The following is a 55,787-nucleotide window of genomic DNA, read 5'->3' as shown; positions in this document are numbered from 1 at the left end:
GATCTGTCCCAGCTCTGGATCGTGGCGGAAGTGCCCGAACAGCAGGCCGAGTGGGCACGGCTCGGACAGCAGGTGGAGGCGGAGATCCCGGCGCTGTCGGACCGGCGGGTCAAAGGCCATCTGGTCTACATCGCTCCGACCGTCGATCCCGAGACACGCACCGTCACGGTGCGCATGGAAGTCGCCAACCCGGACGGCTCGCTCAAACCGGAGATGCTGGCGACCATGCTGATTTCGGGCAAGGTGAGCCGCTTGCCCATGGTGCCGGCGGAAGCCGTGGTCCGGGATGGTGACCGGGATGCTGTATTCGTGCCGGCGGGAGCGGACCGGTTCCGCCTGGTGCCGGTGAAGCTGGGCAAGGAGGTCGGCGGCCAGCGGCCGGTGCTGTCGGGTCTCTCGGCGGGCGATGAGGTGGTGACCGAAGGTTCGTTCCATCTCAACAACGAACGCCTCCGCAGGGAGCTGGAGCAGTAATCGGTGATCGAGGCTCTGTTGCGGGCCGCGCTCAAGCAGCGGCTGATCGTGCTGGTCGTGGCGCTGGCTCTTTTGGGCTTCGGTTTGGACGCGGCGCGCAAACTGTCGGTCGACGCCTTTCCGGACGTCACCAATGTCCAGGTGCAGATCGCCGCCGAAGCCCCCGGCCGCTCGCCGGAAGAGGTCGAGCGCTTCATCACGGTGCCGATCGAGGTCGCCATGACCGGCCTGCCCAGCCTCACCGAGTTGCGCTCGCTGAACAAAAACGGCCTGTCCATCGTGACCCTGGTGTTCACCGATGCCACCGACGTCTACTTCGCCCGCCAGCTGGTGATGGAACGGCTGATCGAAGTGGCTTCGCGCATGCCGGAGGGTGTCACGCCGGTGCTGGGGCCGGTGTCGACGGCGCTGGGCGAGGTCTACCAGTACACACTGGAGCGTCCGGACGACGGCCGGCGAGCGCTGACCTACGAGGAGCTGCTGGAGCGCCGCACCGTGCAGGACTGGGTAGTGCGGCCCTTACTCCGGACCATTCCCGGCGTCGCCGAGATCAACTCCCAGGGCGGCTTCGTCAAGCAATACCAGGTGTTGGCCAACCCGGATCGGCTGCGCCACTACCAGATCGGTTTGCGTGAGGTCTACGAGTCCCTGGCCCGGAACAACGCCAACAGCGGCGGCGGCATTCTTCCCCATTTCGCGCAGCAGTACCTGATCCGCGGCGTGGCTTTGATTTCGAGTCTGGAAGACATCCGCAGCATCGTGCTCAAGGAGATCAGCGGGGTGCCGGTGCATGTGGGCGACGTGGCGGAAGTCCGGTTCGGGCACGATGTGCGAACCGGCGCCATCGTCAAGAACGGCTACACCGAGTCGGTGGCCGGAGTGGTGATGATGGTGCGGGGCGGCAATGCCAAGGAAACCGTGGCGCGGGTCAAGGCGCGGGTCAAGGAGATCAACGACAAGGGGATGCTGCCGGGCGGGCTCGAGATCGTGCCGTTCTACGACCGGACCGATCTGGTCGACGCGGCTTTGAACACCGTTACCAAGGCACTGACCGAAGGCGTCTTGCTGGTGATCGGAGTCCTGTTCCTGTTCATGGGCGAAATCCGTTCCAGCCTGATCGTGGTTTCCACCCTGGTCTTGACGCCCCTCCTGACTTTCCTGGTCATGAACCATTACGGCATCTCCGCCAATCTGATGACGCTCGGCGGCCTCGCCATCGCCATCGGTATGATGGTCGACGGCTCGGTTGTGGTGGTGGAGAACGCGGTGAGTCAGTTGAGCGAACGCCGCGACACCGGCGAAAGCCGAGTCCGCATCGTATTCGAGGCGACTCTGGAAGTCGGCATCCCGGTAATCTTCGGCGTCGGCATCATCGTGCTGGTGTTCCTGCCACTGCTCATGCTGGAAGGTATGGAGGGCAAGCTTTTCGCTCCCCTGGCTCTGACCATCGCCATTGCCCTGGCGATTTCGCTTGTGTCAGGGATGGTGCTGGTGCCGGTGCTCTCGTCCTATCTGCTCGAGCCCCAGGCGCATGCCGAGACCCGGATCATCGCCTGGATCAAGCGACCCTACGCCAGGCTTTTGCACTGGCTGATGCCGCGCGGGGGGCTGGTCTGCGTCGTGATGGGGATATTGCTGGCCACGGCGCTGGCATTGTTTCCCTTTCTCGGCACTTCGTTCATCCCGACGCTCGACGAGGGGACGATCTCGCCCGGCATCACCCGGGTGCCCAGCATCGCCTTCGACGAATCGTTGCGAATGGAAATGGAGGCCATGCAGCGGGTCATGGAAGTTCCGGGTGTCAAGATGGCGGTGTCCAAGCTGGGCCGGGGCGAGAGCCCGGCCGACCCGGGCGGACCGAACGAGGCCGATCCGGTGGTGACGCTGGTGCCGGACAGCGACATGCCGGAGGGTTGGGACAAAGCTCGCATCGAGGACGAGATCCGCCGCAAGCTCGATGCGCTGCCGGGCATCCAGCTGGTGATGAGCCAGCCCATCGCCGACCGGCTCGACGAAATGGTGTCGGGCGTCCGCTCCCAGGTTGCCATCAAGCTGTTCGGCGACGACCTGTCCGTACTGAAGGAAAAAGGCGACGAAATCGCCAGGATTCTCAGGGACATCGAGGGCACCCGGGATTTACGGGTGGAGCGCGTGACCGGCCAGCAGTATCTCACCATAGAGGTGGACCGCGCTGCCATCGCCCGCCACGGCATCAATGCCTCGGACATCCACGACATCATCGAGACCGCCGTGGGCGGCAAGAAGGCCACCGAAATCTACGAAGGCCAGCGGCGCTTCGATGCCGTGGTGCGTTATCCGGAGAACTTCCGCAACAGCGTCGAGCGTATCCGCACGATCGCCCTGCTGTCTCCGAACGGTGCGGTGGTCCCGCTGGACGACGTGGCCCGTATCCGGCTGCAGGACGGTCCGGCCCAGATCAGCCGCGAGATGGGGCGTCGGCGCATCGTGATCGGGGCCAATCTGGAGGGCCGGGACGTAGGCGGCTATGTCGCGGAAGCCCAGGAAAAGATCGCCCGGCTGGTCGACTTGCCGGAAGGCTATTTCCTGGACTGGGGCGGTCAGTTCGAGAACATGCGGCGGGCCATGGCCCGGCTGGGCATCACCGTGCCGGTCACCATCGCGATGATCTTTTTCCTGCTGTTCGTGCTGTTCAACTCGCTGCGCTATGCGGCGCTGATCCTGCTGGAACTGCCGTTTTCCTGCATCGGCGGGATCTTCGGTCTGTTCGCGACCGGCGAGTACCTGTCGGTGCCGGCCTCGGTGGGATTCATCGCCCTGTTCGGGGTTGCGGTACTGAACGGCGTGGTGTTGGTTTCCTGCATCATCGACCTGCGCAAGAATGGCTACGGTCAGTACGATGCATGTGTACAGGCCTGCATGCAGCGTTTGCGGCCGGTGCTGATGACGGCGTCGGCCGCATTGCTCGGCCTGATCCCCATGCTGTTCGGCACCGGTCCGGGTTCGGAGATCCAGCGGCCCCTGGCGATCGTGGTGATCAGCGGGCTGGTGTTCTCCACGGCATTGACCCTGCTGGTCCTGCCCACCGTCTATCGCTGGTTCGAGGAAAAGCGAATCGAGGCCTGAGCGCGAACCATAAAATCAGGAAACTTCGGGTGATGATGTGAAAGAGATCAAGGCTGTCATCCAGCCCTACCGATTGAGAACCCTGCGCAACGCTTTCCGCCGCATGGCCGGCTTTCCCGGCATGAGCGTGTGGCGGGTCGAAGGTTGCAGCTCGCACGAAGGCGAGGAGGTCCACGACAGCCTGCGCTGCGAACTGACCGATTTCTCGCACAAGGTCCGGATCGAGATACTCGCGGAAGAGAACCAGGTCGAGGAAATCATCCGGATCATCTACGAGAACACCCATTCCGGCCGGCTGGGGGATGGCGTCGTGTGGGTGACGCCGGTCGAGCAGGCCAGGCGGCTGAGCGAATGATCCTGCTCAGGTCGCTGTGCGCATGCCCTTTGCGGAGACGATCCGGACCGACCGGCCTCCGTCTTCCGGTTCCAGGTAAATCTCCAGATCGGGCAAGGGGAGGATGCCCTCGCCTTTTTCGGGCCATTCCAGGAAGCACAGGCTGTCCGGCCGGAAATAGTCGCGGATGCCCATCCATTCGAGTTCTTCGGGGTCGTTCAGGCGGTACAGGTCGAAATGGTAGACCGTGCGGTCGCTCAGAGCATATTCCTCGACCAGCGTGTAGGTCGGACTCTTGACCGTGCCCAGGTAGCCCGCGGCGCGCAGATAACCGCGTACCAGCGTGGTCTTGCCGGCCCCCAGATTACCGTGGAGGAACACGACGCAGCCAGGGGCCAGGGTCGTCTGCAGGCGGGCGGCGAAGGCCAGTGTCGCCGCCTCGTCGGGAAGGTAGAGCAGCATCAGTTGATACAGGCGCGCAAGGCATCGATGAGGTCGCCGGCGAGGAGACCCCGCTCGCCGGCCGAGGCGGCCAGGTCGCCCGCCTGGCCATGTATACGAACCCCCAGACAGGCGGATTCGAACGGGGGAACGTGCTGCGCCCGCAGTCCTGCGATCACGCCGGTGAGCACGTCGCCCATGCCGCCGCTGGCCATGCCGGGATTGCCCCAGCGGGCGACGTGCGGGACGCCATCCGGTCCGGCGATCAGCGTACCCGCTCCCTTGAGCACGGCGACGCCGCCGTAACGCCGCTGCAAGGCGGACACGGCGGCGAAGCGATCGCGCTGGACATCCGCAACGGCTACCCCGAGCAGGCGGGCGGCCTCGCCCGGATGCGGCGTCAGTATCCAGTGGTCGCATCGGCGCGGCAGCTTCGCCAGGAGATTCAGCGCATCGGCGTCGATCACCGCCGGTTTGCCGCAGTCGAGGGCTGCGTCGAACAACGCCTTCGCCCATTCGCCCTGCCCAAGCCCCGGACCGAGTGCCAGCACCGATGCGCGCTGCAGCAGTGGCCCGAGCTCGCCGCCGGATTCGGCACCGTGCACCATCAGCTCCGGCCGGCCCACGTTCAGGAGGGGCGCGTGGGATGTCCGCGTGGCGATGCTGACCAGTCCCGCCCCTGTACGCGCCGCCGCCTCGGCCGCCATCCGTGCCGCCCCGCTGTAGCCGCATTCGCCGCCGATCACCAATACATGCCCGTAGTGGCCTTTGTGGGCATCCCGGCGCCGGGGCGGGAGGGTGAAGTCATTGCTCCGCAGCAAGCGTGAGGAGGGCGTTTGGGCCAGACGGATTTCCGGCGGCGTGTCCAGGTCGTCGAAGACGATCTCGCCGCAGTGCGCCGGCCCGGCACCGGTGAACAGCCCCTGCTTGAGGCCGATGAAGCTGACCGTCAGGTCGGCACGGACCGCCTTTCCCATCACCGCCCCGGTGTCGGCGTTGAGTCCGGAGGGGATGTCCACGGCGACCACCTTACCGGGAAAATCGTTGACGGCGTCGATGACGGCGGCGTATTCGTCGGTCACGTCCCGGTCCAGGCCGGTGCCGAGCAGGGCGTCGACCAGGATCTCGGCGCCTTCGAAGCCGGGTGGAATGAAATTCAGCAGCGGTCCATCGGCGTTGCGGTACTCCGCGAACGCGGCGGCGCCGTCTCCCCGCAGCCGCTCGACCGGGCCGACAGGATAGGCGCGAACGTCGAAGCCCGCCGCCAGCGCCAGCCGGGCGATCACATAGCCGTCGCCGCCGTTGTTGCCCGGACCGCACACCACGGACAAGGTCTTCGCCTCGGGCCAGCGCCGGCGCAGTGCCTCGAAGGCCGCGGCCCCGGCCCGGTGCATCAGCTCCAGTCCCGGAATCCCCAGCCTGTCGATGGCATGGCGGTCCATGGCCCGTACCTGGGCGGCGGTGAAAAGTGCGGTGGGAAGGCTGTCGTACGAATGGGACGGCATCGGCTGGGTGAAGGCGTGTCGTGCGGAAGGTTGGGAAAGGCGCTATTCTGGCCGACTCCCGCGACTACGCCAAGGAATCTTGAGTGCTTCGTGCCGCCATTTCATCCCCCAACCTCGCCGAGCTGAAGGATCGCATCCGTGAATGGGGCAGGGCGCAGGGCTTTCAGCAGATCGGCTTCGCAGGCATCGACCTGGGCGGCCACGAAGCTCGGCTGCTCGACTGGCTGGCGGCAGGGTTTCACGGAGAAATGGACTACATGGCCCGGCATGGCTTGAAGCGCAGCCGTCCGGCCGAGCTGGAGCCCGGTACGCTATCGGTCATCAGCGTGCGGATGGACTATCTGCCCGAACCCATGCAGGACATGAAAGAGACACTGGCCGACCCGGCCGCTGCCTATGTGTCGCGCTATGCCGTGGGCCGGGATTATCACAAGCTGATGCGCCGCCGCCTGCAGAGGCTGGCAGCCACCATCGCCCGGTATGCCGGACCGTTCGGCTACCGGGTCTATACCGACAGCGCGCCGGTGCTGGAGAAGGCGCTGGCGGAGAATGCCGGGCTCGGCTGGATCGGCAAGCATACCAATCTCGTCAACCGCGAGGCCGGCTCCTGGTTCTTCCTCGGCGAAATCTACACAGACCTGCCGCTACCTCCGGACCAGCCGGCCACCAATCATTGCGGCCAATGCCGGGCCTGCATCGATGTCTGTCCGACCCAGGCCATCGTCGCCCCTTACCGGCTCGACGCCCGCCGCTGCGTCTCGTATCTGACCATCGAACTCAAAGGATCGATTCCGGTGGCGCTGCGCCCCGGCATCGGTAACCGCATCTACGGCTGCGACGATTGCCAGATGGTCTGTCCGTGGAACCGCTTCGCCCGGATGACGGAGGAAGCCGACTTTCTGCCGCGGCGGGGTCTCGACCGTGGCTTGCTGCTGGAGTTCTTCAGCTGGGACGAGGCCGAATTTCTGCGCTGCACGGAAGGCTCGGCCATTCGCCGCATCGGCCATGAGCGCTGGCTGCGCAACCTGGCGGTGGCCATCGGCAATGCACCGCCCCATCCGGACCTCGCCGAAGCCCTGCGGCGACGGCTCGACGATGCATCTCCGCTGGTGCGCGAGCATGTGGCCTGGGGCTTGGAAAGACAAACGGAGACGGCTCCGGCCCTTCCTACCGGCGGCGACGGGGCAGTGCCGCTTCAGCGGTAGCCCTCCTCCCGCAGCACCCGCTGTACTGCCGGGCGCTCGAGCATTCGCCGGTAGTGCGCCAGGCAGTGCCCGGGCAGATCCAGCCCGAGCTTGTCCGCCCAGAATTCGGTGTAGAACAGCGCTGCATCGGCGATCGAGAAGGTGCCGGCCACGTAGTCCTTCCCCGCCAGGGTTTCATTCACGATCGCGAATCCCCGCTCGGCGATCTCCCGGCCCCGGGCTCGTACGGCCTCGCGCTCCGCTTCGTTGGAGGTGAAGCTCTCGGTGGTGAATATCCGGGCGAAGCCCTGCCCGTGCAGGGTGCCGACCACATAGGCCAGCATTTCGATGACTCTGGCCGCGCCTTCGGGATCTTCGGGCAGGAGCCTGGCTTTGGGGTAGGTACGCGCCAACCAATAGGCGATGGCCTGGAACTCGGTCAGCGCCGAACCGTCGTCGCGCACCAGCGCCGGTATCGTGGACTTGGGGTTGATAGCGAGGTACTCCGGCTTGCGGTGGTCGCCCGCCGGCAGATTCACGAGGTAGACCTCGAAGGGGATGCCCAATTCTTCCAGCAGGATGTGGATGCCGGTCGAGCAGGAGCCGGGAGTCATGTAGAGTTTCATCGGTCGCGGTTCGCCAGGCAGGACTTCCCGAAGCCTAACCGACACCGTCTCCAGGACAAGCTCCCAGGGAGGAAATGGCCTGTTCGCCAAATCGCCGACGGTTTCGCCGGTACGCTTGTAATGCCGGCGCGGCAGCCTCATATCGACCCAAGGCATGAGAAGCGTGTCGACATGGCGTAAAATCGCACCCCCGCCGTTGCCAATGACAGAAGAACATTGAGTACCGAACGTTTGCATAGCCGGTGTGTGGCAGGCGCCATGCTCCTGGCAGCGCTGGGAGCGCCGGCGCTCCTCCGGGCGGAGGGCGAGTGGCAACCCTCCACGCTCTCCGAGGCGACCTTGGCCAAGGTGCACGAGGCGGCCAAGGCCTACCAGGATTGTCTGAACGAAGCATTCCGTACCCATGTCGGCGAAGACGTCGATTCCCGCGTTCAGACCGACCGGATTTTACATGCTTGCGAAAACCGGCTGACTCCGATGAAGGCTGCGTTCGATGCCGAACGAGTGCCCGATTCGATCAGTGAGCGCTACATGCGCTCATACCGCACGCGTGGCGCCCGGGACCTCGTCCGGCTGCTGATGTCGGCTCAGGCCGCACGCGCGGCGGCGGCCGAGTCGGCGTCGGAGCTCTCGGCGACGGCCGATACACCTTCTCCCCATCCTTACCCCTCAGAAGGGAAACCCATGGAAATCGATCTGAATCTGATCCCCGCGAAATTGGACGCGGTGCATGTCGGCCTGGCCGCCGTGGTGGTGGTCCTGTTGCTGGTGCAAATCATCCTGCTGTCGGTGGCGGTGATCGCCCTGTTGCGTCGCAGACCCGAACCCGCCGTGACCCTTCAATCCTCGCCAGCGGTATCGGCAGCCGAGCCCGTGAAAGCGCTCGAGCCTGTCATGAAAAAGGAAACCGTGGTACTGAAGGAAACGACGCCCGACGCGGCCCTGCAGCTCCTGACGCTGTTGCAGAAGGAGGCGCGTTTCATCGACTTCGTGCAGGAAAACATCGCCCACTACTCCGATGCAGAGATAGGCGCGGCGGCACGGGTGGTGCATGAGGGTTGCCACAAGGTGATCGGCCAGGTCTTCGATCTGGCGCCGGTGCGCAGCGAGACCGAGGGCAGTCGTCTGACCCTGCCCAAGGGTTTCGACGCCGCCAGTGTGCGGTTGTCCGGCAACATCGTGGGTGAGCCGCCGTTCACCGGCACGCTGGTACACCGCGGCTGGAGGGTGGAAAACATCCGCCTGCCCAAGGTCGCGGAAGGCCATGATGTCCGCATTCTCGCCCAGGCCGAGGTGGAACTGTGAGTGAGACCCGCTATTCGGTCGGTATCGACCTCGGCACCACCAACAGCGTGGTGGCCTATGTGGACTTGACTGGCTGCGACGGCGAAAAAGCGCCGCTGGAAATCCTCGAAATCCCCCAGCTCACCGCACCGGGCACGATCGGTGACAGGAAGCAGTTGCCATCGTTCATGTATCAGGCCCATGAAGCCGAACTGGCGCCGGGCGACATCGTCCTCCCCTGGGAGGAGCGTCCCGAAGCCATCACCGGAGAGCTGGCCCGCCAACTCGGCGCCAAGACCCCGATCCGGCTGGTCGCCAGCGCCAAGAGTTGGTTGTGCCACAGTGGCGTGGACTGCCGCGCGCCCATCCTTCCAGTCCAGGCGCCGGAAGAGGTCAAACGGGTTTCACCTCTCCAGGCCTCGATCGCTTATCTGCGCCACATGCGCGACGCCTGGAATGCCCGCCATCCCGAACATCCTTTGAGCGAACAGGATCTGACCATCACGGTGCCGGCTTCGTTCGATCCGGCGGCGCGCGAGCTGACGGTGGAGGCGGCCCATGCGCTGGGTCTGCGCCAGGCGATCCTGCTGGAGGAACCGCAATCGGCGCTGTACAGCTGGATTCAAGCCAGCGGCGGTGGCTGGCGCGAACAGGTCAAGCCGGGCGACGTCATCCTGGTGGTCGACGTGGGCGGCGGCACCACCGACCTGTCGCTGATCGCGGTCACCGAAGCCGATGGCAACCTGGAACTCAACCGTATCGCCATCGGGGACCACATCCTGCTCGGCGGCGACAACATGGATCTGGCTCTGGCCTACGGTCTCAAGCTGAAGCTGGAAGCCGAGGGCAAGAAACTCGAGTCCTGGCAGGTGCAGGCCCTGATGCACGGCTGCCGGGATGCCAAAGAATCGCTGCTGTCCGATCCGGAGGTTTCCGAGGTGGCGGTGGTGGTGCCCAGCCGCGGTTCCTCGCTCATCGGCGGAACGCTGCGTACCGCGCTGACCAGGAACGAAGTGAACCGGACCCTGGTCGAGGGTTTTTTCCCTCAGGTGCCGATCGACGAGAAGCCTTTGGTCCAGGCCCGCACCGGCTTGACGACCCTTGGCCTGCCTTACGCCAAGGATGCCCGCATCACCTGTCATCTGGCGGCATTCCTGAGCAGACAGGTGAGTGCGGCCGCCGAACTGGAAGGTTTCGCGCCGGCCGAGGGCTCGCGCTTCATCCATCCCACCGCGCTGCTCTTGAACGGCGGTGTGTTCAAGGCCGGGGCCTTGGAACGGCGGCTGCTGGATGTGCTCAACGACTGGCTGCGGGCCGATGGTGCTCCGGAGGCGCGGTTGTTGCATGGCGCCGATCTGGATCTGGCCGTGGCCCGCGGCGCGGCCTATTACGGCTATGTCCGCAAGGGCAAGGGGGTACGCATCCGGGGCGGGACGGCGGCGGCCTATTACGTGGGTGTCGAAAGTGCCATGCCGGCCGTGCCCGGTTTCCCGGCCCCGTTGCAGGTGCTGTGCATCGCTCCGTTCGGCATGGAAGAAGGCACCGAAGCGGAGCTGCCGCCCGAGGAGTTCGGGCTGGTCGTGGGCGAGCCGGTGCGCTTCCGTTTCTTCGCCTCGACGCTGCGTCGCGAGGATCTGGTCGGCACGCGGCTGGAGGACTGGCGCGAGGACGAGATCGAAGAACTGCATGAAATCGAGGTGACCTTGCCGGTCGAAGGGCACCGAGCCGGCGAGGTGGTGCCGGTACGGCTGGCGGCGCGGGCGACCGAGGTCGGCACGCTTCAGCTTGAAGCCGTGGCGCGGGACAGCGGTGAGCGCTGGAAGGTCGAATTCGAGGTGCGCAGCGGCGAGAAACCGGTGCCAGCCTTCGATGAGGTGATTCCCGAAGCGCCTTATCTCGGTACCCTCGAAGCGCCCGCCGAATCGGTGGTGGAGGGGGATGCCGGCGGAGATGAACCGGCCGGGAAGAAGCCCTTCTGGTCCTTCAACAAATGAGTCTCGATCGAACGGGACGGCGGCCGGGTTCGTCCCGCTTCGGTGGCCGATTTCACGCATGTCTTCCGCTGCGCCCCGCTACATCGTAGGCATCGACCTCGGTACCACGCACACCGTCGTCGCTTACGCCGATGGCGGTGATCCGTCGCGGATCGAACCGTTGTTCCTGGAACAGCTCGTCGCGCCGGGACAGGTCGCCGGTCGCCCGCTGCTGCCTTCGGTACGCTATCACCCGGCGACGGGCGAACTCGCCGAAGCCGACACCGCCTTGCCCTGGCCGGTGGAGGAAACGGCACCGGGCTGCCGCCCGGTGATCGGTGAATTCGCCCGCCAGCTCGGGAGTCGCAGCCGTGGTCGGCTGGTCGCCAGCGCCAAGAGCTGGCTGTGCCACACAGGCGTCGACCGGACGGCCGACATCCTGCCGTGGGGCGCACCGGACGAGGTGCCCAAGGTGTCGCCGGTCGAGGCATCGGCGAGTTTCCTCAGGCACGTGCGGTGTGCCTGGAACCACCGTTTCCCGGCGCATCCGCTGGAAACGCAGGATGTCATTGTCACCATCCCCGCATCGTTCGACGATGCGGCCCGCGCCTTGACGGTGGAGGCGGCACGGCGGGCGGGCCTTGCGAATGTCCGTTTGCTCGAAGAACCGCAGGCAGCCTGCTACGACTTCCTGTGGACCTACCGCGGTCGGCTGGCCGAGACCCTGGAGGGTGTAAACCTCCTGCTGGTCTGTGACGTCGGCGGCGGCACCACCGATTTCACGCTCATACGCGTCGATGCCGGCGGGTCGGAGCCCAAGCTTGAGCGCATCGCCGTCGGCAATCATCTGATGTTGGGTGGGGACAACATCGACCTCACCCTGGCGCACCGGCTGGAGCCGCGGCTGACCGGGGCCGAGCGCAGCCTGTCCGCCACCGATCTGATCCTCCTGGCCGAACAGTGCCGGAGGGCCAAGGAGACGCTGCTGGCGGAGCAGGGACCGGAATCCGTGACCGTCACCCTGCTTGGCAAAGGCGGCGGCCTGATCGGCGGTGCCCGTTCCGTCGAGCTGAGCCGCCACGAAGTGTTGGAAGTCGTCCTCGACGGATTCTTTCCGCGGGTCGGGGCGGATGCAGTGCCGGAACGGCGTAGCGGCGTGGTCGAGTTCGGTCTGCCCTATGCGGCCGACCCGGCGATCACCCGCCATGCCGCGGCGTTCCTGATCCGTCACCGGAACGATGCCGGCGGTGCCGCGCCGGACGCACTGTTACTGAACGGGGGCGTATTCCACAGTCCGGTGATCGCTGGGCGGATGGCAGAGGTCGTCGGCTCCTGGTGCGGGCGGACACCGGTGATGCTGCGGAACCCGCGTCCCGACCAGGCGGTCGCCTTCGGTGCCGTGGCCTTCGGGCTGTCGCGGCGGGGGCTCGCCGTGCGGAGGATCGGCGGCGGTTCGGCCCGGGCCTATTATCTGCTGGTCGGCGATGCCAACGAACGGAGCCGCCGCGGCGTCTGCATCCTGCCGCGGGGCGCCGCGGAGGGCCAGGAGTGGACCGTCGAGCGGCGGAATTTCCTGCTGAGCGTTGGCCGGCCCGTGCGGTTTCACGTGTTTTCTTCCACCGTTGACTCGGGTCACGCGCCAGGCGACCTGGCGGTATTGGACGAGGCCGGATTCGGCGAGCTGCCGCCGCTGGCGGTGGCGCTCCAGGCCCGGGAGCAGGGTGACGTCGAGGTGCGCCTGGCCGCGCGGCTGACGGCGATCGGTACGCTGCAGCTGCAATGCGTAGCGGTCGGCGATCCGGAGCAGCGCTGGGACCTCGAGTTGCAGTTGCGCGGGGGAGGCCCCAGGCCGACGGCGTCCGCGAGTCTGCATCCGCGCGCGGCGGAAGCGCAGGAGCACATCGGGTTGATCTTCGGCAAGAAGACCCGCCAGTTCGGTCCCAAGGCCGTCAAGACCTTGCGCAACGATCTCGAAAAGATCTTGGGCAAACGGGAGGACTGGGACACCGCATTGTGCCGTGAACTGTACGCGGCCCTGCTCGAAGGCGCCCCGCATCGCCGCCGGTCGGCCGATCACGAGCGGCTCTGGCTGAGCCTGGCCGGTTATTGCCTGCGGCCCGGTTTCGGCGCGCCGCTGGACGATTGGCGGGTGGGGCAGGTTTGGGATCTGTATTCGCAGGGACTGCAGTTCGTGAACGAGGCGCAGAACTGGTCCGAATGGTGGATAGTGTGGCGGCGCATCGCCGGGGGACTGAGAGCCGAGGCACAGCAACGCCTGTTCGCCGATGTCGCTGGTTTCATCGATCCGGTGCGGGCACGGCGGGGCAATGCCGAAGCTCTGGGCAAGAAGCGCGGCTTCGAGGACATGGTGCGGCTGGCGGCTTCGCTGGAGCGTTTGTCGGCAGGCGATAAGACCATGCTGGGCGGATGGCTCGTCCAGCGACTGGACAAGGCGCCGGATTCGGCGGAGCTCTGGTGGGCTCTGGGCCGTGTCGGCGCGCGCGCGCCGTTCCACGGCAGCGCCCACAATCTCGTCGCCCGCGAAGTCGTCGAAGACTGGGTGGAGCTGGCCCTGCAGCGGGACTGGAAAAGGCAGGGTTTCGTCGCTTTCGCCGCGACCCTGCTGGCGCGCCTGACCGGAGACCGCGAACGCGACCTGGACGCCACCCTGCGGAACCGGGTCGCGGAAAAACTGGCGGCCTCCAGCGCACCGGAAATCTGGCTGGAATTGGTGACCGAGGTCCGGGGATTGGACGCGTCGGATGAAAAGCGTATTTTCGGCGAGGGTCTGCCACCCGGTTTGCGCCTGGTCGACTCGGCGTGGGGCGCGTAGGGCAGTCGAGGAATTCGCGTTTCTGGGGAGATTCCATGGACATCTACCTGCAAGCCGCCATCGCCGAGGCCCGCAAAGGGCTGGAAGAAGGCGGCATTCCGATCGGCTCGGTCCTGGTGATCGATGGCGAGATCGTAGGGCGGGGCCGCAACCGGCGGGTGCAGAAAGGCAGTGCGATCCTGCATGCGGAAATGGACTGCCTGGAAAATGCCGGACGCCTGAGTGCCGCGGAATACCGCCGGGCGACGCTCTACAGTACCCTATCGCCTTGCGACATGTGCAGCGGCGCGATCCTGCTCTACGGTATTCCCCGCGTCGTCGCCGGGGAGAACCGGACATTCCATGGCCCCGAGACCTATCTCCGCTCGCGTAACGTGGAATTGCTGGTGCTGGACGACCCGGAGTGCGCCGCGCTGATGAAGGATTTCATTGCAGCCCATCCGGCGCTCTGGAACGAGGACATCGGGGCGTGAAGGCGCATCCCGTTGGAGTGAAAGTCCGTTAATATAAACGGTCCATAGTGGTCTTGTGTGAAATAACTTGAGGAGCTATCGAATGAGTATTCCCCGTGAACAGGTCTTGAGCCGCGGCGCTTATGCCGTCGTGCCTCGCCACAAGGTTCTGACCAACACCTATGCGCTGCTGTCGCTGACGCTGCTGTTCAGTGCGTTCACCGCTGGCGTGTCCATGGTGCTGGCGCTGCCCCACCCCGGCATCATCGTCACCCTGGTGGGCTATTTCGGCCTGCTGTGGCTGACCAACAAGTATGCCAACAGCGTGCTCGGCCTCCTGTGGGTGTTTGCTCTGACCGGCTTCATGGGCTATACGCTGGGCCCGATTCTGAACGCCTACATCACGCACTTCGCCAACGGCACCCAGCTGGTCATGATGGCCATGGGCGGTACGGGCGCAGTGTTCCTCGGCCTCTCGGCCTACGCGCTGACGACCCGCAGGGACTTCAGTGTCCTCGGCGGCCTGCTGGGCGCAGGTGTGCTGGTCGCCTTCCTGGCCGGTCTGGTCGCCGTCTTCGTGCCCGGCCTGATGGGGCTCAGCCTCGCCGTGTCGGCGATGTTCGTGGTTCTGATGGCCGGAATGATCCTGTTCCAGACCAGCGCGATCATCCACGGCGGCGAAACCAACTACATCCTCGCCACGGTGTCGCTGTACGTGACGATCTTCAACCTGTTTACCAGCCTCCTGCAGTTGCTCGGCGTGTTCGGCAGCGACGATTGAGCTTTCCTCATCTTTTAGGGACACGAAAAACCCGGCCTCGGCCGGGTTTTTCGTGGGTGGACGGAAAGGGGACCGATGCTTATTCGACGGCCTTCATGCTCAAGCGCACCCGGCCCTGGCGGTCGATCTCCAGCACCTTGACTTTGACCATGTCCCCCTCCGCCAGCTTGTCGCTGACTTTCTCGACGTGCTCGTCGGAGATCTGGGAGATGTGCACCAAGCCATCCTTCCCCGGCAGGATGGTGACGAAGGCGCCGAAGTCCATCAGCCTCGCGACCTTGCCCTCGTAGACTTTACCGACCTCGACCTCCGCCGTGATGTCCTCGATACGGCGGCGGGCCTCCAGACCAGCCTGTTTGTCGACCGAGGCGATCTTGACGACACCATCGTCGGTGATGTCGATGCTGGTGCCGGTTTCTTCGGTGATGGCGCGGATGGTCGCACCGCCTTTGCCGATCACTTCCCGGATCTTGCTGGGGTCGATGGTGAAGCTGGTGATGCGCGGCGCGTAATCGGACATTTCGCTGCGCGGGGCCGGCAGCGCCTGCGCCATCTTGTCCAGGATGTGCATCCGTCCCTCGCGGGCCTGATGCAACGCTTGGCGCATGATTTCCGGCGTGATGCCGTCGATCTTGATGTCCATCTGCAGCGCGGTGACACCGTCGCGGGTGCCGGCGACCTTGAAGTCCATGTCGCCCAGGTGGTCCTCGTCACCCATGATGTCCGACAGGACGGCGAATTCTTCGCCTTCGAGGATCAACCCCATGGCGATACCGGCCACGGCGCCTTTGGTCGGCACCCCCGCATCCATCAACGCCAGGCTGCTGCCGCAGACCGATGCCATGGAGCTGGAGCCATTGGATTCGGTGATCTCCGAGACGATGCGGATGACATAGGGGAATTCGTCCATCGTCGGCATGATCGCCTGCACGCCGCGCTTGGCCAGGCGCCCGTGGCCGATTTCGCGCCTTTTGGGCGAGCCGATGGCGCCGGTCTCTCCCACACAATAGGGGGGAAAGTTGTAGTGCAGCATGAAATTCTCTTTGTACTCGCCTTCCAGGGCGTCGATGAGCTGCGCATCGCGGCCCGTGCCCAGCGTTGCGACCACCAGAGCCTGAGTTTCGCCGCGGGTGAACAGGGCGGAGCCGTGGGTACGGGGCAGGACGCCGGTGCGGATCGTGATGGGGCGCACCGTGGAAAGGTCACGCCCGTCGATCCGTTTTCCGTGGTGGAGGATGTTGCTCCGGACGATTTCCTCTTCCAGTTTCTCGATCTGTCGCTTGACCGCGTTTTCGTCGTGAGCGCCTTCGGCGGTGAGGGCGTCGATCACGGCCTTCCGGACTTCTTTGAGCTTCTGCTGACGGAGCTGCTTGTCGGCGATGTTGTAGCCTTCGCCCAGTCCCGCCCGGGCCAGTTCGTCGACCGCGGCGACCAGGGCGGCGTCGACGGCCGGCGGTTCCCACGGCCAGGGGGTCACGCCGACTTCCTCCGCCAGCTCGTTGATGGCACGGATGGCCGTCTGCATCTGTTCATGGCCGAACACGACCGCCCCCAGCATCACTTCCTCGGGCAGGATTTTCGCCTCCGATTCGACCATGAGCACCGCGTTGGCGGTTCCCGCGACCACCAGGTCGAGCTCCGATCCCTCCACGACCGAGCCGTCCGGATTCAGGACGTAGGCACCATTCACGAATCCCACCCGGGCGGCACCGATCGGACCTTTGAAAGGCAGGCCCGATAGCGTCAGTGCCGCTGAGGCGACCAGCATCGACGGGATATCGGGGTCGACTTCCGGATTCAGCGACATGACGGTGGCAACGACCTGGACTTCGTGGGTGAAGCCGTCCGGGAACAGCGGTCGGATGGGCCGGTCGATCAGTCGTGCGGTCAGCGTTTCTTTTTCGCTGGGACGTCCCTCCCGCTTGAAGAATCCGCCCGGAATGCGTCCGGCAGCGTAGGCCTTTTCCTGGTAATTGACGGTAAGGGGGAAGAAATCGCCGTGCGGGGAGGCATCCTTGCGCCCCACCACGGTGACCAGCACCACGGTGCCCGCCATGTCCACCATGACCGCGGCATCGGCCTGACGGGCGATCTCGCCGGTTTCGAACGAAACGGTATGAGCGCCGTACTGAAATTGCTTCCGGATCGGGTTCACGGGTTCTCCTTGGGCTGTCGGCGGGCGAGGGTTATTTGCGGAGACCCAGCCGCTCGATGAGCGTGCGGTAGCGTTCGTTGTCCGTGTTCTTCAGATAGTCCAGCAGCTTGCGGCGCTGGTTGACCAGACGGAGCAGGCCGCGGCGGGAATGGAAGTCCTTTTTGTGCTTGACGAAATGAGGGGTCAGATAGTTGATGCGGTTGGTCAGCAGGGCCACCTGGACCTCGGGGGAACCGGTATCGCCCGGGGCCCGCTGGAATTCTTGCACGATGACACTCTTTTCTGCTGCTGTGAAAGCCATGGGATAATCTCCAAAAAACTCGTTGAAAACCTTTTGAATAATCGCTAATTGTACCGTCTGGCAGGGGATGACGACAAGGTTTCCCGCGAGCATGCCCGGCTCAGGGGGACCTCGGTCATGCGTCGTCGCTCCAGGGGACGACTACCCGCCTGGGGGCTATCCGGCCTTTGCCGTCGCTGCAGCCTATGCCGAGAAACACTCCTCCGCCGCCATATACCCGGACCAGTTCGCCAACAGGGAAATCGCCCCCCTCGACGGCCTGTCCGTGCCGGAACAGCCGGGCTGTTCCGGCGTCGAGCCATGCCGCGGGCCAGTGCTGTACCATCGAGTCCATCGGCCGCAGGCAATCAAGCCGGTCGGCCGGTGCCATCGCCTCCAGTTGCTCGAGGGTCACGGCCTGAGCGACAGAAAACCCGGCGACGGTCGTGCGCCGCAACACTTCGACATGGGCGCCGCAGCCGAGGGCATGGCCGATGTCCTCCACCAGCGTTCGGATATAGGTGCCCTTGGAGCAGTGGACGTCCAGTTCCAGATAATCCGCGCCCCTTCCGGCCAGTTCGATGTCGAAGACCGTCACCGGCCGTGGCGGCCGTTCGACTTCCACGCCTTTGCGAGCCAGCTCGTAGAGCCGCTTTCCCCGGTGCTTCAAGGCGGAAAACATCGGCGGCACCTGTAAGATGGGGCCGGTGAACCCTGCCAGCACGGTGAGGAGGGCCGGTTCGTCGAGCGCAGGGACGGGCGTCCGTGACCGGACTTCGCCGTCGGCGTCGCCGGTATCGGTAGTGACGCCGAGCCTGGCCAAGACGCGGTAGCGCTTGTCCGAATCCAGCAGGTAGCTGGAAAGTTTGGTGGCCTCGTTGAAGCATAGCGGCAGAATGCCGCTGGCCAGGGGATCCAGGCTGCCGGTGTGGCCAGCCTTCCGCATATCGAGCAGTTTCCGGGCGCGCTGCAAGGCGCTGTTCGAAGTCATGCCGCTGCCTTTGTCGAGCAGTAGGACTCCGGACAGCGTCGCCGTCGAAATGGCCCCCATGTCTTTCAGAGATCGCCGTCCTTGTTCAGAGACCGCAGCACTTCGTCCATGTGCAGGCCGCGCTCGAGGGAGTCGTCATAGGCGAAGCGGATTTCCGGGATGATGCGCATGCGCATTCGCCGCCCCAGCACCTGACGCAGCTGAGGGGCGAACTCGCCCAGCCGTTTCACGGCCGCTCTGGTTTCCAGCCTTGCGCCGAGGAAAGTCACGAATACCTTGGCCACGGCGAGGTCGCGGCTGACATCGACGTCGCTGACGGTGACCATGCCGAGCTCCGGCGCATCGATGCCGGTGCGCAAAAATTCGGCGATTTCCCGCTGCATCTGGGCGGAGACACGGTCGCTGCGACTGAATTCTCTAGGCATGTTTCCGGATCGTCAGTGAGGTGCGACCTGGACCTTCTCGAACACCTCGATCTGGTCGCCTTCGCGCACGTCGTTGTAGTTCCGGACCGCGATACCGCATTCCATGCCGGACTTGACCTCGTTGACGTCGTCCTTGAATCGGCGCAGCGACTCGAGCTGGCCCTCGAAGATGACCACGTTGTCGCGGAGCACGCGGATCGGCAGGTTGCGGCGGACATGGCCTTCCACGACCAGACAGCCGGCGACGGTGCCGAACTTGGACGAACGGAAAACTTCCCTCACCTGGGCGATGCCGATGATCTGCTCCTTGAACTCGGGTTCCAGCATGCCGTTGATGGACTTCTTGACCTCGTCGATGGCGTTGTAGATCACGCTGTAGTAATGCAGATCGATGCCCCGTTCCTCGATCAGTTTGCGGGCGCTGCCGTCGGCGCGGACGTTGAAGCCGATCAGGATGGCATTGGAGGCCAGAGCCAGGTTGGCATCGGTTTCGGAAATGCCGCCGACGCCGCTGCCGATCACCCTCACCTTGACCTTGTCGGTGGACAGTTCGGTCAGCGCGCTCCGCAACGCCTCCAGGCTGCCCTGGACATCGGCCTTGATGACCAGGTTGAGGTCGATGGTCTCTTCACTGCCCATGAGCGAAAACACGTCCTCCAGCTTGGCGGCCTGCTGCGCGGCCAGCTTGGTGCTGCGCAGTTTTTCTTCGCGGTGCAGGGCGATTTCGCGCGCCTTGCGCTCGTCGGCCACCACGATGAATTCATCGCCCGCTTCCGGCGCGCCCGAAAGCCCCAGTACCTCGATGGGTGCCGAGGGGCCGGCTTCCTTCAGTGGTTTGCCATTTTCGTTGAACATGGCACGGACACGGCCGATTTCCTTGCCGCAGAGCAGGAAGTCGCCTTTCTTCAGAGTGCCGCGCTGGATCAGGATGTCGGCCACCGGTCCGCGTCCCTTTTCCAGCTTCGATTCCAGCACCACACCGGCGGCCGGGATAGCCACGGGCGCCTTGAGTTCGAGCACTTCCGCCTGGACCAGGATGGCATCCAGCAAGGTGTCGATGCCTGCGCCGGTTTTGGCGGATACCGGGACGAACTGTACGTCGCCCCCCCATTCTTCGGGGACCACGTTGAGTCCGACCAGCTCCTGCTTGACCCGGTCGGGATCGGCATCGGCCTTGTCCATCTTGTTCATGGCGACCACCAGGGGCACACCGGCCGCGCGGGAGTGCTCCACGGCCTCCCGGGTCTGCGGCATCACGCCGTCGTCGGCTGCAACGACCAGTACCACGATGTCGGTGACTTTGGCGCCGCGGGCCCGCATCGCGGTGAACGCGGCATGGCCGGGCGTGTCGAGGAATGTGATGGAGCCGTGGTCGGTCTTGACCTGGTAGGCGCCGATGTGCTGGGTGATGCCGCCGGCTTCGCCGGCGGCGACCCGCGATTTGCGGATATAGTCCAGCAGCGAGGTCTTGCCGTGGTCGACGTGGCCCATGATGGTGACCACTGGCGGACGCGGCAGCTGCGGGGCTTCGGCCTCGGCGGCGAGATTGGCCATGATTTCCGCTTCCAGGTCGTCTTCCTTCTGTGCGATAGCCTTGTGGCCCATTTCCTCGACCACCAGAATCGCGGTTTCCTGGTCCAGCACTTGGTTGATGGTCGCCATCACCCCCATCTTCATCAGGGCTTTGATGACCTCGACGCCCTTGACCGACATACGCTGGGCCAAATCCGAGACCGTGATGGATTCTGGAACGGCGACTTCATAAACGATAGGGGCGGTCGGCTTCTCGAAACCGTGCTTCTGCTCGGGCATGAGCATCGGCCTGCCGGTTTTTGGTTTTTTCCTTTTACCGCCGCCTTTGCGGAAATCGTCACCCTGCAGTTCGCGGTATTCGTCTTTCCGGCTCAGGCCCGCGCTACGCTTGTCGCCCCGCGCTTCCGTCTCGCGTTCGGCCGGATGAGCGCGAGGTGCCTCGGCCTTGGGTTTGCCAGCTGATGGGCGAGCAGGGGGACGCGGTTCAGGCGCCGGGCGCGGAATCGGAGGAGCGGCGACGGGTGCCGGTTTAGCTGCCACCGTTTCGCGCTCGGCGGTGGCTTGACGTTCTTCCTCATCCCGGCGCCGGCGCTCTTCGGCGGTGCGAGCGGCTTCTTCCTGCCTGCGGCGCTCTTCTTCGGCCGCCTGCTCGCGGAGCATCTCTTCCTGCTGCCGGCGCGCCTCCTGTTCGGCCAGTTCGCGTTGCTGCTGTTCCTCGAGTGCCCGCCGCGCCTGTTCGGCTTCGGAAAGGCGGTCGCTGGTCTCGGGCAGTTCGCTGCGCTTGACGTAAGTGCGCTTCTTGCGCACTTCCACGCTGATCGTTTTCGCCCCCTTGCCCGGCACCGTGCCCTGTTTCAGCTCGGTGACGGAGCGCCGCTGGAGCGTGACCCTTTTGGGCTCGGTCACACTTTCCTGCACCTTGCCATGACTCTGGCGCAGGTGATTGAGCAGTTTCATCTTTTCAGCATCGCTCAGTACGTCGTCCGCGTCGGAGATCTGAAGACCCGCATCTCCAAGCTGATGGAGCAGCCGGTCGAGAGGAATGCCCACGATCCCGGCCAGTTGTCTCACTGTTACGTCACTCATGATTCAGCCCCTATCGGTAATCGTCCTTGCGTCTTCAGGAAAACCACGAGGCGCGCGCCTTCATGATGAGTTCAGCGGCCTTTTCCTCTTCCATGTCTTCGATGTCCAAAAGATCCGGGACGGCCTGGTCGGCCAAGTCTTCCAGCGTGCGAATGCCGTGGCGCGCGAGGCGGTAGGCCAATTCGCGATCCATGCCTTCGAGCTCCAGCAGCTCCTGGCTGGGCTCGACCTCTTCGAGTTTTTCCTCGGATGCGATGGCCTTGATGAGCAGCGCGTCCCGTGCCCGGTTACGCAATTCTTCCACGATATCCTCGTCGAATTCCTCGATTTCGAGCAATTCCTTGGTCGGTACGTAGGCGAGTTCTTCCACGCTGGAGAAGCCTTCCCGGACGAGGATTTCCGCGACCTCCCCATCGACGCCGAGTTGTTCGACGAAGGTTTGGATCAGACGCCGGGTCTCTTCCTGGGTCTTGGCGTCGGCCTGGGTGGAACTCATGACGTTAAGCGTCCAGCCGGTAAGCTCGGACGCCAGCCGCACGTTCTGACCGCCGCGGCCGATGGCCTGCGACAGGTTTTCGTCGGCGACGGCGATATCCATGCTGTGGCGGTCTTCGTCCACGACGATGGAAACGATTTCGGCTGGCGACATGGCGTTGACCACGAACTGGGCCTCGTTCTCGTTCCACAGGATGATGTCGATGCGTTCTCCCGCCAGTTCGTTGGACACGGCTTGGACCCGCGAGCCGCGCATGCCGACGCAGGCGCCGACCGGGTCGAGGCGGGGGTCGTTGCTCTTGACCGCCACTTTGGCGCGTACTCCGGGATCGCGGGCTGCTCCCTTGATTTCGATGAGGTTTTCACTGACCTCGGGGACTTCCAGCCGGAACAGCGCGATCAGGAGTTCCGGCGCGGTGCGGCTGACGAAAAGCTGCGGCCCCCTGGCATCCGGCCGGACCGCGCTGAGGATGCCGCGCAGGCGGTCCCCGGAACGGACGGATTCGCGCGGGATCATCTCGTCACGAGGGATGAAGGCCTCGACGTTGCCGCCGAGGTCGAGGAAGACATTGCCCCGCTCGATGCGCTTGATGACGCCGGTGACCAGCTCGCCGACGCGGCTCTGATAGGCGTCCGCGATCTTGCGCCGTTCGGCCTCGCGCACTTTCTGCACGATCACCTGCTTGGCGGTCTGCGCGGCGATGCGGCCGAACTCGATGGAGTCGAAGGGTTCTTCTACGAACTCGCCGACGGTGATGCCGGGGTGAGTCTTGCGCGCTTCTTCGAGGGATATCTCTCTTTCCGGGAATTCGACACCGTTGCCGAATTCCTCCCGGGGTTCCACCACCTGCCAGCGGCGGAAGGTTTCGTAGTCGCCGGTCTTGCGGTCGATACTCACGCGCACATCGTACCTGCCGTCATGCCGCTTGATCGTGGCGGTGCGGAGCGCCTCTTCGATCGCGGAAAAGATGACTTCTTTTTCGATGTCCTTTTCGTTCGACACCACGTCGACTACCAGCAGGATTTCTTTATTCGCCATCAGGTCGTCCTACAATGTTCAGATATCAAATTCGGGTATGAGCCGGGCCTTGTCGATCAGGTCAAAAGGAATGGCATGCAGGCCGTTGTCGTCTTCGAGGTCGATCACATCCCCCCGGACGCCTGCAATCTCCCCCTTGAACCGGCGCTGACCATCCAGGGAGCGCAGTGTTTGCAGCCGCACCCGACGGCCCGTGAAGCGTTTGAAATGCTCGAGGGTGAACAACGGGCGGTCGAGGCCGGGCGACGATATTTCCAGCTGGTACTGGCCGGGAATGGGATCCTCCACGTCCAGCATACCGCTGAGTTGGTAGCTGACCTTCGAACAGTCGTCCAGCCCTATCCCCTGGGGATGGTCGATGTAGACGCGCAGAACCCTGGCACGCGCGTCGAACTCGATTCCCGCCAGTTCATAACCCAATCCGGTAACGACGGGCTCGATCAATCGCTGCAAGTGTTCGGGCATCCGCATAGTCAGTTTCCGGCCCACAAAAAAAGGGCACAAGGCCCAATGTTGTTATCCCGTTCCTTCAGAAACTAAAAACGCCCGCAAGGGGCGCCGTTCGGGACGCTGGTCCTCCAGGCTGGAAGACCCGTCTCATCAGTCAGCGTATGCTAACATAAATGATGAGAGGAGATAAACCCCCAGATTCTCAAGCACTTTACCCCGCCGGTCGGTTGAACCGGCGATCTTTTTCCATGGCTTCCCTGGAGCAGACTTTGAGACTGGAGACCTTGTTCATTGCCGATCTGCACTTGAGCGCGACAGAACCCGGCCGGGTCCGGCTGTTCCAGGACTTTCTTGCCGGTCATGCCCGCGGCGCCGAGGCTCTGTACATACTCGGCGATCTGTTCGACGCGTATATCGGCGACGACGATACCGCTTTTCCCGCCGGGGTGGTGCGGCGAAGTCTTCGGGAGCTGACACAGTCCGGCACCCGGGTGTTTTTCCAGCAGGGCAACCGTGATTTCCTGGTCGGTCCGGAGTTCGCCGCGGCCACCGGGGCAACTCTGCTCGACGATTACACGGTCATCGACCTGTACGGGCACAAGGCCGTGGTCACGCACGGCGACCTGCTGTGCACGGACGACCGCAAGTATCAGCAGGCCAGGGCGCGGGTCCGCACCGACGCATGGAAGCGCCACGCCTTGGGCAAACCGCTTTGGGTGCGCCGACTCTACGCACGCTGGTACCGCTTGCGTTCGGTGCTGGACAAGCGTGGCACCGTGCCGGAGATCATGGACGTCAACGCCGCCGAAGTGGCGCGGGTGTTCCGGGATTTCGGCGCGGACGTCATGATCCACGGCCACACCCACCGGCCGGCGGATCACGACCTGGTCTGTGGTCGTCCGGTCCGTCGGATCGTGCTGGCGGAGTGGCACAGCGAAGGCGAATTCCTGCGCTGGACACCGGAAGGGGGGAGGCGGGTACGGATTTCCCCGTAAGTTCGAGCGGCTCAGGCCTTGGCCAGGGGGAAGGCCAGGGTATCGGCGATTGCGTCCAGCCGGTGGAGGCCGAGCAGCAGCCGGTCGATGCCGAGGGCGATCCCGGCGCAGTCGGGCAGACCGGCTTTCAGAGCATCCAGGAGACGCCGGTCTTTTTCCGGAACGGGAAGCCCGGCGTCGATGCGGGCAGCGATGTCACGGTCGAACCGGTATTCCTGTTCGAGGGGGTCGCTGAGCTCGAAAAAACCGTTGCCCAGCTCCAGACCGTCCAGGAATACCTCCACCCGCTCCACCAACCGCTCGTCGTCCGGTTTGAACCTGGCCAGGGATGGCAGGATCGCGGGAAAATCGCGCACGAACGTGAAACGGCCCCGCCCCAGATGGGGCTGGACGAGGTGGCTGAACAGCAGGTCGAGCCAGATCGAACGGTCCGTTCCGCAGATTGCTTCGGCTTCCTGCAAGCCGTGGCTCGCAGCACAGCCGGCGAAATCGGCGAACCCGGCGTCGAGCGGATCGATGCCGGCATGTCTCAGGAAGGACTCGCGGTAGCTCAGGTGTTCGGACGCGGCCAGCGGACGGATGTTTTCACTCAGGATCTGCAACAGCGCATCGGTTTCTTCGATCAATTCGTCGAGCCCGAAACCGACCCTGTACCATTCCAGGAGAGTGAACTCGGGGTTGTGGAAGCGGCCGGATTCATCCCTGCGGAAGGCCTTGCAGATCTGATAGATCGAACCGCTACCGGCGGCCAGCAGCCGCTTCATCGCGAATTCCGGCGAGGTCTGGAGGAACAGCCGTGACGAACCGCCGCTGCCGCCACCGACGGAAAAAACGCTCAGGTGCGGATCGGTCACGGTACCGTGCGAGAGAAGGGGAGTCTCGACCTCCAGCACCTCCCGTTCGGCGAAGAACCGTCGGATTTTCCGAAGGAGTTCCGCCCGCCGGCGCAGCATGGCCGGCGGGCAGGATGGACGCCAGTCGGAGGGCGCCCTATTTGACACGGGAGACGTATTCCCCCGTGCGGGTGTCCACTTTGATGACCTCCCCGGTCTGGACGAACAACGGTACCCGGACTACGGCACCGGTTTCCAGGGTGGCAGGTTTGCCGCCGCCACCGGAGGTGTCACCGCGCACGCCGGGGTCGGTTTCGGTAATGGTGAGCTCCACGAAATTGGGCGGCTGAACGGCCAGCGGGACGTTGTTGAACAGGGTCAGGATGCAGATGTCCTGTTCCTTCAGCCACTTCTTGGCGTCGGCGACGGCATTCTGATCAGCGGCGTACTGCTCGAAGGACTCCGGTACCATGAAATGCCAGAGCTCGCCGTCGTTGTAGAGATACTGCATTTCCACGTCGACCACGTCCGCGGTTTCCAGGGTCTCGCCGGACTTGAAGGTCCGTTCCACCACCCGGCCGGTCTTGAGGTTGCGCAATTTGACCCGGTTGAAGGCCTGGCCCTTGCCCGGCTTGACGAACTCACTTTCGAGCATGGTGCAGGGATCACCGTCCAGCATCACTTTCAAACCGTTCTTGAACTCACTCGTGCTAACAATAGCCATGCATACCTCGGGTCGATGCATCTGAAAAAATACAGAGCATTATAATGGACGCTTTTTTATTGCGGAACCGTACAGCGCCGATCAAGGACGGTGGACGATATGAGTGAGCAGTGGCAGGCCGAACTGGCCGAGGGTTTTGGCTGTGTCCAGGATCTCCTGGATTTTCTCGGCATCGCCGCGCCGTTTTCGGCGGAGGCGGCGGGAAAGTTCCCGTTCCGCGTGCCGCGCGCCTATGCCCGGAAAATGAGACCGGGCGACCCGTATGACCCGCTGCTCCGGCAGGTTCTGCCGCTGGCGCAGGAACTGGCCTCTCCCGAGGGTTTCGTCGGCGATCCGGTCGGCGACCGGCCGGCTCTGAAGGTGCCTGGCCTGCTGCACAAGTATCAGGGCCGGGCGCTCTTGATCACGACTGGCGCCTGCGCGGTCCACTGTCGCTATTGTTTCCGCCGCGAGTTCCCCTATGGCGAAAGCCAGTTCACCCGCCAGCGGGAGAAGGCCGCTTTGGATTATATCGTCCGCGATCCTGGGCTCACTGAAATCATTCTGAGCGGCGGTGACCCGCTGCTGCTGAGCGATGATCGCTTGGCACGGCTGACGGAGCAGCTCACAGCGATCCCGCACTTGCGGCGGCTGCGTGTCCACAGCCGGGTGCCGCTGGTGCTGCCGTCCCGCATCGACGAGAGGTTGCTGGAAATCCTCGCCGGCCACCGGCTCAAAACCGTGGTGGTGATTCACGCCAATCATCCCCGGGAACTGGACGCCGAGACCGGCGGCGTGCTGGCAGCCATGCGGCGTGCCGGTCTGACGTTGCTGAACCAGTCCGTGCTGCTGCGGCAGGTCAACGATTCCGTCAGCGCCTTGTGCGAACTCAGCGAAAGACTCTTCGAATGTGGGGTGTTGCCTTACTACCTTCACCTGCTGGACAGAGTGCGCGGCACCGCCCATTTCGAAGTTCCGGAGGCCGAAGCCCGGGCGTTGCACGAAGCCCTGCGCCGCCGGCTGCCGGGGTTTCTCGTGCCGCGGCTGGTCCGGGAAGTCGAAGGGAAGCCCTACAAGCTGCCGGTCAGCTGAAGCGAAACAATGCGAAGCGTTTCTTTGTCCACCTCTTCCGCAATCGGGAGACGGACGGGGTGAGAGGAATGCTCACGGCGAGCGGCTGCCTGCCTCCATCCCGGGTGGCCGGTCGTCAGCGTCATCGGGTGCGTTGGCCACGCCGTGCGGCACGTGGCCGGTCGCCACGTGGCGGCTCGCGGCTTCGCAATTGCTTTTCTGATCGTCGAAAAAGATATCCGCCCCGAAAGCGGCCAGGAACTGGCTCTTATCCCGTCCACCGAGGAACAGCGCCTCGTCGATCCGGATATTCCAGGCTCGCAGCGTCCGTACCACCCGTTCGTGAGCGGGCGCGCCACGGGCCGTCACCAGGGCGGTGCGCAGCGGTGAACCGTCGGCATCGAAGCGGGTCTGGATGTGATGGAGTGCTGCGAGGAAATTCCGGAACGGGCCGCCGGGCAAAGGTTCGCGTGCGGCGACGCGTTCATTCTCGGCGAAGGCTTCCAGTCCCGCCGAGCGGTAGATGCGTTCGGACTCGTCCGAAAACAGCACCGCGTCGCCGTCGAAGGCGATGCGCAGCTGGTCGGTATCGCTGCTGCGGGCAGGAGCCGTGATGATGGTAGCCGCCGCCTGTCCGTCGTTGAGGGCGTCGGCGACGTCGCCGGCGTCCGCCGACAGGAACAGATGGGCCCCGAAGGCTGCGACGTATTTGAACGGTGAGCGGCCGCCGGTGAAGGCAGCCCGGGTGATGTCCAGTCCGTGGCGCTGTATGGAGTTGAAAATCCGGAGGCCCGTGTCGGCGCTGTTGCGCGAGAGCAGAATGACTTCGACCAGCGGGGTGCCGAGGCGGTCGTTCATCGCCAGCAACTTGCGCACCAGCGGGAAGGCGACGCCCGGCGCCAGGATTTCGTCTTCATGCGCGATCTGATATCGGCAATAGGCTTCCCGGCCTTCCTGTTCGAAGATGCGGTGCGATTCATCGAGGTCGAAAAGCGCTCGGGAGGAGATGGCGACGACGAGGCTGGAAGGCTGGTTCATGGCCTGAAAATCGCGAAGGTTCCGGCGGCTCCGGTATACATTTCGACAGCGGTGCCGCACAATTGATCGTTTTCCGTGGCGTCTCCCCAAGGGACCCCCGGATTCCTGGCAATCAGAACATAAGCAGAACAAAACGAGAGGAGCATCATGCGCCGCAACATCTCCCTTCTATTACTGGTTTTATTCATCGTCGGTCTTTACGTACTGCAGAACAAGGGCGTGACACCTTTCGTGATGAAGGTCCTCGAGTCCGATCTCTTCGATATGAAGGAAGAAGAGGAAGAGCAACTCGGCAAGGTCAAGACCCCCCGTACCGACTTCGCTTATCTGCATTGCAAGGCGGCGATGCTGGAAGACCACGTGGTGCCAGAGAATTCGGAATTCCTGGATGACAAATACGAGGCCTGGGCGCTGGGCGGCAGGAATTACATTCTGCGGTCCGAGGTGCTGGTCGATTCCCCGCAGGGCCGGATCGCCCAGAAATTCGTGTGCAAGCTGCGTATGACGGGCGACGACCAGGCCAATCCGGACGACTGGTCCATCCTCGGCACCGAGCTGAATCCCGCCGATGGCGGCGAATAGGGTTTACCCTTCCGCCCGTACCGGTCACGGGGAATCAGCCCGGTGGCCAGTGCAGGCGGCGGCCGCCGAGGACGTGTAGATGCAGATGGTCGACTGCCTGGCCGGCATCGCCCAGGCAGTTGACCACCGTGCGGTAGCCGGATTCGGCAATCCCTTCCAGCGCGGCGACCCGCTTGACCGTCTCGAACAGCGCCGTGGCCAGACCCGGCGCGTCCGCCGGCAGCTCGTTGAGGTTGGCGACGTGCGCCTTGGGAATCACCAGCACATGCACCGGCGCCTGCGGGTTGATGTCCCGGAACGCCAGCGTCAGTTCGTCTTCGTGAACCACGGCGGGTTTGATCGTCCCGGCGACCATCTGGCAGAAGATACATTGCGACATAGCGGCTCCTTGGGTGGGTAGGTCTTTTCAGAAATCCTTGCGGCCGTCGAAGGCATGGGAAAGCGTGGCGCCGTCGACGTATTCCAGCTCTCCGCCGAAGGGGATGCCGTGGGCGATGCGGGTGGTCCGGATGCCGTGGCGCCGGGCCATGTCGCTGAGGTAATGAGCGGTCGCTTCGCCCTCGACGGTGGTGTTGGTCGCCAGGATCAGTTCCGCGACACCATCGTCCTTCAGCCGTTGCTCCAGGACGTCCAGCCCCAGCTCTTCGGGACCGATGCCATCGAGCGGCGACAGGCGTCCATTGAGTACAAAAAACAAGCCCTTATAGCCGGTGGAGCGGCTGATCGCGAGCACCTCGGCCGGCGATTCCACGATGCAGAGGAGGGACCGGTCCCGTCCCGGGCTGGCGCAGTACTCGCACAGTGAGTGCTCGGTCAGGGTGCGGCACTGGGCGCATAACCCCACTTTTTCCAAGGCCTGGCGCAGGGCTTCGCTCAGTCTGCCGGCAGCGTCGCGGTCGCGCTGCAACAGGTGAAGCGTCATGCGCTGCGCGGTCTTGGGCCCGACGCCGGGCAGACAGCGCAGCGCTTCAATCAGCTCGGCAATGGCACCGGCTTGCCGCATGCGGGACTAGAACGGCAGGTTGAAGCCGGGCGGGATGCCCAGGCTTCCCGTCAGGCCGGCCATCTTCTCCTGCTTGAGCTTGGCGACCCGGCGCACGCCGTCGTTGAACGCTGCGGCGATCAGGTCTTCCAACACTTCGTGTTCCTCCTGGCGCAGGCTGGGATCGATCTCCACTTTGAGCACTTCGCGCTTGCCGTTCATGCGGATTTTCACCAAGCCGCCGCCGGACTCGGCCTGGATTTCGGTCGCCGCTATCTCTTCCTGGGTTTTCTGGAAGGTCTCCTGGAAGCGCTGTGCCTGCTGCATCAGGTTGGCCAACGGGTTTTTCATGGGATTACCTCAAGGTTCGGTGTGGTCTAGCGGACGGGTCGAGCCGGCCACGATCTGTGCGCCGAACATGTCCTTTAGGGCGTGGACGGTCGCATCGTTTTCGATTTCGAGTTCGGCCTCGCGCTGTCTTTCGATCTGCGCGCGCTGATCGGCGGCGGCCGGCGTTTCCGCGTCCAGGGATTCGCAGCGGATCGTTAGCTTGATGGGGCGGCCGAGGAGCTTTTGCAAGGCGGTCTCGAGATTGCTTGTCACCGTTGGCGTGTGGATCTGGGCCTGTCTGGGGTCCAACGCCAACTCGCAGGCATGTTCCGTCAGCGTCCTCAGCACGCAATGGCTGGCGAGCTGGCGGGTCATGCCAGCGAGGCGCATGGCCTCGATCATCCGCGGCCAGTTCAGCGCGTCGCTTGTCGTCCCAGGACTTGCCCCGGACGAGGAAGCTTCGGCAGCGGCCGGGGGCGGAGCTTGCCGGGTGACTTCCCGAGCGCGGTGCGGCTCCCGAATGCCGGTATCGGAGGGTGCCCGCATCGCCGGGGCGGCCGCGGTCGGGACGATCCTCGGCGCGGCTTCGGCGGAGTGCGGCCGGAAGGCCAGCATCCGCAGCAGCAGCATCTCGAAGCCATCGCGCGGGTCGGGGGCCAGCTGCAGATCCTTTTGCCCCTGCAGCGCGATCTGGTAGTAGAGCTGGGTATCCTCCGGTGTAAGACGGCGGGCGAGGGTCAGTACGCGTTCGGCCTCGTCGTCTTGGTGGATGGCGTCCGGGGCAAACTGGGCAATCGCAATCTGGTGCAGGATCGCCAGCAGTTGCTGCACCACGTCCTGGTAATCGGGGGAAAATTCGGCGAGGGTCGCGGAGACTGCAAGCAACTCATCGGCCCCGGACTCCGCCAGGGCCTCGAGCACGCCATAGACCGGCTCCCGCGATACGGTGCCCAGCATGGCGCTGACGCCGGTGTTGGTGAGCCGGCCGCCACAGTGGGCGATGGCCTGGTCCAGCAGGCTGAGGCCGTCGCGCATGCTGCCCTGGGCGGCGCGGGCCAGAGCCTTGGTGGCGGCGGGCTCGAAGTCGATACTCTCGGACGCCAGAATCTGGGCCATCTGGGCGCGGATCTGCTCGGGCGTCAACCGTTTGAGGTTGAACTGCAGGCAGCGCGATAGCACGGTGACCGGAATCTTCTGCGGGTCGGTGGTCGCCAGCAAGAATTTCACGTGCGGCGGAGGCTCTTCCAGTGTCTTCAACAGGGCGTTGAAACTGTGCCCGGAGAGCATATGGACTTCGTCGATCAAGTAGACTTTGTAGCGCCCCTGGTTGGGGGCGTACTGGACGTTGTCCAGGAGGTCTCGGGTATCCTCGACCTTGGTACGTGAAGCGGCGTCGACCTCGATCAGATCGATGAAGCGGCCTTCGTCCACCTCCCGGCAGATCAGGCAGCGGCCGCAGGGGTTTGCGCCCTGCCGGTCTTCGCAATTGAGCGCCTTGGCTAGAATCCGGGCCAGCGTCGTCTTGCCGACGCCGCGGGTACCGGTGAACAGATAGGCATGGTGCATGCGACCGGCTTCCAGCGCATGCGTCAGCGCCTTGACGACGTGCTCCTGGCCGACGACTTCGGTGAAGTTGTGGGGTCGCCACTTACGCGCAAGCGCTTGGTAGAGCATGGGGTTGCGACGGAAGGGTAGGGAATGGGCGGCTCACCGCACCAGCCACACCCCGGCACACGAGTCCGCTGTTACCGTTGCTCCCTTCCGGGCCTGGCGGGGTTCACAGCGTATCATTGCGAGGGGACCGATGCGGCTTGCCATAGAATCGGTGAGCCGGCGTGCTCCTAGAGAGCGCGCATTATGCCTGTTAACGAAGCGCCATACAAGGAGCTATGTCCATAGTGCTGGGAGCAAATAAACCGTCCGGCGAGGTAGCACGCTGCAAGGGGGCATCGTCCGATGCCCCGGGCGGAAATACGGGAGCGGTCCTTTGCCCCATTCCCGGGCGGCAGCCAGGACCATGGGCAGGGTGAGCAGGGGGCGCGGGTGGGCAAGGACAACGGCGTCCGCTTCGACGGCGTGGTCCTGCAAATGCCGGCTGATCGGCGCCGGTGCCGCTACGCCAACGAAAATTAGGCGGGCGGCGATCCGAAGCGGGCGTTTCGAAACGGCGTCGTCATCCTGCTCATTTTTCCCTTTCCTCCCTCTGCTCTTCCATCAGTTCCTTCAGTCGCTCCTCGATCGCCGCGTCGGTCTGGAAATCGCGGCCGGGTGCTCTCTGTGCCAGCTTGAGGTGCAGGATGGCGTTGCGGGTCTGACCGTCGGCGTAATAGGCTTCGGCCAGGTAGCGGTGGGATTCTGCTTCGTTGCCGAGCTGGGAATGGGCTTGCGCCAATAGTTCATATACCTCCGGCGTAGCGGGAAAATGGAGCAGGTAGTCCTGCAGCCGCTTGCGCGCCTCCAGGGGTTTGCCGGCGCGGACCAGGGTCTGGGCATAGTTCAAAGTGAGCGCGCGGTTGCCGGGAAAGCGCTTCAAGGCTTCCTCGTAGATAGCGAAGGCGGCGGGGTAGGTCTTGGCTTCGCGTTCCGCGTCAGCGAGGGCATTGAAGAAGTGCGACTGCTCGGGATAGCGGCGGATGAGATCCTCCAGCATGGGCCTGCCTTGACCAATCTTGCCCTGGGAGACCAGGGCAAGGGCCAGTCCGTAATGGGCCACGTCTTGCTGCTGACGGGTGCCCACCTCCGAAATGGCGGTGAAATAATCGACGCTTTCCTGAGGATTGTGGGTCGTCTGCACGTGCAGCTTGGCCCGGATGATCTGGTAGGTGAACGAGTCGGGATATTGCTTGTAGGGATATTGTTCGGCCCGCCCGCGGGTGTCGGCGATACGCGACACGGTGACCGGGTGGGTCAGGAGAAATTCCGGCGTGCTGCGGCCGGTGGAGAAGCGGGTGGATTGCTGCATTCGTTCGAAGAAGGTGGGCATCGCACGGGGATCGAAATTCGAGCCAGAGAGGATTTTCATGCCCACCCGATCGGCTTCCGCCTCGTTGTCCCGGGTAAAATTGATCTGCATCTGTTGGCTGGCTGCCGTGGCGGCGATGACCGCAGCCTGGCCCAACTGACTGGAGCCAGTGCCTGCGCCCAGCAGCACGCCGGCCAGCATGGCTGCCGCCGTCGGCAGCGATAGCCGGCCGGCGGCCTGGAATGCCTCGTAGAGGTGGCGCTGGGTGATGTGCGCGATTTCGTGTCCGAGCACCGAGGCCAGCTCGCTTTCGCTTTCGGTGATGAGGATCAACCCCGAGTTGACGCCGATGTAGCCGCCGGGACCGGCGAACGCGTTGATGACCGGCTGATTGACGACGAAGAAGTAGAAAGGCTGGCCTGGCGTGTCGCTGTTTTCCACCAGCTTCCGCCCCAGCGCTTGAATGTAGTCGGTGACTTCCGGATCTTCGTTGATCTGGACCTGGAGGTGCAGATTCCGGTAAAAGGCCTCGCCCAGCGCTTTTTCCTGCTGGGGCGTGAAAAGGGTGCCGGTGGAGTCGCCCATGTCCGGCAGCTCGAGGTTGAGGGGTTCACCGGCCGCGGGAAGGGTTGCGGCGATCAACGAAATCGCCAGTAGGGCGGTTACCGCCTGGAATAGCGTGCGGGCGGGGCGGCGTGGACGTGTCATGAAAGGGATTGGGATAATCGGGCGGAAAACCGGGGCGAGGCGGTTCGTGGTGGGAGCGCTGATCATGAAATTCGTCATACAGATCGATGCGAGCCCGCATGAGGCTCAGGCGGCGAACACCGCGTATCAGTTTATCAAAGCCGCCCTGGCGAACGGGCACCATATCCTGCTGGTATTCTTTTACTATGACGGCGTGTGTAACGCACAAGTTTCATCGTTCGCCGGCAAAGACGATCTTTCCGGCCGCTGGAGCGCCCTGGCGCGTGAGCATGGCCTGGATCTGGTCCTGTGCGTTTCCGCGGCCCAGCGCCGGGGTCTGGTTTCAGCGGAGGGGAAAGACCAGGGACTGCTTGCGCCGGGCTTTCGCATCGGGGGTCTGGGCCAGTGGGTGGACGCCTGCCTGAAAGCGGACCGGATACTCACCTTCACATCATGAATCATTCCAAGTGTTTCGTCTTCGTGGTTCGGCAACCACCTTTTCGCGGCGACCGCACCGTTGAGCTGGTGGACCAGCTGCTGGCGGTTGCAGCCTTCGACCATCCGGTGGACGTCTTGTTCCTTGACGATGGCGTGTGGCAGTTGCAGGCGGCTCATGTCCTCGAAGGCGCGGGGCTTCGCCCGTTGGCGCCGCTGCTACGGACCCTGGAGTTCTACGACGTCCGCGAAGTCGCGGCGGAACACGAATCGCTGGCCGAGCGTGCTCTCTCGCCGGATGGGCTGGTCCTGCCGGTGCGGTTGCTGGCGCGGAGCGAGGTTCCGGCTTGGATCGCCGGCCATGATGTCGCCGTGGGGTGCGGATGAGCGTGCTGCATCTGGTCAATGCCTCGCCCTTCGAGAGCGCCGCCCTCAGCCGATGTCTGGCCCGGGCGGGGGAAGGCGACGCCGTGCTCCTGCTGGAAAACGGCGTCTACGGCGCTCTGACCGGTTGCCGGTTTTCGCGCGAAGTGGCCGAGGCGGCGGCGTGGCTGGACATCCGCGTGCTGGCGCCGGATCTCCGCGCCCGCGGCCTTTGCGCGTCGAGCCTGCTGCAAACGCTCGGCCAGGTGGACTATGACGGCTTCGTCGAACTCGCGGTGCGGCACGAGCTTTCGCTGACATGGACGTGAATCAGCCCTTGCGGCTCGGCGCCGACGGTTTCCTGTTGGATTCGCACTCCTGGGACGAAGCTACGGCGGAACGCCTGGCCGAAACGATCGGCATCCGGTTGACCGACGCGCACTGGGAGATCGTCCGCTTCATCCGCGACTACCATCGCCGCTTCGATCATCTGCCGAACGCCCGCCTGTTCGTCAAGGCGGTCCAGAAAGAACTGGGAGAAACCAAAGGCAACAACCGTTATTTGCATGGCCTGTTTCCCGGCGGGCCGCTCAAACATGCCTGCCTGATCGCCGGCCTGCCCAAACCGCCGGGCTGCCTGTAGCTCCCGCGGCATGAGGCTGCGGTCTGCTAAAATCCGGCGTCTTTTTCCACCGAGCGCACGCCTTGTATTCCAGGAGCAAACTTTTCTCTTCCCTGCCGAAATTCCGTAATGCACATCGGGGCTGCGGCCCGGCGATACCGCGGCCCATGGAATCCTGGGTGTTCGAAAGGGGCTCGCTGACCCGGCGTCTGAAAGCCGCTTGCGGCGCCGACTTCAATGTCCGGGTGATCCGCCAGGGTTTCGCCCATCCCTTCCCGGACGAGGCCTTGCTGCTGAAACTCAGATCCGGCCGTCGCGCGCTGGTGCGCGAAGTCGAACTCCGATCCCGCGAACGGCGTTTGGTCCTTGCCCGCAGCGTCCTTCCGGTACAAACCCTGAAGGGTGCGGGACGCCGGCTGGCGCACCTGGGCAATCGGCCGCTGGGCGAAATCCTGTTCGCATCACGGCGTCCGCGGCGTCATGGGTTCGAGGCGGCCCTGGCCGAGGACCGCCATTGGCGGCCGGCGGTTCGCGCCGGATCAGGTTCGGCCGGGCCCGTCTGGGGTCGTCGCTCGCTCTATTCGATCGCTGGCAGGCCCTTGCTGGTCGCCGAGTTCTTCCTTCCCGCCGTGCTTTCCGTCCCGGAGTCCGCATGAACGTCCCGCACTCGGTGAAATCGCGTGCCGATGCCTACTGGCGCCTGATGCGTTTCGACAAACCCATCGGCATCTTCCTGCTGCTCTGGCCTGCTCTGTGGGCGTTGTGGATAGCCGGGGAGGGGCGCCCCGATCCTGGCGTGGCGGCCGTGATCGTGTTCGGTGTGGTGTTGATGCGGGCTGCGGGCTGCGTCATCAACGACTACGCCGACCGTGAGTTCGACCCGCACGTCGAACGCACCCGGCTGCGACCGATCGCGGCAGGGGAGGTGACGTCGAAGGAGGCTCTCATCCTGTTCGTGGTCCTGTGCCTGACGGCCTTCGCGCTGGTGCTGACGATGAACGGGCTGACCATCGCCCTGTCGGTGCCGGGCGCGTTCCTGGCAGCCTCTTACCCCTTCACCAAACGCTATACCCATCTGCCCCAAGCCTACCTCGGCCTGGCCTTCGGCTGGGCCATTCCCATGACTTTCGCTGCCCAGACCGGCTCGATTCCGGTCGTGGCCTGGGCGCTGTACGCGGCGACGGTGCTGTGGGCACTGATCTACGACACCATGTACGCCATGGTGGACCGGGAGGACGATGTAAAGATCGGGATCAAGTCGACCGCGATCCTGTTCGGAAAGTACGACCGCGAGATCATTGGCGCCCTGCAGATCGCCATGCTGGCGATTCTGGCCGGCATCGGCCGCTATCTGGGCTTGGGGGGGCTCTACGCGCTGGGCCTGGCTGCCGCGGCGGGATTCTCGGTCTATCAGCAGGTCTTGATATTCGGGCGGGAGAAGTCCAAGTGTTTCCGCGCCTTCCTCAACAATCATTGGTTCGGTGCGGCGGTATTCGCCGGGCTGTTCGCCGATTACCTCTGGGCCGGATGAGTCGTCCGCTGTCGAAGGCCGGTCGAGCTCATTTGCTCGTCATGGAATGGGAAGGTCTTTTCAAACTGACGTAGATTGCTGCCAGCGAACGAACCTTCTCCCGAGTCATCGGCTCATATCCGATGCAACACCAGCTCCAGCACCATCTTGCTGCCGAAATAGGCCAGCATCAGCGCGGCGAAGCCGCCCAGAGTCCAGCGGATGGCGGTCCGGCCGCGCCAGCCGCGGAACCGGCGCCCGCCGAGCAGGGCGGCGAATACGCCCCAGGCGGCGATGGAGAGGACGGTCTTGTGGGCCAGATGCTGGCCGAACAGGTCTTCGACGAACAGAAATCCGGTCACGAGGGACACGCTGAGCAGGACGAATCCGGCGCCGATGAGCTGGAACAGCAGTTTCTCCATGGTCTGGAGAGGCGGCAGCGAGCGTACGAATCCACTGGCGTGGTGGGTTTTGAGGCGCCAGTCCTGAACGGCGAGTACGATCGCCTGCAGGGCGGCGATGTTGAGGAAGCTGTAAGCCAGCATCGACACGACGACGTGGAGGCGCATTTCCAGAGAATGGTTCTTCAGGAAATGCGTGCTCTCGGGGAAGGAGAGCTTCAGGGCCAGGCCCAGGGCTGCCATCGGAAACACCACGATGCCGAGTTTCTCCACCGGTCTGAAGAAGGTTACGGCCAGCAGTACGGTGGCTATCATCCAGGCCGCGGCGGACAGGGTATTCAGAAAGCCGATGTTGAGGTCCCCTTCGGCGTCGAACAGCGTGGAAAGCGTCAATGCATGGCACCCCACCGCCAGAAAGCCGAACACCAGCGTCGCCCCTTTCTGACGCCGCGTCTCCAGCGCGGAGAGGTAATCGGTACGTAGCGACTGGTAGATGGACGCGGCGGCAGCGAGGTAGGCCAGGATCGCGGTGACGGCGAAGATCGTGGAATGCATAGGGGGTCATGTCCTCCGGGGCGTAGTCTGGCATAATGCGCGGTCTGTTTGAAGCCGCGCCGACCGCGTTGCACAGAAAGTCAAGACCTTAGGAAACCTGCCATGTTCGACAACCTGACCGACCGCCTCTCCGATTCCTTGCGCAAACTGCGCGGCCAGGGCCGTTTGACCGAGGCCAACGTGCAGGATGCCCTGCGCGAAGTGCGCCAGGCATTGCTCGAAGCCGATGTCGCGTTGCCGGTGGTCAAGGATTTCATCGAACAGGTGAAGGAGCGGGCGCTGGGCCAGGAGGTGCAGAAGAGCCTCACACCCGGCCAGGCCATGATCAAGATCGTCAACGAGGAACTGGTGACGATCATGGGCAAGGCCAACGAGAAACTGAACCTGGCCACCCAGCCGCCGGCAGTGATCCTCATGGCGGGCCTCCAGGGTGCAGGCAAGACCACCACCGTCGCCAAGCTGGCGCGCTGGATCAAGGAGAATCTGCGCAAGTCCGTGCTGGTGGCCAGCGCCGACGTCTATCGTCCGGCCGCCATCCAGCAGCTGGAGACATTGGCCAGCGAGGTGAAGGCCGAGTTCTTCCCCAGCGATGCGAGCGAACGGCCCGTCGATATCGCTCGCCGCGCCGTCGAGCACGGACGGAAACGCTATATGGACGTGGTCATCATCGACACCGCCGGGCGTCTTCACATCGACGAAGACATGATGGACGAGATCAAGGCCGTGCACGCGGCGATCAAGCCGATCGAAACCCTGTTCGTGGTGGACAGCATGACCGGCCAGGATGCCGCCAACACCGCAAAGGCCTTCCACGACGCGCTGCCACTGACCGGCGTCATCCTGACCAAGACCGACGGCGACGCCCGCGGGGGCGCGGCGCTGTCAATCCGTCACATCACCGGCAAGCCGATCAAGTTCATGGGTGTGGGCGAGAAGACCGCGGCTCTGGAGGTGTTCCATCCGGACCGCGTGGCTTCGCGTATCCTCGGCATGGGTGACGTGCTCTCGCTGATCGAGGACGTCGAGCGCACCATGGACAAGGCCAAGGCGGAAAAACTCGCCAAGAAGATCCACAAAGGCAGGCGTTTCGACCTCAACGACTACCGCGACCAGTTACTGCAGCTCAAGAACATGGGCGGCCTCGCCGCCATGCTGGACAAGCTGCCGGGCGTGGGGAACGTACCCCAGCACGTCAAGGACAAGATCAACGACAAGGAGATGTACCAGCAGCTGGCGATGATCGATTCCATGACCCCCGCCGAACGGTCCGACCCCGACATCCTCAACCCTTCCCGCAAGCGCCGTATCACCCTGGGCTCGGGCACCGAGGTGCAGGACCTGAACCGCATGCTCAAACAGCACGAGCAGATGCAGAAAATGATGAAGAAGCTCAAGGGCGGCAACATCATGAACCTGATGAAAGGCATGCGCGGTCAGCTCGGCCGCCGGCTGCCGTTCTGACCGGAGCAGCTCGCGAAACGGAAAAAATCGTACGCCAAGCCCGAACTGCTCTCCGTTCAGCAGCAGTGCAATGCCGCGATCAATGGGCAGGAAATGTCGCCGCTATGCGCCTTGCACTCGCCAACCAGCTTCGCCAGCTCTGCCTCCATCCGCTGTAAGTCTGCCAGGCGGGCGCGTACATCCGCCAGCCGGTGGGCGGCCAGTTCGGCCGCTTCGCTGCAATGGGTGCCGTCCTCGAGTTTCAGGAGCCGGCCGACTTCATCCAGGCTGAACCCCAGGCGCTGGGCTGATTTCACGAATTTCACCCGCGCCACGTCCGTCCGCCCGTAACGGCGGATGCCCCCATAAGGCCGCTCCGGCCGGGGCAGCAAGCCCTTGAGCTGGTAGAAGCGGATGGTCTCCACGTTGACCCCGGCGGCCTTGGCGAAGGCGCCGATGGTCAGGTTCTCTTGAGCGCTCTCCATGGTGCTTGACTCCGTAGTCGACTACGGAAGTAACGTTACCGCACCAAGCGAAGTCCCGGAAGGAGAACCTCGTGTCGGAATCCAAGAGCGGTCGCGGCGCACTGGTGACCGGCGGCATCGCGGCCGTCCTCGCCTCCGCCTGTTGTCTCGGCCCCCTCGTGCTGGTCGTGCTCGGCTTCTCGGGCGCGTGGATCGGCAACCTGACCGTGCTGGAGCCGTATCGGCCGATCTTCATCGGCGCGGCGCTCATCGCACTGTTCTTCGCCTGGCGCAGCATCTTCCGACCGGCCCATGCCTGCAAGCCTGGTGACGTCTGCGCCGCGCCCCAAGTGCGGACGGCCTACAAGATCGCTTTCTGGATCGTGACCGCCCTGGTCCTGGTTGCCCTCGTGTTTCCCTACGTCCTGCCGCTGTTCTACTGAAAGGGCATTGCCATGAAGAAACTCACCGCAGTGATCGCCCTGTCCGCCGCCCTGAGCACACCCGCCTGGAGTGCTGGCCAGACCATCACTCTGTCCGTGCCCGGCATGACCTGCACGGCCTGCCCGATCACGGTGAAGAAGGCGCTCGCCAATGTCGACGGCGTGAGCAAGGTCGAAGTGAACTTCGAGAAACGCGAAGCCGTCGTCACTTTCGACGACGCCAGGACCAGTCCGGAAACCCTCGCGCAGGCAACCGCGAACGCCGGTTATCCTTCGACTGTCAACGAATGAAGCATGGCTGACAAAACCTTAACGCGCACGGGCATCGTCGGTTACATCGTCACCGCGATTTGCCGCGCGCTCCCGATACTCGTGGTCCTGCTGGGTGCCGTGAGTTTTTCGGCTTTGGCTGGTGGGCCCGATTACGTTCTCATCCGCATGCCCATCGTATTCGTCGGCCTCACGGTTTATGCCTTGAATCGACGCCGGCGTGTCGTGCAGTGCTGTGTGCCCGCGACAGTGCCAAACTCCGGCAATGGAAAGAATGAGTAGGCATGAGTTGCTCATCGACGGCATCACCTGCACGTCGTGCGCCGAGCACGTCCGGCAGGTTTTGGAAAAGGTGCCCGGCGTGCGTTCGGCCTCGGTGTCGTTTCCGCGCAAACGCGCCGAGATCGAGGCGGATCCGGGCGTGGGCCCGGATCCGCTGGTCGCGGCCGTGACCGCGCTCGGCTACCGCGCACGGGTTTCCGATACACCGGGCAAGTCCGCCGGCGGCTTGTTCGACGAGACGTTCGGCTGCCCGGACGGCGGAACGAAGCGCGGTAGCGGCGAGCCAGCACTGCACGTGACCGTGATCGGCAGCGGCGGCGCGGCAATGGCGGGTGCATTGAAGGCCGTGGAGCTCGGCGCGCGCGTGACGCTGATCGAGCGCGGCACCATAGGCGGCACCTGCGTCAATGTCGGCTGCGTGCCCTCGAAGATCATGATTCGCGCCGCCCACATCGCCCACCTGCGCCGCGAAAGCCCGTTCGATGAGGGGCTTCCGCCGACACCGCCGGTCGTCCTGCGCGAGCGGCTGTTGGCCCAGCAGCAAGGCCGCGTCGAGGAACTGCGCCACGCCAAGTACGAAGGCATCCTGGCGAGTACCCCGGCAGTCACCGTGCTGCGCGGCGAGGCCAGGTTCATGGATGCGCATACGCTCACCGTGGCGCTTTGCCATGGCGGCACGCGCGAGCTGAGCTTCGACCGTTGCCTCGTCGCCACCGGCGCGAGTCCGGCGATTCCGCCGATCCAGGGCCTTGCGGATACGCCTTACTGGACTTCCACCGAGGCGCTGGCGAGCGACACGATCCCCGAGCGGCTGGCCGTGATCGGTTCGTCGGTGGTGGCGGTCGAGCTGGCGCAGGCCTTCGCCCGGCTGGGCAGCCGGGTCTCGATACTGGCGCGCCGCACGCTGTTCTTCCGCGAAGATCCGGCCATTGGCGAGGCCGTAACAAACGCGTTCCGTTTGGAAGGCATCGAGGTGCTGGAGCATGCCCAGGCGAGCCAGGTCGCCTATGCGAACGGGGAATTCGTGATGACTACCGGTCACGGCGAGCGGCGCGCCGACAAGCTGCTGGTTGCCACCGGGCGTGCGCCGAACACGCGCAACCTGAATCTCGAAGCGGCGGGCATCGAGGTCGACGCCCAAGGGGCCATCATCGTCGACCGCGCCATGCGCACCAGCGCGCCGCACATCTTTGCTGCCGGCGACTGCACCGACCAGCCGCAATTCGTGTATGTGGCGGCGGCGGCCGGTAGCCGCGCCGCGATCAACATGACGGGCGGCAATGCCGAGCTGGATCTGACGACGATGCCGAAGGTGACGTTCATCGATCCACAGGTGGCAACGGTGGGCTACAGCGAAGCCGAAGCGCGCCACGACGGCATCGAGACCGAGAGCCGCACCCTCACGCTCGACAACGTGCCGAGGGCGCTGGCCAATTTCGACACCCGCGGCTTCATCAAGCTGGTGGCCGAAGCCGGCACTGGGCGTCTGATCGGCGTGCAGGCAGTGGCTCCGGAGGCGGGCGAATTGATCCAGGCGGCCGCGCTGGCGATCCGCCACCGGATGACCGTGCAGGAATTGGCCGACCAGTTGTTTCCCTATCTGACCATGGTCGAGGGTCTGAAGCTCGCGGCCCAGACCTTCACCAAGGACGTCAAACGGCTTTCCTGCTGCGCCGGGTGAGAAAAAGGATCGGTTCGATGACCAGGTGCACGGTGTCGCAACTGGCCCAGGAGGCCGGGATGATCGCAAATATCGTGCGCGACTGGATTCTGGCGGACCGGGTTCCCTTCGCTGCATTCGATTGAAGGAGCGCCGCTGGCAAAAACCACCGGACTGTTCATTGCAAAACAGCGCCTGCCGAGATCATCGGTCGCTTTCGGCCTTACCTGTGGCTACGCAATGGCGGGTCCCTGGGGTTGCCGACTCCAGCCCATCATTGATAGTGAAACCTTCGTCCCGCCTGGCGGCACATTTCCGTGATTGGCATGCCCCCTTCGGCCTGTTTGGAGAACCCGATGACCTGTTCTTCTTCATGTCCGTCGTTCTCCATTGGTAGACGGACTTAATCTATTTCACTCTGGTATGGCTGGATGGGGGCAGGTTGCTACACCACGGACAGTTTATTTGTTCTCGACAAGAGCATTTACAACGTCTGGATTTGAAGATAAATTACGGCATGAAAATCATGCGTCCGGGCTTCGGTATCCGCACGGTGCCATGACAAGGTTCGCAGGACAAGGGCGGTTAGCTCAGCGGGAGAGCACTTCCTTCACACGGAAGGGGTCGTAGGTTCGATCCCTGCACCGCCCACCATTCAAAACCACCACTTAGTCACTTTGCGGCCACGTCGAGAATCTTGCCGTGACGCATCCCAACCCAGACTCTCCACCGCGTCGCGCAGGCGTCCGGCGCTCTTCGACCGCATGCTCCATCTCGTTCAAGGGGATATCGCTGCGCTTGCAGAACCGTTACGATTAACCCTGATCGGCGAATCGTTCGATCGCTGCCGTCCGACGAGTTGCGAATGTCATCCGATAAACCGCTCCTTTCTGAGCCCGGCACGACCTCACCGATACCCCGAACCGGTGTCGGCCGAGTGGGTGAGAAGACGCAGGAAACACACAAGCGGCGTACCAAGAAAACGGTGCACCCACGGCGCTGTTTTGTCGAGCCGAGGTTCAAACTGACGTTGCGCCTGCTCTATGGTACCGAAATCGCCTTCGGTCCCGGCAAGGCGGAGTTGTTGGAGGCGATCGAGCAAACCGGGTCGATATCGGCAGCCGGCCGCAGCATGGACATGAGCTACCGGCGCGCTTGGCTGCTGGTGGACACCATGAACCGTTCCTTCCGCGAACCGGTGGTGGACGCCTCCCGCGGAGGGAGACACGGGGGAGGCGCTCACCTGACGCCCTTCGGCAGGGATGTGCTGGAGCGCTATCGCGAAGTCCAGGGCGCGCTCCAGCAGGTCGCCGATACTTACCTGCGGCTGTTTCGCCCTTGTATGGCCACGACGCCGCCGATCGGCGATCCCGCCGAAGTTCCCCATCCGGATTCCTGACGGCGGCAGGAGAGCGGGTCAGGGTTCCACTGCCACCGATACGGTATCGAACACCAGGGGCGAATGGCCGGTCGGTTTGACGCAAACCCTGAGCGCTCCCTGGCGGGTGGTCTGCTTCCGAGTCGGCTTCGTCAAACGTCCTCCGGCCGCTCAACCCGCAAGCGCTGTCGTCGCCCTCATGGCATGCAGGAAGCCTTCGCCGTCAACTCACGGGAGGTGCCGTGTGCTCAATGCCATAATCGAGCTTGGTCAATTCGCGCAGGAGTACATCCGGATGGGTTTCCCAGAGAGGTCTGGCGCAGCCGCCGGCACCGCTTCCGGTCAGCCCCAGCAGGGCGTCGACATGCGATTCGGCAACGCCCGCCTGCCTCAAGGAGGCACGGAACGTGGCGCGGAAGACGTCGGAACGCCGCCCTTCCTGCTTCAGTCCCAGTGCGTTCAAGTGCCGGTTGAGCCACATTCCAAAGTTCTGTCCTTTGCTGCCCAAGCGCGGAATCTTTAACCCTGGCCACATCGTGCCGTGGCCGTGCTGATTCCTTGCGTGCTCAAGCAGCCCAAGGGCCACCAACCGGGGATGCACGGGCACGAAACGCAATTTGCGTATGACGGGCAGCCGGGCGTTGGCCGCTACCAAACGGAAAGCCGGGATGCCGCCGGGAAGCTCCACGATGTCTTCGGGGGTGAGCAGGCAGATTTCGCCGATACGGGCGCCCGCATAGAGCTGGATCAGGGGAATCCAATACTTGTAGGTCGTGTTGACGCCTTTCCGTGCATGCTCGGACTCGAAGAAGATCTTCAGTTGTTCCGGGCTGAACGGTTTATCGGCACTCTGCTGGCGCAGTTCCGCCAGGACGCTCTCGTTTGGCAGCCGGCAGCCGTTGCAAGGATTTCGCTCGAGGCCGTAGCGTCGCTCCGCGATGGCCCAGTTGAACAAGGCCGACAGCGAACCGAGATAACCGTTGGCGGTCGCGGCGGACAGGCCATAGGCGCTGCGCAGCTCGTTCAGCAGAATACGGATATCCTCGGGCCGGTATACACTGATCGGCCGGTCGCCGAGGATTTCGGCACAGCGGATCAGATGGCTTTCCGCCTGCCGCAACCGTTCATAGCGGACTTTGTCATGTTGGACACGGATGTAGTCCCGGATCACTCCCCCCAAGAGGAAGCCACTATTCCGCAGCGAGGGCTGACCCGATTTTCCGATCGGCCTATCGAGCCGCCGAGATTGCAATGCTGCAGTGGCGAATGTCACTGTCTTCACTTCGTCCTGGCCAAACAATCAAAGATATGCGTGGATTGTGAACGAACGCTCCAACGTTTTCTTGGACAAAAGAGCACTTGGGACGGGACAATTGCGCAATGATCGAGATCGGAAGCCGGTCGAAACGATCCCGCTCATTTCCGGATGCCGGCCGGAGATGAGCGGGGTTTGAATTCGGGCTTGCGGCTAGGGCAATGTCTCGACGAACCTGGCCTTGTTCAGCTTGACCTGGCACTGGTTGAGTGACGGGAAATGACGCGCGGCCGGCACCGCCAAGGCAGAGGGTGCCGTCATGCACCGGGGTGACGGAACGGCGGTCGCGGCGCCCCGCCCGCTATTCATTTGCCTGCCTGCCGATGCGCGTCCACCGGGCAGCATTCTTCGTGGCTGGGAACGCCTGAACGCAGCTCGTACCAGGCGCGACTGCGGTTGACAACGCCCACGGCCAGCAGCATCACAGGTACCTCGATCAGGACACCGACTACTGTCGCCAGGGCCGCTCCGGATTCGAAACCGAACAGAGCGATAGCGGTGGCAACCGCCAGTTCGAAGAAGTTGCTGGCGCCGATCAGCGCAGAGGGGCCGGCGATGCAATGGGGGGAGCGAACGGCGCGGTTCAGGAGATAGGCCAGCCCCGAATTGAAAAACACCTGGATCAGAATGGGCACCGCCAGGAGAAGGATCACCAACGGCTGGCTCAAGATCTGCTCACCCTGGAAGCCGAACAGCAGCACCAACGTGGCCAGGAGTGCCGTCAGCGACACGGGATGCAAAACCTGCAACAGTCGGTCCAGGCGCGCATACCCATGCTCGTGGCGCAACATCAGGGCACGCCCCAAGTTTGCCAGCATCAGCGGCACCACGATGTAGAGCAGCACCGACAGGAGCAATGTGTCCCAGGGCACAGTAATGGCCGACAGTCCCAGCAGTAGGCCGACGAGGGGCGCGAAGGCGAAGACCATGATGACGTCGTTGAGTGCCACCTGTGATAAGGTGAAGTGCGGTTCGCCACGCACGAGATGGCTCCAGATGAATACCATGGCCGTGCAGGGCGCTGCCGCCAGGAGTATCAAACCGGCGATGTAGGCGTCGATCTGGTCGGACGGCAGCCATGGGCGAAACAGGTTGCCGACGAAGAGCCATCCCAGGAACGCCATCGAGAACGGCTTCACGCCCCAGTTTACCAACAGGGTCACACCAACTCCGCGCCAATGCTGCACGACGCCTTTCAGCGCTTTGAGGTTTATCTTGAGCAGCATGGGAATGATCATCAACCAGATCAACGCTGCGACCGGGAGATTGATCTTGGCGATTTCCCATCGTCCCACCGCCTGAAACATCGCGGGAAAGAAATGCCCCAGGCCAACGCCGCCGACGATGCAAAGAACTACCCAGAGAGTCAGATAGCGATCGAATACGCTCAAACGTCGTGGCTTTGACGGTGACTCCGATTTGTCGCCGACGGCTACCCGTGCGGGCTTCCTCACAGACCGAGACGGGCCCTGTGTTGGGGGATCGGTGATCGTCGGAGTGTTTCGGGTTTTCCGCTTTTTCATGGCCGTGGTTCTCTGGGAACAAGTCGGTTATCGAGAAAGAAATCTACCTGCAACTCGGATTCAGAGCTTCGGAGGCTTCCGCCGTGAAGGTCAGGAATTCCCAGATATTAACCCGGCAATCGAATATCCTGAAACGCTGGGCGGACTCAATTGACCCGTCCCCGCCGTGGCGTACCAACGGAAAGGGGTAAAGTCCGCCTGATCAGGAGACGCAGACATGAAGAAGAGCAGGTTCACCGAAGACCGGATCCTCGGTTTTTTGAGCAGGCTGAAGCGGGATTGCCCTTCGCGGAGGTCTGCGCGATGGCTGCAACGGCAAGTTCCGGGACGAGTGCCCGAACGAGCACGGGTTCGGATCACTCCCCCAGGGCGGGACCGTCACCGGCACTTGGTGCCGGGACTACAACGAGGTCAGGCCCCGGCAGCATCGGCGGGATACCCCCCGGCCCGATTCACGGTTTCGCGCCGTGCCATCGGCAACCCGGCAACCGAGGAATCGTTTGATTTCCAACGCCGGAGTTTTTCCCCGGATTCAGCGGCACGCCCAGGGGGCAGGTCACCGCTTTCCTCCCGGGAAGAGCGGTGCGATGAGCAGGTGGCGCGGAACCGTCTTATGGGACTCCGCCCGTCGCGGTGAGCCGTTACGGGCTGTCGGCGGTGGGGGGCGGTTGTGGCACGTTGGCGGCGGCATCGATCAAAGGCTGCGGAAACAATCCGGCCGCGAGAATGACCAGTGCCGCAGCGGCCAAAGCGGTTCCCGCCGCCGGATGCAGCGTGACCCGCTGACCGACACCGGCCGGCTGGATCATGGTCAGCACGACACGGAGGTAATAGTAGATGCCGATGCCGCTGCCGATGACGACGGTCGCCACCAGCGGCCAGGTCTCCGCCTGCACGCCGACGGCGAAGACGTAGAACTTGCCGACGAAGCCGACTGTGAGCGGGATTCCCGCCAGCGACAGCAGGGAGAGTGTCAGCACCGCGGCAAGCCAGGGCGAGCGCCAGAACAGGCCGGCGTAGTCGCTGAGCCGGTCGGATTCGCGGTCGTCGTCGGACAAGGCCGAGATGGCGCCGAAGGCGGCCAGACTGGTGACCGTGTAGGCGGCGAGGTAGAAGGCGATCGTTTCCGTCTGCAGGTCCCGCCGCAGCAGTCCCGCCGCGACGAACCCCGTCAATAGGTAACCCATGTGGGCGATAGAGGAATAGGCGAGCAGGCGTTTCAGACTGACCTGCAGCAGCGCCAGGAGATTGCCGGCCAGGATGGAAACGACGGCCAGGAGGCCGAGCACGCAGAGAAAGGTTTCCGATCGCTCGGCGTGGGCGGCGGTGAAGAATCTGAGCAGCAGGGCGAACACGGACGCCTTCGACACGGTCGCCAGGAAGGCGGTGACCGGGGCGGGCGCGCCCTGGTAGACGTCCGGCGTCCACAGGTGGAACGGCACCAGCGACAGTTTGAAGCCGATCGCGGCCAGGATCAGGAACAGTCCGGCGAGAGCCAGCGGTTTTTGCTCCAGTTCCGCGCCATGCGCGCCGATCTGTTCGAACGAGAGTACGCCCAGGTCGCCGTAGACCAGTGCCATGCCGAACATGAGGAAAGAGGAGGCGAGCCCCGACAGCAACAGGTATTTGATGCCTGCTTCCAGCGGGCGGGAGGCCCGGACACTGTAGGCGATCATCGGGAACAGGGAGATCGTCAGCACCTCCAGGCCGAGGAAGAACATGGCGAGATGGGCGCTGGATACCAGCAGCAGGGCCCCCAGGGTCGAGGTGAGGAGCAGCACGAAGATTTCTTCGTTCTCGTTCTCGCGCCGCCGGAAATAGGCCAGGCACAGGAGGGCGACGACGAGCGCGGAGAGCAGGAAAAGGGCATGGAAGAACAGGCCATAGGCGTCGATCCGCAGCAAGTCCGTGACCTGGAGTGGTGCGACGGGCGAAGCGTGGGGTAGGGTGGACAGGCCCGCCAGCAGCCCGCCGACCGTCAGCCAGAAAACGAGGCGGAAGCTCCGCCGGATCGCGATGGCCAGCATCACGGCAACGGCGGCCGCCGACAGCACGATGAAGGGGAGCAGGGCGGTGAGAGCGTCGGCGGTCACGTCAGGTTCCTCGCTGGGCCAGGGTCCGGGTCAGTCCGTTCATCATGGCGTCGGTGTAGGCCAGCATCGATTGGGGATGGAGCCCCATCCAGGCGGTCGCGGTGACCAGGCACAGCATCACGCCCATTTCGCGCAGGCCGAAATCGCGGACTTCATGGCGGGAAGCCGGTCCGTGGAACGCCCGCTGCATCACGTACAGCGCATACACCGGTGCCAGGATCAGGCCGAGCGCGGCGAACGCGGTGAGGACGGTATCGACGCGGAAGCTCCCCAGCAGCACCAGGAATTCGCCGACGAAGTTGCCCAGCCCCGGCATGCCCAGCGCGGCGACCGAGAAGAACAGGGTGATCGCGCCGATGCGGGGCGTCAGCGTCCACAACCCGCCCATCGCGTCCATGTCGCGGGTGTGCAGCCGTTCCTGCAGGGCGCCGGCGACCATGAACAGCGCCGCCGCACTGACGCCATGGGCCAGCATGGTCATCACCGCGCCCTGCAGCGCCTGCGCGTTGCCGGCGAAAGCGCCGAGCAGCACGAAGCCCATGTGGCTGACGCTGGTATAGGCGATGAGGCGCTTGAGGTCGGTCTGGGCGAAGGCGAGCTTGGCGGCATAGAGGATGCTGACCGCGCCCAGGGTCATGGCGAAAGGCGCGAAATCCTGCGCCGCACCGGGAAACAGCGGGATCACGAAGCGTAACAGGCCGTAGGCTCCGGTCTTCAGCAACACCCCGGCGAGGAGCACGCTGCCGCCGGTCGGCGCCTGGGTATGGGCGTCCGGCAGCCAGGTGTGGAAGGGAACCGCCGGCAGTTTGACCGTGAAGGCGACGAAGAAGCCGAGCATGATCCAGCGGGCCGCGCCGGGATAGAGATCGGCCTCGAGCAGCTCGAAATAATCGAAGCTGAGCGTCCGTGTCGTCTGGTAGTGCAGGAACACCAGGGCGAGGATCGCGATCAGCATCAGGAGTCCGCTGACCTGGGTGAAGATGAAGAACTTCATGGCCGCATACGCCCGGTTCTCGTGCCCCCAGATGCCGATCAAGAGATACATCGGGATCAGCATGACTTCCCAGAAGAAGAAGAACAGGAACAGGTCCAGGGCGAGGAACACGCCGATGACGCCGGCCAGCGTCCACAGCAGGTTGAAATGGAAGAAGCCCGGCCGTTCGCGGATCTCGGTCCAGGAACAGAGCACCGCGACGAAGCCGAGGAACACTGTCAGGGCGATGAGCAGCAGACTGAGCCCGTCCAGCGCCAGATGAATACGGATGCCAAAGCGCGGAATCCAGGCCCAGTCGATCTGCGCCAGCCAGGTGGATTCGGGCACGGTGTCGGCGAACACGGCCAGCAGCAATGCGGTCTCCCCGGCCAAGGCGGCCAGTGCCAGCCAGCGCGGGGCATTGTCCCGCCGGCGTCCGGCCGGGAGCGACAGCAGCCCACCGATCAGTGGAACCAGGATCAGCCAGAGCAGGATCATGCCCATACCCCCACGGCCAGGATCAGCACGGCGCCGAACAGCATGCCGGCGGCGTAGCGCCTGAGCTGGCCGGTCTGGGTGGGCACCAGCAGGCGATGGCCCAGGCGGGTGAGCGCGACGATGCCCCGGTAAGGCTGGTCGATGGCATCGGCCTCGTTCAGCCGGGCGAGGACGACGAAAGGCAGAACGAACAGACGGTCATACAGCCAGTCCATGCCCCAGCCGCTGAACCACAGACGGCGCAACGCCTCGCTTCCGGGGAGCTTCAGCAGTGCTTCGGCGGAAGCGGTGCCGGTGCGGTAGACGAGGTAGCCGATCGCGACGCCGAGGAAGGGCGCCGCCGTGGTCAAGAGGCTGGGCGAGCCACCGGCCTGGTCCGTTCCGGTTTCGGGCAGCGCCGGGAACAGGGGCAGTTTCGCCAGCCCTCCGGCCAGGGAAAGTATGGCGAGCACGACCAGCGGCGCTGCGATGTTCGAGCCATAATGCCGATGCGCCGGTGTCCGTTCCGGGCCGAAAAAGGCGATCAGCAGCAGCCGGGTGCTGTAGAGGCCGGTGAGGACCGCGCCCGCCGTGCCGGCGGCCCACAGCCAGGAGCCGGCGCTGCCGGCGCCGTAAGCGGTGAGCAGGATTTCGTGTTTGCTGTAATACCCGGAAGTGAAGGGCAGGCCGACCAGGGCGGCCAGGCCGGCGAGGAAGGTCCAAAATACCAACGGCAGGCTGCGCCGCAGGCCTCCCATCCTGAAGATGTCCTGTTCGTGGTGCAGTGACAGGATGACGGCGCCCGCGCCGAGGAACAGCAGTGCCTTGAAGAAGGCATGGGTGGTCAGGTGGAAGATCGCCGCCGACCAGGCGCCCACGCCCAGAGCCAGGAACATGTAGCCGATCTGGCTGATGGTCGAATAGGCCAGAACGCGCTTGATGTCGGTCTGGGTCAGGGCGCTAAAACCGGATATCAGCAGGGTGATGGCGCCGATGACCGCGACCAGGGTCTGCACTTCGGGCGCCAGGGTGAACAGCGCATGGGTGCGGGCGATGAGGTAGACACCGGCCGTGACCATGGTGGCGGCATGGATCAGGGCGCTGATCGGGGTGGGGCCCGCCATGGCGTCGGGCAGCCAGACCTGGAGCGGCAACTGGGCCGACTTGCCGACGGCGCCGCCGAGCAGCAGCAGGGCCGCTGCGGTAGCGAGGGTCGAGCCTGCCGGCCACTGAGCGCCAGCCCGGCTCATCGCTTCCTGGATGTCCAGCGTGCCGAGCTGGCTGAACAGCAGGAACAGCCCCAGCGCCATGGCGGTGTCCCCGACGCGGGTGACGACGAAGGCCTTGCGCGCCGCATAGCCGTTTTCCGGCTTCTCGTACCAGAAGCCGATCAGAAGATAACTGCACAGTCCGACGCCTTCCCAGCCGAGGTAGAGCAGCGGCAGGTTGTCCGCCAGCACCAGGATCAGCATGGCGAACACGAACAGGTTCATGTAGGCGAAGAAGCGGGCCATGCCGGGGTCGTCCGCCATGTAGCCGGCGGAATAGACGTGGATCAGAAAGCCGATCCCGGTGACCACCAAAAGCATGTTGAGTGACAGTGCGTCGAGGTAGAAAGCAAAATCGACGCCGAAATCGCCCGCTGCCATCCAGTGCCAGAGCGTCTGCCGGAACACCCGGGTGTCCGGCTCCAGGGTCATGAGCTCGAAAGCCAGAGACGTCGCCAGGGCCGCCGAGAGTCCGACCGACCCGGCGCCGATCCAGGGGACGTAAGCCCTGGGCAGCCGGCCTTCGCTGCAGGTGAGGATCAGGAAGCCCGTCAGAGGAAGGAAGGGGACCAGACACAACAGTTTCAGCATGACGACTCCTAGCCTTGCATTTCGCTCAGGCGATCCACGTCCAGCGTCTTGTGGCGCCGATAGACCTGCAGCCCCAGCCCCAGCCCTACGCCGACCTCTGCGGCGGCCAGGGTCAGGATCAACAGGAACATGACCTGGCCATCGGGCTGGCCCCAGCGTGACCCTGCCGCGATGAAGGCCAAGCCCGCGGCGTTCAGCATGATCTCCACCGACATCAGCATCACGATCAGGTTGCGCCGGATCAGCAGGGCGACCAGGCCCAGTACGAACAGGACCGAGGCCAGGACCAGCGCATGTTCGAAAGGAATCGGCGCCATCGCTTCAGCTCCTAAGACTTGAGGGGACGGCCGAGGTGATAGGCGCCGACCAGCCCCGCCAACAGCAGCATGGAGGCGGTTTCGACGGCCAGCAGATAGGGGCCGAACAGGGCGATACCGAGCGCCTTGGAGTCGACGATCCGGCCCGCCTCATGGGCGCCGGAACGCATCAGGATGAACAACAGCTCGGCGAAGAGGATGGCGCAGAGTGCGGCAGGACCGTGCCAGATGCCGGGACACAGCCATTGTCTTTCCTGCTCGATCGTTTTGCTGCCGAGATTGAGCATCATCACCACGAACACGAACAGCACTATGATGGCCCCGGCGTAGATGATGACTTCCAGCACTGCCGCGAAAAACGCCCCCAGCAGGTAAAAGATGAAGCCCGAGGCCAGCAGGGAGACGATGAGATAGAGCAGGGCGTGCACGGTGTTGCACTGGATCACCACCATGAAGGTGGCGGCGACGGCGACCAGGGCGGAGAGGTAGAAGAGGATCAGTTCCATGTCGATGCCTGTGGGGTTGGCGTCAGGGCAAAAGGCTGTGGACGTCGATCGGAGGCGCTTCGTTTTCCGCCTGGCCTTTGTCTTTGCCGGCGATGGCCTTGCCTGCCACCCGGTAGAAACTGTAGCCGGGATATTTGCCGGTGCCCTGGATCAAGAGATGTTCCTTTTCGTACACCAGGTTGCGGCGGTCGTACTCGCACAGCTCGAAATCGGGGGTGAGCTGGATCGCGTAGGTCGGGCAGGCTTCTTCGCACAGGCCGCAGAGGATGCAGCGGGAAAAGTTGATACGGAAGAATTCCGGATACCAGCGCCCGTCAACGTCTTCGGTCTTCTGCAGCGCGATGCAGTCCACCGGACACACCGCCGCGCAGAGGTTGCAGGCGACGCAGCGCTCCTCGCCGTCGGGGTCGCGGGTGAGGACGATGCGGCCGCGGTAGCGCGGATAGAGCTTGGGCCGCTGTTCGGGGTACTGGACCGTGTCGGCGCGGGAGAAGGTGTGCTTGAGTACGATCCACAGGGTGCGCAACTGGCTGATCATCCTGCTTCCTCCCTCATGGCACCGACAAGCCGACGGCCCCGGTGACGACGATATTGGCCAGGGTCAGCGGCAGCATCACCTTCCAGCCGAAACTCATGAACTGGTCATAGCGCGGCCGGGCCAGCGCCGCCCGCAGCAGGATGAAGAAAAGGATGAAGACCAGGGTCTTGAGGATGAACCAGGCCAAAGGCGGCAGGAAGGCCGGTCCCAGCCAGCCGCCGAAGAACAGCGTCACCAGGATGGCCGAGTTCAAGGTGATCCCCAGGTATTCGCCGACGAAGAACATGCCGAATTTCATGCCGGAATATTCGGTGTGGAAACCGCCGGTGATTTCCTGTTCGGCTTCCGGCAGGTCGAAGGGCGCGCGATGGCATTCCGCTACGGCCGCCACGAGGAAGGCGAGAAAGCCGGCAAACTGCGGCAGTACGTACCAGCCGTCTTTCTGCGCTTCGACGATCTCCCGTAGGTTGAAGCTGCCAGCCAGCATCACCACGCCCATGGCGGCCAGCCCCATGAAGACCTCGTAGCTGATGCTCTGGGCGGCGGCGCGCAGGCTCCCCAACAGCGAATATTTGTTGTTCGAGGCATAGCCCGCCAGCACTTGGCTGTAGACCGCCAGCGAAGACAGCGCGAAGAAATACAGCAGGCCGAAATTGAAGTCGATGACGCCCACGCCCGGCGCGAACGGTACCACGACGAAGCCGAGCAGCATGGTCACCATGACGATGGCCGGCGCGATGACGAACACCGGCTTGTCGGCGAAAGGCGGAATCCAGTCCTCCTTGAAGAAGATCTTGACCATGTCCGCCACGACCTGTCCCAGTCCCAGCGGGCCGACCCGGTTGGGGCCGAGCCGGTCCTGCCAGATTCCGATCATGCGGCGCTCCACCCAGATCAGCCAGGCCGCGACGATCACGGTCGAGAGCAGGATGCCGATGACGACAGCGGGTGATCCGACGGTCATGATGTCTCATCTCCAGGTTTGTTCGGTTTCCACGACTGCCAAGCGGTTACCGGGACGGGCAGGTCGGGCAGGCCGGCCGGCACGCCGGCGATCCCTGCCGCGAGACCGGGCAGGCATTTCACCGGCAGCCAGACGTCCGGGGCGAGTTCGACTTCTTCGCCTTCGGCGAGACCGAGTCGGGCCGCGTCCTCGGGGTTGAGGGCCACATAGGGATGCGGGGCCCGTTCCGCCACTGCGGACGAGTGCATGCTGGTCTCGTCGCTGCCGAAGATGTGGTGCAGCGGTACCAGCCGCAGCGCGTCCGCAATGGACGCTTCGGTTTCCGGCGGCACGGACCACGGTAGGCCGGTTCCGGCGCCATCACCGATCAGGCGGATGCCGGGATCGCCGCCGGAGAGATGCCCGCCGGCTTCGTCCTGGAACTTGCCGACCGCTTGGTTCGAGTTCCAGCCCGGCGCCCAGACGAAGGGATTCAGGGCCGGCGGATGGTCGTTTGCCGCTCCCTCCATGGAGAAGGCCAGGGCCGAATCGGTATCCTCCGGCTGTTTCGGTTCGTGGATGCGGATGTCGGCCAGCATCGCGGTGCGTCCGCTGTAGCGGTGCGGCTGGCGCGGGATCTTCTGGCCCGCGATGCGGAAGGCCGCTCCCGGCGCACAAGCGGTGATTTGCTGGAACACCGGCAGCGAGTCGGCCAGCGCTCGGGTCAGATCGTCGAGGCAGGGCCATGGCCCGAGCCAGCGCCAGCCATCGCGGCTGTCGCCGGCCGGCTGCATCGCCGCGAAGAAGCGCTGGGCGCGGCCTTCACTGCTGACCAGCGTCCCTTCGGTCTCGGCGAAGCTGGCGGCCGGCAGGACGAGGTGGGCGCGCTCCGCCGTGGCGTGCAGGGTATGGTCGATCACGATCACCTGTCTGGCACGCGTCAGCAGCGCATCGACCGTGGTTCGGTCCGCCCGCCGGTAGAGATCGTTCTCCAGGATCAGCAAGGTGTCGGCCTCGCCCGATTCGATGGTGTGGGCGGCGTGTGCCAGAGATTGCGCATCCATCAGCGCCAGCCCCAGGCTGTTGCATTCCGGCACGGCGAAATGCACCGCAGTGGCCCGTCCCGGCCGTGCCGCCGCCAGCGCAGCGGCGATCTGGCCCACCGCCCGCAGCACGTCTTCGCTCAGGCAGCCGGTACCGGCCACGATCAGGGGGCGTTCGGCCGAGGTCAGAGCCTGGGCGATTTCCGCGGCCAGGGCTTCGTGCTCGGGTGTCAGACCCATGACGGCCGGCGCTTCGGGGCAGATGCCATGCGCGACGGCGAAGCCCAGCCGGGCGATGGTCCGGGGGGATGCGCGGCAGGTTCGCGCGGCGATGTCGTCCAGCCGGGTCGGCGCCGGACTGGCGATGAACAGCGGGCTCTTTTCGGCCTGGGCCGCTTCACGCACGGCGGCATCCTGCCAGTGCGGGATACCCAGTTCGTCGGCGATGGCCAGGGCGCGGTTGCGCACCGCCTGGCGCAGCGCCAGCGCCAGCCGCGGCGCGGTCTGGGTCGGGTCTTCGCCGAGGATGAGCACGGCATCCGCCCGTTCGGCCTCGCGCAGCGACACGAGGTGGAGGGGGAGGTTCCGGACGAGGTCGAGCAGGGTGCGCAGGCAACCGTGTTCGGCGTCGCCGATGCCGGCATGGAAACGCTCCGCGCCGACCCGTTCCCGCAAGGCGAAATTGGCCTCGAGGCTGGCACGGGGTGATCCGATGCCGACGATTCCCTTGGCATCCTCCAGCATGGCG

General features: G+C 64.3%; 55 protein-coding genes, 1 tRNA gene, 1 other RNA gene and 1 pseudogene (2 of these 58 only partly in view). 27 read left to right on the top strand and 31 right to left on the bottom strand.

The genetic code is table 11. The features are described from left to right. The 3 genes in view from H156_RS0113815 to H156_RS0113805 are tightly spaced (at most 37 nt apart) and all read left to right on the top strand, a layout consistent with a single transcriptional unit that may run on beyond the window. Positions 1-474, top strand: the 3' portion of a protein-coding gene (locus tag H156_RS0113815; protein ID WP_026046012.1) for an efflux RND transporter periplasmic adaptor subunit. 732 nt of this gene lie to the left of the window's left edge; 474 of the gene's 1,206 nt are visible here — the last part of the coding sequence; the start codon falls outside the window, past its left edge; it ends in the stop codon at positions 472-474. A 3-nt stretch (positions 475-477) separates the two neighbouring features. Further along, positions 478-3,579 carry an efflux RND transporter permease subunit gene (locus H156_RS0113810; RefSeq protein ID WP_017365871.1) on the top strand — a complete coding sequence of 1,034 codons (3,102 nt, stop codon included), beginning with the start codon at positions 478-480 and terminating at the stop codon, positions 3,577-3,579. Between the two features lie 37 nt (positions 3,580-3,616). After that, on the top strand, positions 3,617-3,934 hold the full coding sequence (locus tag H156_RS0113805) for a P-II family nitrogen regulator (RefSeq protein ID WP_017365872.1): 318 nt from the start codon (positions 3,617-3,619) through the stop codon (positions 3,932-3,934). A gap of 6 nt (positions 3,935-3,940) precedes the next feature. Here the strand turns inward: H156_RS0113805 and tsaE are convergent, their stop codons facing one another. Then, complete coding sequence (gene tsaE / locus H156_RS0113800; RefSeq protein ID WP_010960582.1) at positions 3,941-4,375, bottom strand: tRNA (adenosine(37)-N6)-threonylcarbamoyltransferase complex ATPase subunit type 1 TsaE; 435 nt, start codon at positions 4,373-4,375, stop codon at positions 3,941-3,943. Beyond that, on the bottom strand, positions 4,375-5,859 hold the full coding sequence (locus H156_RS0113795) for a bifunctional ADP-dependent NAD(P)H-hydrate dehydratase/NAD(P)H-hydrate epimerase (protein WP_017365873.1): 1,485 nt from the start codon (positions 5,857-5,859) through the stop codon (positions 4,375-4,377). The genes tsaE and H156_RS0113795 overlap by 1 nt, the downstream gene beginning before the upstream one ends. Positions 5,860-5,942: 83 nt before the next feature. On the opposite strand from H156_RS0113795, the gene queG reads away from it, so the two are divergent. After that, a complete protein-coding gene (queG, locus tag H156_RS0113790; RefSeq protein ID WP_017365874.1) occupies positions 5,943-7,064 on the top strand; it encodes a tRNA epoxyqueuosine(34) reductase QueG in 1,122 nt (373 codons plus the stop codon). Here queG and H156_RS0113785 read toward each other — a convergent pair. Further along, positions 7,055-7,669: a glutathione S-transferase family protein gene (locus H156_RS0113785; RefSeq protein WP_026046013.1), complete on the bottom strand. Its 615-nt coding sequence runs from the start codon at positions 7,667-7,669 to the stop codon at positions 7,055-7,057. The genes queG and H156_RS0113785 overlap by 10 nt on opposite strands. A gap of 258 nt (positions 7,670-7,927) precedes the next feature. Between H156_RS0113785 and H156_RS0113780 the strand changes: the two genes are divergently transcribed. From H156_RS0113780 to H156_RS0113760, 5 genes are all read left to right on the top strand, one after another. Next, complete coding sequence (locus tag H156_RS0113780; protein WP_017365876.1) at positions 7,928-8,974, top strand: DUF2760 domain-containing protein; 1,047 nt, start codon at positions 7,928-7,930, stop codon at positions 8,972-8,974. Then, the gene (locus H156_RS0113775; RefSeq protein WP_017365877.1) at positions 8,971-10,947 is read left to right on the top strand and encodes an Hsp70 family protein; all 1,977 of its coding nucleotides are present in this window, start codon (positions 8,971-8,973) and stop codon (positions 10,945-10,947) included. The genes H156_RS0113780 and H156_RS0113775 overlap by 4 nt, the downstream gene beginning before the upstream one ends. 58 nt (positions 10,948-11,005) lie before the next feature. After that, positions 11,006-13,759, top strand: a complete 2,754-nt coding sequence (locus tag H156_RS0113770) for an Hsp70 family protein (protein WP_036246523.1) — start codon at positions 11,006-11,008, stop codon at positions 13,757-13,759. Positions 13,760-13,794: 35 nt separating this feature from the next. Next, positions 13,795-14,232 carry a nucleoside deaminase gene (locus H156_RS0113765; protein ID WP_017365879.1) on the top strand — a complete coding sequence of 146 codons (438 nt, stop codon included), beginning with the start codon at positions 13,795-13,797 and terminating at the stop codon, positions 14,230-14,232. Between the two features lie 82 nt (positions 14,233-14,314). Beyond that, a complete protein-coding gene (locus tag H156_RS0113760) occupies positions 14,315-14,992 on the top strand; it encodes a Bax inhibitor-1/YccA family protein (RefSeq protein ID WP_017365880.1) in 678 nt (225 codons plus the stop codon). A gap of 79 nt (positions 14,993-15,071) precedes the next feature. Here H156_RS0113760 and pnp read toward each other — a convergent pair whose 3' ends face one another. From pnp to rimP, 7 genes are all read right to left on the bottom strand, one after another. Then, positions 15,072-17,147: a polyribonucleotide nucleotidyltransferase gene (pnp, locus tag H156_RS0113755; protein WP_026597626.1), complete on the bottom strand. Its 2,076-nt coding sequence runs from the start codon at positions 17,145-17,147 to the stop codon at positions 15,072-15,074. Positions 17,148-17,178: 31 nt separating this feature from the next. Next, entirely contained in the window at positions 17,179-17,448 is a 270-nt protein-coding gene (gene rpsO, locus H156_RS0113750; RefSeq protein WP_010960592.1) for a 30S ribosomal protein S15, read from the bottom strand. A gap of 115 nt (positions 17,449-17,563) precedes the next feature. Beyond that, a complete protein-coding gene (gene truB, locus H156_RS0113745) occupies positions 17,564-18,478 on the bottom strand; it encodes a tRNA pseudouridine(55) synthase TruB (protein ID WP_017365882.1) in 915 nt (304 codons plus the stop codon). Between the two features lie 5 nt (positions 18,479-18,483). Beyond that, positions 18,484-18,843: a 30S ribosome-binding factor RbfA gene (rbfA, locus tag H156_RS0113740; protein WP_010960595.1), complete on the bottom strand. Its 360-nt coding sequence runs from the start codon at positions 18,841-18,843 to the stop codon at positions 18,484-18,486. Positions 18,844-18,855: 12 nt separating this feature from the next. Further along, positions 18,856-21,462 carry a translation initiation factor IF-2 gene (infB, locus tag H156_RS0113735; protein WP_017365884.1) on the bottom strand — a complete coding sequence of 869 codons (2,607 nt, stop codon included), beginning with the start codon at positions 21,460-21,462 and terminating at the stop codon, positions 18,856-18,858. Positions 21,463-21,496: 34 nt separating this feature from the next. Next, positions 21,497-22,996, bottom strand: coding sequence for a transcription termination factor NusA (gene nusA, locus H156_RS0113730; protein WP_017365885.1), 1,500 nt, complete (start codon positions 22,994-22,996; stop codon positions 21,497-21,499). An 18-nt stretch (positions 22,997-23,014) separates the two neighbouring features. Beyond that, positions 23,015-23,467 carry a ribosome maturation factor RimP gene (gene rimP / locus H156_RS0113725; protein WP_010960598.1) on the bottom strand — a complete coding sequence of 151 codons (453 nt, stop codon included), beginning with the start codon at positions 23,465-23,467 and terminating at the stop codon, positions 23,015-23,017. A 227-nt stretch (positions 23,468-23,694) separates the two neighbouring features. On the opposite strand from rimP, the gene H156_RS0113720 reads away from it, so the two are divergent. Next, positions 23,695-24,441, top strand: coding sequence for a UDP-2,3-diacylglucosamine diphosphatase (locus H156_RS0113720; protein ID WP_017365886.1), 747 nt, complete (start codon positions 23,695-23,697; stop codon positions 24,439-24,441). A gap of 11 nt (positions 24,442-24,452) precedes the next feature. Here H156_RS0113720 and epmA read toward each other — a convergent pair whose 3' ends face one another. Together epmA and efp are read right to left on the bottom strand one after the other, a co-directional pair. Beyond that, complete coding sequence (epmA, locus tag H156_RS0113715) at positions 24,453-25,442, bottom strand: EF-P lysine aminoacylase EpmA (protein WP_017365887.1); 990 nt, start codon at positions 25,440-25,442, stop codon at positions 24,453-24,455. Next, positions 25,432-25,998, bottom strand: coding sequence for an elongation factor P (gene efp, locus H156_RS0113710; RefSeq protein ID WP_010960601.1), 567 nt, complete (start codon positions 25,996-25,998; stop codon positions 25,432-25,434). Before efp ends, epmA begins: the two co-directional genes overlap by 11 nt. A gap of 99 nt (positions 25,999-26,097) precedes the next feature. On the opposite strand from efp, the gene epmB reads away from it, so the two are divergent. Then, positions 26,098-27,069: an EF-P beta-lysylation protein EpmB gene (gene epmB, locus H156_RS0113705; protein WP_017365888.1), complete on the top strand. Its 972-nt coding sequence runs from the start codon at positions 26,098-26,100 to the stop codon at positions 27,067-27,069. A gap of 72 nt (positions 27,070-27,141) precedes the next feature. Here the strand turns inward: epmB and H156_RS0113700 are convergent, their stop codons facing one another. Continuing rightward, entirely contained in the window at positions 27,142-28,086 is a 945-nt protein-coding gene (locus H156_RS0113700; RefSeq protein ID WP_010960603.1) for a 5'-nucleotidase, read from the bottom strand. A 147-nt stretch (positions 28,087-28,233) separates the two neighbouring features. On the opposite strand from H156_RS0113700, the gene H156_RS0113695 reads away from it, so the two are divergent. Further along, the gene (locus H156_RS0113695; RefSeq protein ID WP_010960605.1) at positions 28,234-28,668 is read left to right on the top strand and encodes a hypothetical protein; all 435 of its coding nucleotides are present in this window, start codon (positions 28,234-28,236) and stop codon (positions 28,666-28,668) included. Positions 28,669-28,702: 34 nt separating this feature from the next. On the opposite strand, the gene H156_RS0113690 is transcribed toward H156_RS0113695, so the two are convergent. The 5 genes from H156_RS0113690 to ffs form a co-directional block, all read right to left on the bottom strand. Beyond that, complete coding sequence (locus H156_RS0113690) at positions 28,703-29,047, bottom strand: histidine triad nucleotide-binding protein (RefSeq protein WP_010960606.1); 345 nt, start codon at positions 29,045-29,047, stop codon at positions 28,703-28,705. A gap of 27 nt (positions 29,048-29,074) precedes the next feature. Then, positions 29,075-29,671, bottom strand: coding sequence for a recombination mediator RecR (recR, locus tag H156_RS0113685; RefSeq protein WP_017365889.1), 597 nt, complete (start codon positions 29,669-29,671; stop codon positions 29,075-29,077). Between the two features lie 6 nt (positions 29,672-29,677). Further along, positions 29,678-30,001 carry a YbaB/EbfC family nucleoid-associated protein gene (locus H156_RS0113680; RefSeq protein ID WP_010960608.1) on the bottom strand — a complete coding sequence of 108 codons (324 nt, stop codon included), beginning with the start codon at positions 29,999-30,001 and terminating at the stop codon, positions 29,678-29,680. A 9-nt stretch (positions 30,002-30,010) separates the two neighbouring features. After that, on the bottom strand, positions 30,011-31,654 hold the full coding sequence (gene dnaX / locus H156_RS0113675; RefSeq protein ID WP_017365890.1) for a DNA polymerase III subunit gamma/tau: 1,644 nt from the start codon (positions 31,652-31,654) through the stop codon (positions 30,011-30,013). Between the two features lie 36 nt (positions 31,655-31,690). Beyond that, an RNA gene (gene ffs, locus H156_RS16800) (signal recognition particle sRNA small type) lies at positions 31,691-31,787 on the bottom strand. Between the two features lie 149 nt (positions 31,788-31,936). Here ffs and H156_RS17270 point away from each other — a divergent pair. Beyond that, positions 31,937-32,113 (top strand): hypothetical protein, encoded by a 177-nt coding sequence (locus tag H156_RS17270; RefSeq protein ID WP_017365891.1) that lies wholly within the window; start codon positions 31,937-31,939, stop codon positions 32,111-32,113. Positions 32,114-32,162: 49 nt separating this feature from the next. Here H156_RS17270 and H156_RS0113665 read toward each other — a convergent pair whose 3' ends face one another. Further along, entirely contained in the window at positions 32,163-33,650 is a 1,488-nt protein-coding gene (locus H156_RS0113665) for a beta-barrel assembly-enhancing protease (RefSeq protein WP_017365892.1), read from the bottom strand. A gap of 64 nt (positions 33,651-33,714) precedes the next feature. Between H156_RS0113665 and tusD the strand changes: the two genes are divergently transcribed. From tusD to ubiA, 6 genes are all read left to right on the top strand, one after another. Then, entirely contained in the window at positions 33,715-34,086 is a 372-nt protein-coding gene (gene tusD / locus H156_RS0113660; protein WP_010960612.1) for a sulfurtransferase complex subunit TusD, read from the top strand. Beyond that, a complete protein-coding gene (tusC, locus tag H156_RS0113655; protein WP_017365894.1) occupies positions 34,083-34,451 on the top strand; it encodes a sulfurtransferase complex subunit TusC in 369 nt (122 codons plus the stop codon). The genes tusD and tusC overlap by 4 nt, the downstream gene beginning before the upstream one ends. After that, on the top strand, positions 34,448-34,756 hold the full coding sequence (tusB, locus tag H156_RS0113650; protein WP_017365895.1) for a sulfurtransferase complex subunit TusB: 309 nt from the start codon (positions 34,448-34,450) through the stop codon (positions 34,754-34,756). The genes tusC and tusB overlap by 4 nt, the downstream gene beginning before the upstream one ends. After that, positions 34,747-35,070, top strand: coding sequence for a TusE/DsrC/DsvC family sulfur relay protein (locus H156_RS0113645; RefSeq protein WP_017365896.1), 324 nt, complete (start codon positions 34,747-34,749; stop codon positions 35,068-35,070). The genes tusB and H156_RS0113645 overlap by 10 nt, the downstream gene beginning before the upstream one ends. A gap of 146 nt (positions 35,071-35,216) precedes the next feature. Next, the gene (locus H156_RS0113640) at positions 35,217-35,705 is read left to right on the top strand and encodes a chorismate--pyruvate lyase family protein (protein WP_017365897.1); all 489 of its coding nucleotides are present in this window, start codon (positions 35,217-35,219) and stop codon (positions 35,703-35,705) included. Further along, positions 35,702-36,580: a 4-hydroxybenzoate octaprenyltransferase gene (gene ubiA, locus H156_RS0113635; RefSeq protein ID WP_017365898.1), complete on the top strand. Its 879-nt coding sequence runs from the start codon at positions 35,702-35,704 to the stop codon at positions 36,578-36,580. Before H156_RS0113640 ends, ubiA begins: the two co-directional genes overlap by 4 nt. Before the next feature lie 113 nt (positions 36,581-36,693). Here the strand turns inward: ubiA and H156_RS0113630 are convergent, their stop codons facing one another. After that, positions 36,694-37,515 (bottom strand): cytochrome C assembly family protein, encoded by an 822-nt coding sequence (locus tag H156_RS0113630; protein ID WP_017365899.1) that lies wholly within the window; start codon positions 37,513-37,515, stop codon positions 36,694-36,696. Positions 37,516-37,617: 102 nt separating this feature from the next. On the opposite strand from H156_RS0113630, the gene ffh reads away from it, so the two are divergent. Continuing rightward, the gene (gene ffh / locus H156_RS0113625; protein ID WP_010960619.1) at positions 37,618-38,976 is read left to right on the top strand and encodes a signal recognition particle protein; all 1,359 of its coding nucleotides are present in this window, start codon (positions 37,618-37,620) and stop codon (positions 38,974-38,976) included. A gap of 56 nt (positions 38,977-39,032) precedes the next feature. Here ffh and merR read toward each other — a convergent pair whose 3' ends face one another. After that, on the bottom strand, positions 39,033-39,440 hold the full coding sequence (gene merR, locus H156_RS0113620) for a mercury resistance transcriptional regulator MerR (protein ID WP_017365900.1): 408 nt from the start codon (positions 39,438-39,440) through the stop codon (positions 39,033-39,035). A 71-nt stretch (positions 39,441-39,511) separates the two neighbouring features. Between merR and merT the strand changes: the two genes are divergently transcribed. The 6 genes from merT (at position 39,512) to H156_RS16205 (ending at position 43,473) form a co-directional block, all read left to right on the top strand. Then, entirely contained in the window at positions 39,512-39,862 is a 351-nt protein-coding gene (merT, locus tag H156_RS0113615) for a mercuric ion transporter MerT (protein ID WP_017365901.1), read from the top strand. A gap of 12 nt (positions 39,863-39,874) precedes the next feature. Further along, positions 39,875-40,153 carry a mercury resistance system periplasmic binding protein MerP gene (merP, locus tag H156_RS0113610; protein ID WP_017365902.1) on the top strand — a complete coding sequence of 93 codons (279 nt, stop codon included), beginning with the start codon at positions 39,875-39,877 and terminating at the stop codon, positions 40,151-40,153. A gap of 3 nt (positions 40,154-40,156) precedes the next feature. After that, on the top strand, positions 40,157-40,414 hold the full coding sequence (merF, locus tag H156_RS0113605; RefSeq protein ID WP_017365903.1) for a mercury resistance system transport protein MerF: 258 nt from the start codon (positions 40,157-40,159) through the stop codon (positions 40,412-40,414). Then, entirely contained in the window at positions 40,407-42,095 is a 1,689-nt protein-coding gene (gene merA / locus H156_RS0113600; RefSeq protein WP_154656733.1) for a mercury(II) reductase, read from the top strand. The genes merF and merA overlap by 8 nt, the downstream gene beginning before the upstream one ends. Before the next feature lie 558 nt (positions 42,096-42,653). Then, positions 42,654-42,728: transfer RNA gene (locus tag H156_RS0113590), tRNA-Val, on the top strand. A gap of 283 nt (positions 42,729-43,011) precedes the next feature. Further along, on the top strand, positions 43,012-43,473 hold the full coding sequence (locus H156_RS16205) for a winged helix-turn-helix domain-containing protein (protein ID WP_017365906.1): 462 nt from the start codon (positions 43,012-43,014) through the stop codon (positions 43,471-43,473). Between the two features lie 202 nt (positions 43,474-43,675). Here the strand turns inward: H156_RS16205 and H156_RS0113580 are convergent, their stop codons facing one another. Together H156_RS0113580 and arsB are read right to left on the bottom strand one after the other, a co-directional pair. Continuing rightward, the gene (locus H156_RS0113580; RefSeq protein WP_428829185.1) at positions 43,676-44,725 is read right to left on the bottom strand and encodes a site-specific integrase; all 1,050 of its coding nucleotides are present in this window, start codon (positions 44,723-44,725) and stop codon (positions 43,676-43,678) included. Positions 44,726-45,072: 347 nt separating this feature from the next. Continuing rightward, positions 45,073-46,158, bottom strand: coding sequence for an ACR3 family arsenite efflux transporter (arsB, locus tag H156_RS0113575; protein WP_017365908.1), 1,086 nt, complete (start codon positions 46,156-46,158; stop codon positions 45,073-45,075). A 410-nt stretch (positions 46,159-46,568) separates the two neighbouring features. Here arsB and H156_RS16795 point away from each other — a divergent pair. Continuing rightward, positions 46,569-46,703, top strand: a pseudogene (locus tag H156_RS16795) (integrase core domain-containing protein); the annotation flags it as partial. Between the two features lie 228 nt (positions 46,704-46,931). On the opposite strand, the gene H156_RS0113570 reads toward H156_RS16795, so the two are convergent. The 8 genes in view from H156_RS0113570 to nuoG are tightly spaced (at most 22 nt apart) and all read right to left on the bottom strand, a layout consistent with a single transcriptional unit that may run on beyond the window. Continuing rightward, positions 46,932-48,383 carry an NADH-quinone oxidoreductase subunit N gene (locus H156_RS0113570; protein ID WP_026046019.1) on the bottom strand — a complete coding sequence of 484 codons (1,452 nt, stop codon included), beginning with the start codon at positions 48,381-48,383 and terminating at the stop codon, positions 46,932-46,934. Position 48,384: 1 nt separating this feature from the next. Then, positions 48,385-49,854, bottom strand: coding sequence for an NADH-quinone oxidoreductase subunit M (nuoM, locus tag H156_RS0113565; RefSeq protein WP_026046020.1), 1,470 nt, complete (start codon positions 49,852-49,854; stop codon positions 48,385-48,387). Then, positions 49,851-51,692, bottom strand: a complete 1,842-nt coding sequence (gene nuoL / locus H156_RS0113560) for an NADH-quinone oxidoreductase subunit L (protein WP_017365910.1) — start codon at positions 51,690-51,692, stop codon at positions 49,851-49,853. Before nuoL ends, nuoM begins: the two co-directional genes overlap by 4 nt. An 8-nt stretch (positions 51,693-51,700) precedes the next feature. Next, the gene (nuoK, locus tag H156_RS0113555) at positions 51,701-52,009 is read right to left on the bottom strand and encodes an NADH-quinone oxidoreductase subunit NuoK (RefSeq protein WP_010960630.1); all 309 of its coding nucleotides are present in this window, start codon (positions 52,007-52,009) and stop codon (positions 51,701-51,703) included. Positions 52,010-52,020: 11 nt separating this feature from the next. Continuing rightward, positions 52,021-52,515, bottom strand: coding sequence for an NADH-quinone oxidoreductase subunit J (gene nuoJ / locus H156_RS0113550; RefSeq protein ID WP_017365911.1), 495 nt, complete (start codon positions 52,513-52,515; stop codon positions 52,021-52,023). Positions 52,516-52,537: 22 nt separating this feature from the next. Beyond that, on the bottom strand, positions 52,538-53,053 hold the full coding sequence (nuoI, locus tag H156_RS0113545; protein ID WP_010960632.1) for an NADH-quinone oxidoreductase subunit NuoI: 516 nt from the start codon (positions 53,051-53,053) through the stop codon (positions 52,538-52,540). Between the two features lie 13 nt (positions 53,054-53,066). Continuing rightward, positions 53,067-54,017 carry an NADH-quinone oxidoreductase subunit NuoH gene (gene nuoH / locus H156_RS0113540; protein WP_017365912.1) on the bottom strand — a complete coding sequence of 317 codons (951 nt, stop codon included), beginning with the start codon at positions 54,015-54,017 and terminating at the stop codon, positions 53,067-53,069. Beyond that, positions 54,014-55,787, bottom strand: partial view of an NADH-quinone oxidoreductase subunit NuoG gene (gene nuoG, locus H156_RS0113535; protein WP_017365913.1) — the 3' portion only. It continues 1,016 nt past the right edge of the window; 1,774 of the gene's 2,790 nt are visible here — the last part of the coding sequence; the start codon falls outside the window, past its right edge — the gene reads right to left on this strand; its stop codon occupies positions 54,014-54,016. The genes nuoH and nuoG overlap by 4 nt, the downstream gene beginning before the upstream one ends.

The sequence above is a fragment of the Methylococcus capsulatus str. Texas = ATCC 19069 genome, from assembly GCF_000424685.1.
Lineage (GTDB): Bacteria > Pseudomonadota > Gammaproteobacteria > Methylococcales > Methylococcaceae > Methylococcus > Methylococcus capsulatus.
This window is presented reverse-complemented; position numbering and strand designations above follow the sequence as displayed.

Excerpts from the sequence above, each read along its gene's own strand:
- tsaE (WP_010960582.1), bottom strand. The coding sequence starts at position 4,375 with ATGCTGCTCTACCTTCCCGACGAGGCGGCGACACTGGCCTTCGCCGCC.
- H156_RS0113795 (WP_017365873.1), bottom strand. The coding sequence starts at position 5,859 with ATGCCGTCCCATTCGTACGACAGCCTTCCCACCGCACTTTTCACCGCC.
- H156_RS0113785 (WP_026046013.1), bottom strand. The coding sequence starts at position 7,669 with ATGAAACTCTACATGACTCCCGGCTCCTGCTCGACCGGCATCCACATC.
- H156_RS0113780 (WP_017365876.1), top strand. The coding sequence starts at position 7,928 with ATGCTCCTGGCAGCGCTGGGAGCGCCGGCGCTCCTCCGGGCGGAGGGC.
- H156_RS0113770 (WP_036246523.1), top strand. The coding sequence starts at position 11,006 with ATGTCTTCCGCTGCGCCCCGCTACATCGTAGGCATCGACCTCGGTACC.
- H156_RS0113765 (WP_017365879.1), top strand. The coding sequence starts at position 13,795 with ATGGACATCTACCTGCAAGCCGCCATCGCCGAGGCCCGCAAAGGGCTG.
- H156_RS0113760 (WP_017365880.1), top strand. The coding sequence starts at position 14,315 with ATGAGTATTCCCCGTGAACAGGTCTTGAGCCGCGGCGCTTATGCCGTC.
- rpsO (WP_010960592.1), bottom strand. The coding sequence starts at position 17,448 with ATGGCTTTCACAGCAGCAGAAAAGAGTGTCATCGTGCAAGAATTCCAG.
- truB (WP_017365882.1), bottom strand. The coding sequence starts at position 18,478 with ATGGGGGCCATTTCGACGGCGACGCTGTCCGGAGTCCTACTGCTCGAC.
- rbfA (WP_010960595.1), bottom strand. The coding sequence starts at position 18,843 with ATGCCTAGAGAATTCAGTCGCAGCGACCGTGTCTCCGCCCAGATGCAG.
- infB (WP_017365884.1), bottom strand. The coding sequence starts at position 21,462 with ATGAGTGACGTAACAGTGAGACAACTGGCCGGGATCGTGGGCATTCCT.
- nusA (WP_017365885.1), bottom strand. The coding sequence starts at position 22,996 with ATGGCGAATAAAGAAATCCTGCTGGTAGTCGACGTGGTGTCGAACGAA.
- rimP (WP_010960598.1), bottom strand. The coding sequence starts at position 23,467 with ATGCGGATGCCCGAACACTTGCAGCGATTGATCGAGCCCGTCGTTACC.
- H156_RS0113720 (WP_017365886.1), top strand. The coding sequence starts at position 23,695 with ATGGCTTCCCTGGAGCAGACTTTGAGACTGGAGACCTTGTTCATTGCC.
- efp (WP_010960601.1), bottom strand. The coding sequence starts at position 25,998 with ATGGCTATTGTTAGCACGAGTGAGTTCAAGAACGGTTTGAAAGTGATG.
- epmB (WP_017365888.1), top strand. The coding sequence starts at position 26,098 with ATGAGTGAGCAGTGGCAGGCCGAACTGGCCGAGGGTTTTGGCTGTGTC.
- H156_RS0113700 (WP_010960603.1), bottom strand. The coding sequence starts at position 28,086 with ATGAACCAGCCTTCCAGCCTCGTCGTCGCCATCTCCTCCCGAGCGCTT.
- H156_RS0113695 (WP_010960605.1), top strand. The coding sequence starts at position 28,234 with ATGCGCCGCAACATCTCCCTTCTATTACTGGTTTTATTCATCGTCGGT.
- H156_RS0113690 (WP_010960606.1), bottom strand. The coding sequence starts at position 29,047 with ATGTCGCAATGTATCTTCTGCCAGATGGTCGCCGGGACGATCAAACCC.
- recR (WP_017365889.1), bottom strand. The coding sequence starts at position 29,671 with ATGCGGCAAGCCGGTGCCATTGCCGAGCTGATTGAAGCGCTGCGCTGT.
- H156_RS0113680 (WP_010960608.1), bottom strand. The coding sequence starts at position 30,001 with ATGAAAAACCCGTTGGCCAACCTGATGCAGCAGGCACAGCGCTTCCAG.
- dnaX (WP_017365890.1), bottom strand. The coding sequence starts at position 31,654 with ATGCTCTACCAAGCGCTTGCGCGTAAGTGGCGACCCCACAACTTCACC.
- H156_RS17270 (WP_017365891.1), top strand. The coding sequence starts at position 31,937 with ATGCCCCGGGCGGAAATACGGGAGCGGTCCTTTGCCCCATTCCCGGGC.
- H156_RS0113665 (WP_017365892.1), bottom strand. The coding sequence starts at position 33,650 with ATGACACGTCCACGCCGCCCCGCCCGCACGCTATTCCAGGCGGTAACC.
- tusD (WP_010960612.1), top strand. The coding sequence starts at position 33,715 with ATGAAATTCGTCATACAGATCGATGCGAGCCCGCATGAGGCTCAGGCG.
- tusC (WP_017365894.1), top strand. The coding sequence starts at position 34,083 with ATGAATCATTCCAAGTGTTTCGTCTTCGTGGTTCGGCAACCACCTTTT.
- tusB (WP_017365895.1), top strand. The coding sequence starts at position 34,448 with ATGAGCGTGCTGCATCTGGTCAATGCCTCGCCCTTCGAGAGCGCCGCC.
- H156_RS0113645 (WP_017365896.1), top strand. The coding sequence starts at position 34,747 with ATGGACGTGAATCAGCCCTTGCGGCTCGGCGCCGACGGTTTCCTGTTG.
- H156_RS0113640 (WP_017365897.1), top strand. The coding sequence starts at position 35,217 with ATGGAATCCTGGGTGTTCGAAAGGGGCTCGCTGACCCGGCGTCTGAAA.
- ubiA (WP_017365898.1), top strand. The coding sequence starts at position 35,702 with ATGAACGTCCCGCACTCGGTGAAATCGCGTGCCGATGCCTACTGGCGC.
- H156_RS0113630 (WP_017365899.1), bottom strand. The coding sequence starts at position 37,515 with ATGCATTCCACGATCTTCGCCGTCACCGCGATCCTGGCCTACCTCGCT.
- ffh (WP_010960619.1), top strand. The coding sequence starts at position 37,618 with ATGTTCGACAACCTGACCGACCGCCTCTCCGATTCCTTGCGCAAACTG.
- merR (WP_017365900.1), bottom strand. The coding sequence starts at position 39,440 with ATGGAGAGCGCTCAAGAGAACCTGACCATCGGCGCCTTCGCCAAGGCC.
- merP (WP_017365902.1), top strand. The coding sequence starts at position 39,875 with ATGAAGAAACTCACCGCAGTGATCGCCCTGTCCGCCGCCCTGAGCACA.
- merF (WP_017365903.1), top strand. The coding sequence starts at position 40,157 with ATGGCTGACAAAACCTTAACGCGCACGGGCATCGTCGGTTACATCGTC.
- merA (WP_154656733.1), top strand. The coding sequence starts at position 40,407 with ATGAGTAGGCATGAGTTGCTCATCGACGGCATCACCTGCACGTCGTGC.
- nuoM (WP_026046020.1), bottom strand. The coding sequence starts at position 49,854 with ATGATCCTGCTCTGGCTGATCCTGGTTCCACTGATCGGTGGGCTGCTG.
- nuoL (WP_017365910.1), bottom strand. The coding sequence starts at position 51,692 with ATGCTGAAACTGTTGTGTCTGGTCCCCTTCCTTCCTCTGACGGGCTTC.
- nuoK (WP_010960630.1), bottom strand. The coding sequence starts at position 52,009 with ATGGCGCCGATTCCTTTCGAACATGCGCTGGTCCTGGCCTCGGTCCTG.
- nuoJ (WP_017365911.1), bottom strand. The coding sequence starts at position 52,515 with ATGGAACTGATCCTCTTCTACCTCTCCGCCCTGGTCGCCGTCGCCGCC.
- nuoI (WP_010960632.1), bottom strand. The coding sequence starts at position 53,053 with ATGATCAGCCAGTTGCGCACCCTGTGGATCGTACTCAAGCACACCTTC.
- nuoH (WP_017365912.1), bottom strand. The coding sequence starts at position 54,017 with ATGACCGTCGGATCACCCGCTGTCGTCATCGGCATCCTGCTCTCGACC.